We start from the raw sequence: 41170 nt of genomic DNA, 5'->3' as shown, positions 1-41170 counted from the left end.
GCGGTGCGTACGCGCCGCGGCGCGGGGCCGGGGCCCGCGAGGTCCGGAAGGACCAGGCCACCACCGTGACCGGGGGCGACGGCGGGGCCACGGGCGCCGAGGTGGACACTGGAGGTCCGTCGAGGCAGTCCGCACAGGGGGTAACCGTGTCACGTCCGCTCACAGTCGTCACCGGCGGCAGCCGGGGCATCGGCGCCGCCACCTGCGTCAGGCTGGCCTCCGACGGCCACGACCTGGTACTGGGCTACGCGAGCGACGAGGGGGCGGCCGCCCGGACCGCGGCCGCGGTGCGGGAGGCCGGCGCGCGCTGCGTCACCGTGCGCGCGGACACCTCCTCGGAGGAGGACGTCGAGCGGCTCTTCGACTCGGCCGCCCCGCTGGGGCGGGTCACCGGCCTGGTCAACAACGCCGGTGTCACCGGCCCGCTGGGCAGGCTCGCGGACGCCTCGGCCGACGTCCTGCGCAGGGTGGTCGACGTCAACCTGCTCGGCTACCTGCTGTGCTGCCGCCGGGCCGCCCGGGACATGGCCGCGCACGGCTCGGGTTCCATCGTCAACGTGTCCTCCGCGGCCGCCACGCTCGGCAGCCCCGGCGAGTACGTGCACTACGCCGCGACCAAGGCCGCGGTGGACGCCCTCACCGTGGGCCTGTCGAAGGAGCTGGGCCCCGACGGGGTCCGCGTCAACGCCGTGGCGCCCGGCGTGATCGAGACCGGCATGCACGCGGCGATGGGCGACCCCGACCGCCCGGCCAAGGCCGCCGCCACGCGCATCCCCCTGGGCCGGCCCGGGCAGGACTTCGAGATCGCCGCCGCGGTCTCGTGGCTGCTCTCCCCCGAGGCCGCCTACGCGACGGGCACGGTGCTGCGCGTCTCCGGGGGCCTCTGAGGCGCCCGGCGCGTGCCCGGCAGCGCGCGGCCGGACGGGCGGGCCGACGGCGGGCGCCCGGCGCGAGGGGGTCTGCGGGCGGCGTGCCGGCCCCCGGTTCCGCCGGTGGCAAGGCGAACCCGCGGCCCGCGGCCCGCCCCGTGAGCTGTACCATCGGGGCCGGATTCTCCCCCTCGTCCGCGTGCTCCCCCGGTCCCGGAGAAAGCCGTGCGACAGGGCTTTCACCACAGACGGAAACGGACGTTCATGGACGCTGACGACACCCAGGTCATGACCAGGACCGGCGAGTTCACCACCACCGTGAGCTGGGAGACCCCGGTCCGCGGTCGGGTCGCCGCGGCGGTGGACCGCCTCTCCGGCCCCCTGGCCGACCTGCTGGAGCGCGACGCCAACGACGGCGACACCCGCATGCTCGTCGCCGACTTCTTCAGTGTCGGACTGAATTTCAGCAAGTACCAGGACATGACCACCGAGTACCGCACGAGCGGCGACTCGATCGACTACGCGATCATGCTGGAGGGCAAGCTGTTCGCCCCCGTCGAGGTGCGGCGGATCGGCCAGGAGCTCGACCAGCGCAACATCCAGATGTCGCGGCGCCTGGCGGCGGACGAGGGCGCCGAGTGGGTGATCCTCACCAACGGCCGCCGCTGGCGGGTCTACCACCTGCGCCCCGACGGCGAGGGCGGCAACACCCCGGTCGAGGTCCTCGACGTGGACCTCCTGGACGCGGACGCCTACCACCGCAACATCGACGCCCTGTTCCACCTCACCCGCGAGTCCGTCGACCACGGCCGGCTGGACGCGCTGCGCCAGTGGAAGGAGGCCGTCGAGGCGGCCCCGCTGGCCGAGGTGCTGCGCGGGGACGCCGTGGTCGCGGCGATCCGCGACCAGCTGCTCGCCGCCACGGGGCACCGGGGCCACGCCGGCGACGCCGAGGAGATCCGCCGCGCCCTGACCGACACCGTCGTCGCACGGGGCCTGCTCCCCGCCGGGGAGTGACTCCCCCGGGGCTCCCCGGGACCGGAGGGGCCCCGGGGAGGCCCGGTCACGGCCTTCGTCCGGTTCGCGCCATACTGTCCCCGAACGCATCCGGACGACAGGCGGACCCGGACGGCCCGTGAGCCGGGGCCCGCCGGAGGACCCGTGAACGAGACTCCCCCGACGACCCCGCTCGTGGCCGGCGACCCCGCACAGGTCGGCCCGTATCCCCTGCACGGCCGGATGAACACCGGGGGCTCCGGTGTCACCTACGCCGCCCCGGACGGGCACGGCGGCTGGGCCGCGCTCACCGTGGTCCGCGAGGAGCACGTGGCCGTCCCCGGCTTCCGGTCCCGGTTCGCCCACCACGCCGGCCTGGTCCAGCGGGTGCGCTCACCCCGTGTGGCCCCGCTGCTCGCCGCGGACGGCTCCGCCCCGCGCCCGTGGTTCGCGACCGCGTACGTCCCCGGGCCGACCGTGCGCGACATGGTCGCCACGCACGGGCCGATGCCCGGAGGCCAGGTCCGCGAACTCGCCGCCGGCATCGCGGCGGCGCTGGCCGACGTCCACGCCGCCGGGGCCGTCTACCCGAACCTGACCCCGGCCGGCGTGGTCCTGGGGCCGGACGGCCCGGTGCTGACCGGTTTCGAGGCGCACGTGGCCGCGGCCGACTCGGCGGGCTGGGTCGACCCGGAGTGCTTCACCGGCCGCCTGTCCTCCTCGATCGACATGTTCTCCTGGGGGTCGGTGGTGGCCTTCGCCGCGACCGGCAGGGCTCCGTTCGGCACCGGCGACCCGGACGCGGTGGCGCACCGGCACGAGAACGGACGCCCGGACCTGTTCGGGGTGCCCCGGGACCTGGCCGGCCCGGTCTCGGCCGCGCTGGTGCCGCTGGCGGAGGACCGCCCGGACGCGGCGGGCCTGGCCCGCGCGCTGACCGGTTCCGGCGGGCCCCCGCCGCCCCCCGAGCGGAAACGGTCCGGGACGGGACCGGCCGTCGCCCTGGCCGCGGCGGCGCTGGTCCTGGTTCTGCTGGGCGCGGCCCTGGCCCTGTGGGCGCTGGGTCGCGAAGGCGGGTCGGCCGGGGCCGGGGGCTCCGCCGCCGGCGTGGAGCGGGTGGGGACGCAGGTGTCCGGGGCCGGGGGCTGAGCCCTGGCGGGTCGCCCGCCGCGCCGGAGGGCTCCCTCCGCCGCGGCGGGGAGACCGCGCCCTCCGATGCCGTTTACCCCCATTGACAGCAGTGATCCACGACACAACAATGAATTTGGGAGCGCTCCCAGACCTGTCGACCGCTCACCCCCGGCGGAAGGAACCCCCACAGTGAGACCGGTACGAAGAAACGCCGCACCGGCCCTCGGCGCCGCCCTGGCGCTCTCGGCGACCCTCCTCGCGGCCTCCCCCGTTCAGGCCGACGAGGAACCCACCGAACACATCGTCAACGGAGGCTTCGACGACGGCGCCACCGGATGGTGGGGCAGCCCCTCCATCGCGCCCGAGGTCACGGAGGACGGACGGCTGTGCGCCGACGTCCCCGGCGGAACCGCCGATCCGTGGGACGTGATCATCGGCCAGGACGGCGTCCCCCTGCGTGCGGGCGAGTCCTACACCTTCTCCTTCACCGCCTCCGGGACCGGGTCGCGGCCCGTCCGCGCGCTCGTCCAGGAACCCGTCGACCCCTGGCGCACCGAACTCGACGAACGCGCGTTCCTCACCGAGGAGGCCGCCTCCCACGCGTTCGTCTTCACGGCGGACGAGGACCGCGACGACGCCCAGGTGGCCTTCCAGGTCGGCGGCGCGGCCGAGCCCTGGACGCTCTGCCTGGACGACGTGTCCCTGCTCGACGGCGCCGAACCCCCCGTGTACGTGCCCGACACCGGCCCGCGCGTGCGCGTCAACCAGCTCGGCTACCTGCCCGAGGGCCCCAAGAACGCCACCGTCGTCACCGACGCCGCCGATCCCCTCCCCTGGACGCTGGCCGACGCGGACGGCGCGGTCGTCGCCGACGGCGACACCGTCCCCCACGGCCCCGACGCCTCGTCCGGCCAGAGCGTCCACACCGTCGACTTCGGCGGCTTCACCGAACCCGGTGAGGGGTACACGCTGACCGCCGACGGCGAGACGAGCCATCCCTTCGCCGTCTCCGCCGACCTCTACGAGGACCTGGCCGCGGACGCCCTGTCCTTCTACTACCCCCAGCGCAGCGGCATCGGGATCTCGGACGCGATCGCCCCCGGCTACGGACGCGGGGCCGGACACGTCGGCGTCGCGCCCAACCAGGGCGACACCGAGGTCCCCTGCCATCCCGCGACCCCCTGCGACTACACACTGGACGTGTCCGGCGGCTGGTACGACGCGGGCGACCACGGCAAGTACGTGGTCAACGGCGGCATCTCCGTCCACCAGCTGATGAGCGTCCACGAGCGCGCCCTGCACGCGCCGACCGGCAACCCCGAGCGCGCGGGCGACTCCACCCTGCGCCTGCCCGAGCGGGACAACGGCGTCCCCGACGTCCTGGACGAGGCCCGCTGGGAGATGGAGTTCCTGATGGCCATGCAGGTGCCCGAGGGAGAACCCCTGGCCGGCATGGCCCACCACAAGGTCCACGACGCGGCGTGGACGGCGATCCCGATGCTGCCCGCCGACGACCCCCAGCCCCGTTACCTGCACCCGCCGTCGACGGCCGCCACCCTCAACCTCGCGGCGACCGCGGCCCAGTGCTCCCGGGTCTTCGAGCCCTACGACGCGGAGTTCGCCGCCTCCTGCCTGGAGTCGGCGGAGACCGCCTGGGCCGCCGCCGCGGCCCACCCCGAGGAGTACGCCCCACCGACCGGCGAGGGCGGCGGCCCCTACGACGACACCGACGTCTCCGACGAGTTCTACTGGGCGGCCGCGGAGCTGTACCTGGCCACGGGCGACGACGGATACGAGGACGCCGTCACCTCGTCCGGCCTGCACGCCGACCCCGGGGTGTTCGGACCCGGCGGGTTCGACTGGCGCTACACGGCGCCGCTGGGGGTCCTCCAGCTGGCCTCGGTGCCCAACGACCTGTCCGACGGGGCCCGGGACGCGCTGGTCGAGGGCGCCGGGCAGTACCTGGACAACATCGGGTCCCACCCGTACGGCCTGGCCTACGCGCCCGAGGACGGGGTCTTCGCCTGGGGCTCCAACAACCTCGTGCTGAACAACCTGGTGGTGCTGTCGACCGCCTACGACGTCAGCGGGGACGCGGCCTTCCGGGACGCGGTCCTGGAGGGGATGGACTACGTGCTGGGCCGCAACGCCCTCAACCAGTCCTACGTCACCGGGCACGGCACCAACGACGCGGTCAACCAGCACAGCCGCTGGTACGCCCACCAGCTCGACCCGTCGCTGCCCGCCCCGCCCCCCGGCTCGCTCGCCGGAGGGCCCAACTCGGACACGGCCACCTGGGACCCGGTGACCGAGGCCGACCTGGCGGGGTGCGCCCCCCAGTTCTGCTACATCGACGACATCGGCTCCTACGCCACCAACGAGCTGACCGTCAACTGGAACTCGACGCTGGCGTGGGTGTCCGCGTTCGCCGTCGAACAGCTCCGGTAGCCGCCCGGTCCGGGACCCGGTGACCGGGCCCGGACCGGCCACAGGTCCATCCGGGAGGACGGGGCCCCTCAGGAGAGCGTGGGGCCCCGTCCGACATCCTCCCCCGGGACGTCCGGGGAGGGCCCGGCCGCCGGGGCCGCTCCCCCGCCCGGGCCGGCGGGAGCAGCGCGTCGCCGGACCGCCTACTCCAGGGGCAGCCGCAGGATCCGGTCGTCGCCGTCGCGCGGTTCGCCACGGCCGTCCAGGTTGCTGGTGCCCAGCCACAGCCCGCCCCCGCCGGGGACGGCCACCACCGTGCGCAGGCGGCCGTACTCCCCCTCCAGGTGGGCGACCGGCTCGCCCGCTCCGCCGTCACCGGTGAGCGGCACCTCCCAGAGCCGCTCGCCGCGCAGGCCCGCCACCCACAGGGAGCCGCCCGCGAAGGCGGCGCCGCTCGGGGAGGCCTCCGCGGTGGTCCACGTGACCAGCGGGTCGACGTACTCGTCCCCGCCGCCGGGCCCCTCCACCTCGGGCCACCCGTAGTTGTCGCCCGGCTCGATCAGGTTGACCTCGTCCAGCCGGTTCTGGCCGAACTCGGTGGCGTAGAGGCTGCCGTCCCCGTCCCAGGCCAGGCCCTGCACGTTGCGGTGCCCGTAGCTGTACGTGTAGTTGCCGAAAGGGTTGTCCGGGGCGGGCTCCCCGTCCGGGGTGAGGCGCAGGACCTTGCCCCCGAGGGAGCCGGTGTCCTGGGAGTTCCGCGGGTCCCCGGCATCGCCGGTCCCCGCGTAGAGGAGGCCGTCGGGGCCGAATTCGATCCGGCCGCCGTTGTGGGTGGACGCCGAGGGGATCCCGTCGAGGACCGTCTCCGGCTCGCCCAGGACGCCCCCGTCCGGGTCGTACTCCATCCGGCCGATCCGGTTGTCGGAGTCCGTCGTGTAGTAGGCGTACACGTAGGGCTCCTCGGGGAAACCGGGGTCGACGGCCAGTCCCAGCAGGCCGCCCTCCCCGGACGGGGACACCCCGGGGACGGTCCCGGCGCCGGTGACGGTGCCGTCGCCCGCCACGCGGACGACCTCGGCGGAGTCGCGCTGGGCGACCAGAGCCGAGCCGTCGGGGAGGAACGCGACGCCCCACGGCACCTCCAGGCCGGTGGCGACGTCCTCCGGCTGTCCGGGCTCGGACGCGGTCGTCCCGGGGTCGGTCTCACCGGTTCCGGTGGTCACGCCCTCGGGGGTGCTGCAGGCGGAGAGCAGGAGGAGGGCGCCGAGGGCGGAGAGGGTACGCAAGGCGGGTCCGGCGGTCGATGTGTGCACCATGTCCGCTCCCTTCCCCGTGACGGCCCGTGTACGCCCGGTTCCTCACCCGCGGTCGCGCGTGCTGTTCTCGTGCCCCTCGCGGAGCTCCTCGAACAGGCGGTCCACGTCGGTGAGCAGCGCGCTGTACACGGGCCACCGGTCCCGGTCCCGGTCCTCGCCGAGCTCCTGCCGCGCCCGCTCCACCCCGCGCTCCCCCGCGTCCAGGCAGGCGCGCAGGTCGGCGGAGGCGGAGGAGCGCTCCGGCTCCTCTGCGTCGCAGACGGCCCGGAAAGCGTCGGCCGCGCCGTCCATGAGCTGCGCGAACCCGCTCAGGAAGGCGTCGTCCGGTGCGGGGAACCTCCCCCCGGAGTCGGTCGAGTACCGCAGGGTGCGCACGACGGACCGGAGGTGGCGCGAGGCCCGGCCCAGGGCGGAGATCCAGGCCCGGTACGCGTCCGGGTCGCCCTGGGGCCCGCGACCTCCCAGGGCCCTGCGCGGGTTGAGGCGCACCCGCTCCTCCTGCTTGGCGACCGCGGCCCGCGCGTTGCGCTCGGTGTCGTCGAACCCCTCCGCGACGCGCGCCCAGTGGTCGAGATCGGCCAGGCCGTCGTTCCCCCGCCCGAGCCCCTCGGCCATCTCGTGCGACAGGTGGCGCAGGCCGTCGGCGAAGTCGAGCACCGCGTTCTCGGCGTCGCGGAAGCGGATGGCGGGGGCGAGGACCGTGTTCGTCACCACGGCCGCGCCCGCGCCCACCATGACCATGGCCAGGAGCGAGCCGAGGTCGCCGGGGCTGGCCGCCGTGCCCCCCGCCAGGGCGAACGCCGCGACGACGGGGATCTGGGAGCCCTGCGAGCCGAAGACGGCGGCCTGGCCCAGGACGAGGGCGAACAGGACGAGCAGGGCGAAGATCCACAGCTCGGGGCCCACGGTGAGACCGCCCAGGCCCGCGATCAGCGCGCCCGTCACGACCGCGGCCACGTAGCGGCCGGACTGGAGCACCGACCCGTAGACGCTGGGGCGCACGACCAGGAGGGCGGAGAACGGCGCGAACCCGATCTGCTTCGTGTCCATCAGCAGGGTGCCCACCCCCAGGGCGAGGGTCGCGGCCACGGCGCACTTGAGGATGAGGACGGCGGTCTCGCGCTCGTGTCCCCGCCGTTCGAAGGCCCTGCGCCCCCACCGGCGCCAACGCTCCCCGGGTCCCGTCCGATGCCGCTGCGCCACCCCGTCCCCTCCTGTCCTCGTCCGCCGCCGGGGAGGGGCCCGTTCCCGTGCCCCCGGCCCGGCGGAGCCGTCCCGCCGCGGGCCGTCCCCGCTGTCACCGTCGCTTCCCCCTCCGGCGCTTCCGACACGTCGCGGGGCCCCTCGGCACCGCGGCGGCCCCGTCCTCGCGGCTCAGGCCCCGGGGGCGGTCCCCAGGTAGACGGTGTTCGACGCGGGCGCCTCCTGGTAGGGGCTGGCGAAGGTCACCACCTCGCTGCGCACCCCGCCGAAGGCGAGCCGCAGGACGTCCTCGTAGTCGGCGTCCGGCGGGTCGTTGGACCAGAGCGCGAACACCCCGCCGGGGTGCAGGCTCCCGGCGAGGCGGCGCACCCCCTCCGGCTCGTAGAAGGGTGCGTGGGACGGGTGGAGCAGGTGTCGGGGCGAGTGGTCGATGTCGACCACGACCGCGTGGAACCGGCTGCCCGGGGCCTCCGGGTCCAGCCCCTCCGAGCCCAGGGCCCGTGCGAAGAAGTCGCCGCGCGCCAGCCGGCAGCGGGGGTCGGCGGACAGCACGGCCCCCGCCGGGACGAGCCCCTCCCGGTGCCAGTCGACCACCTCGCCCAGCGCCTCCACCACCAGGAGCGAGCGCACACCGGGGTCGTCGAGCACGGTGAGGGCGGTGTGGCCGAGCCCGAGCCCGCCCACGACCACGTCGTACCCGTCCGGCGGCTCCGCGCCGGGGCCCGCGCGCAGTTCGGCCAGGGCGAGGCGGGCCACCTCCACCTCCGCGGCGGTGAAGGCGCTGGACATCAGGAAGTCGTCGTCGAGCTTGATCTCGTAGACGTCGTCGCCCACGAGGGGGTCCCAGCGGCGGCGCAGGCTGATCACCCCCATCGGGGTGGGCCGGTGGTCGAGTTCCCGGAAACGTGGGCTCAAGGTCGGTGCTCCAGACAGGAGAGGGCGGGTGTCCCGCCCACCGTAGGGGGCGCCGCCCGCCCGGGGGCCGGTTCCGCGCCGGACACGCCTCAGCGGCGGACCATCACGAGCACTCCGCAGGACCAGCCCAGCAGCGGGATCCGCTCCCAGCCCGAACGCGACTCCAGGTCGCCGATCAGCCCCTCCACCTCCAGCCGGTGGCCCTCGGAGTCCGTGCCCCCCGCGTGCCGGGCGAGGTCGGCGACGACGTAGAAGCCGCCCCGGTCCACGAGCGACAGCGCCTCGTCCAGGTGGGTGAACTTGCCCGGCCACGCGTCCGCGAACACCAGGTCGTAGCCGGGGCCGGTGTCGTCCGCCCGACCGGCCAGCCACTCGCCGCCGTCGGCCTCGTAGACCGTCACGCGCGGGTCCACGGTGTGGTGGCGGCGGGCCACGCCGAGGCACGCGGGGTCGTTGTCGACGGTCTCCAGGACGGACTCCCGGTCCATCCCGGCGAGCAGCCACGCGGTACCCGCTCCGGTGCCGGTGCCCAGTTCGAGCAACCGCCCTCCGGGCTTGGACGCCGCCAGGGCCCGGAGCAGGCGGCCGACACCCTCCTCGCAGGACATGGTGAAGCCGATGGCCTCGGTGTCGGCCTCGATCGCGGCCAGGGACGCGGGACGCCGGTCCGGCGCTGTGGTCGCCATGTGGCGGGGCTCCTCGCTGCTCGCCTTGCCCGTCGGGTCGAGGCTACGGCGGCGGGGAGGGCCGGTCCAGCACCCGGACGGGGCGCACGGACCGCGTCGTCCCCGGCGCGCCGGTCCGGACGACCCCCTGCCGCTCCGGCCGGTGCGACGGATTCGTGTCCCGACGTGTGGGCGGACCGTGGAACGGCTAGGGGGTGGGAAACCGGAAGGCACCGAGCAATTGGGAGGCAGCGATGGTCGACGAAACCGGTGCTCCTCCCCGCCGCCCCTGGTTCCGGGGGGCTCTGCGGGGGGTCGTGGGCGCGATGGCCATGAGCGGGATGCGGCAGGTGGCGGTCGGCGTGGGGGCCATCGAGAGGACGCCGCCCGACGCCGTCCTCAAGGAGGGCGTGCCCCTCCTGCTGGAGAGCGTGCCCGAGCACCGCAGGTCGGCCGCCGTGGAACTGGCCCACTGGGGGTACGGCGCGACGGCGGGGGCGGTGTTCGCCCTCCTGCCCGCCCGACTGCGCCGTTCGCGGCTGACCGGGCCGGTGTACGGCGTCGCGGTCTGGGGCCTGTTCGAGGTGGCCGTCGCGCCGGTGCTGGGCCTGGCCCACGCCCGCGGGTCCAGACCGCGCGAGCGGTGGGCGCTGCTGATCGACCACGTCGTCTTCGGGTTCGTCGTCGGCACGCCCCCCGAGGCGGGCATCGCCGGCTCCGACGGCCCGGACGGGGAGCCGGGCGGTGAGCCCCGCGGGGACGGCTCCGGCGCCGGGGGGACCGGGCCGGAGGACCGCCGCCGCGACGCCTGACCGGGCGGACCGGGCCCGGCCGGGAGAGTTTGGGTTCCAGCGGCCGGGCCCTACTCCTGCGCCTTCTGGAGGCGCACATAGGCGAGTTGCAGCCAGTCGGACACCGCCACGGCGCTGAACACCGCTCCCGCGCTCCGGGTGAGGGCGGGAGCGAACACCAGCCCGAAGGCGTAGCCGGTGGCCACCCACTGGGCCAGGCAGAAGGGGCAGGTGACCAGCTCGCCGACCGCCTTGCGCCCGCCCTCGCCGCGCACCTCCTCGTCGAGCTCGGCCGGCGCGGAGGCCCCCCGGAAGCGCGTGAAGAACGACCGCAGCGGGCTGGTCACCGGGTCCTTGGCCAGCAGCCGCGACAGCTTGTGGGTGGTGAGCCCCATCAGCGCCAGGTCCCAGGGCCCCACCGAGGCGGCGGCCCCGCTCCGGCGGGAGCGGCTCGCGACGAGCGCCCCCGCCGCCACCAGGGCCGCGTAGCCGGACGCCACCGCGGCGTAGCCGACGAGCGGCTGGTCGCTGCCCCCGCGGTAGGCCTCCGCCTCCTGCCGGACGGTCTCCTTGACGCTCTCCGCGCCGGAGGTGTCGTCAGTCATCGTCCCCGTTCCTCCTTCGTCTCGTTCCGCCTCCGTTGCCGGACCTGGTGCGGGCCCAGTCGTGCAGCGCCTCCCTGTCGGCCGCCCCGTCGACGTTGACGGCGGCCTCGATCAGCGCGAGGTGCGTGAAGGCCTGGGGGAAGTTGCCCAGCTGGGTGCCGTCCGCGGTCATCTCCTCGGCGAGGAGCCCCAGTTCGCCCCCGCTCCCGCACAGCCGCTCGAACCTCTCCCTCGCCTCGTCGGTCCGCCCGGCGAGGACGAGCGCGGACACCATGTCGAACGAGCAGAGGAGGAAGGCGCCCTCCGGGGTGCCGATCCCGTCGCCGGTCTCCTCGGGGTCGTACCTGCGGATCAGGCCGCCGCCCTCGCCCAGTTCGGCCTCCACGCGCTCCAGGGTGCGAAGCACACGCGGGTCGGTGCCGTCGAGGAAGCCCAGGAGCGGGATCCGCAGCAGCGAGCCGTCCACGTTGGCCGCGCCGTAGGACTGGACGAAAGAACCCGTGGACGGGTCGTAGCCGTGGTCGAGGACGTCCCGGCGGATCGCGCGGGCCTCCTCGCGCCATGCCTCCAGCGGCACCTCGTCCTCCCCGCCGGTCATCTCCGCGAGCTGGACCGCGCGGTCGAGGCACACCCAGGCGTAGACCTTGGAGCTGGTCCAGTGCCGGGGGTCCGTCCTGACCTCCCACATGCCCTCGTCCGGCTCCCGCCACAGCTCGCGCGCCGACTCGACCACGGTGGCGAGCCGGGCCAGCTCGTCCGGCGGCAGGCTCCCGGTGGCGTCCTCGTAGGAGAGGGCCGCGTCGAGGATGTGCCCGTAGACGTCGAGCTGGTGCTGCGAGTACGCCGCGTTGCCGGTCCGGACCGGCCGCGCTCCGCCGTACCCGGACAGGTGGTCCAGGACCTCCTCCTCGGGGGGCGGTTCCTCGTCGACCGTCTCCACGGGCGGGAGCCATCCCTTCGGGCGACCGCACACCCGCAGCAGGAAGCTCAGGTAGCTCCCCGCCTCGGCCTCGTGCCCGAGGCGGAGGAAGGCCAGCACCACGAGGGCCGCGTCGCGGTGCCACACGTAGCGGTAGTCCCAGTTCCTGGTCCCTCCCGGCCACTCCGGCAGGGAGGTGGTGGGCGCGGCGATCAGGGCTCCGCTCTCCTCGTGGAGCAGCCCGCGCAGGGTGAGCGCGCTGCGGCGCACGTGGGTGGCCCCCGCGCCGTCGTAGTCGGTCCGCGCCGACCACGCCCGCCACGCGTCCACCGTCCCCCGGAGCAGGGCGCGTCCCTCCCCCAGGTCGACGCGGCGCTCGCCGTGGAGGTAGTCCAGCGCGAAGACCGCGGTGTCCCCCTCGGAGAGCTCCACCAGGAACTCGGGGCCGCCGTCCCCTGTGAGGCCGGGGCCGGGAGCGCCCGACAGCAGCGGGCCCGACGCCTCCCTCAGGCCCCCGTCCACGCTCTCCCACCGCGGCTCCGAGCGTCCGAAGTCGGGACGGGCACGCAGTCGGGAGCGCACGGAGGCGGTGCCCGCCCTGCACTCGACGAGCCGCACGAGGACGCCCTCGCGGTACAGGCCCTCCTTCCCCCCGGGGGTCCGCACCGCGAGCAGGTCGCGGACCGCGACCTCCACCCCGTCGCCCCGCCACAGGGTCTCCAGGACGAGTGTCTCGTCCACGTAGGCGCGGTCCGCCGGCCGCGCCCCCTGGACCTCCAGGGTCCACTCCCCGCCGCGGTCCGGGTCGAGGATCCCGGACAGGAACGCGGGCCCGTCGAACCTCGGCGCGCACAGCCACGTGACCGTGCCGTCCGGTGTGGTGAGCGCCGCGGTGTGGCAGTCCGAGAGGAAGCCGTGGTCCCCGATGCCCGTCGTCCCCTGCCCCATCGGCCCCTCCCCGTGGTCCTCCCGCCAGCGCTTCCCCTCCGCCTGCCCTGGGAAGGACGGGACGAAACGACACTTCAGAGTCCTGGTGTGCACATAAGGAACCACTGCCCCGGGTAGCGCAGGGGGAAGGTCCCGAGTTCGTGACGGAGGTCGGTATGGAGACCGGGAACGGGGGACGCCGGGTGGCCGTCGTCAGCGGCGCCGGCGCGGGCGTCGGCCGGGCGACCGCGCGGGAGTTCGCCCGCCGGGGCTACGCGGTGGCCCTCCTCGCGCGCGGCGCGAAGGGGCTGGCCGCCGCCGAGCGGGAGGCGCACGAGGCCGGGGTCCCGGCGCTGGCCGTCCGCACGGACGCCGCGGACGCCGCGGCGGTGCGCGAGGCGGCGGCCCGGACCGAGGCCGCGCTCGGCCCGGTGGACGTGTGGGTGAACGCGGCCTTCGCCTCGGTCATCGCCCCCTTCGGGGAGGTGGAGCCCGAGGAGTACCGCCGGGTCACCGACGTCTGCTACCACGGCTACGTCCACGGCACGCGGACCGCGCTGGAGCTGATGGTGCCCCGGAACCGGGGCGAGGTCGTGCAGGTCGGATCGGCCCTGGCCTACCGGGGCATCCCCTTCCAGGCCGCGTACTGCGGGGCCAAGCACGCGGTACGCGGGTTCACCGACTCCGTGCGCGCCGAACTGGTGCACGCCCGGTCGCGGATCAGGTTGACGGAGGTCCACCTGCCGGCGGTCAACACCCCGCAGTTCTCGTGGGTCCGCTCGCGGATGGGGGCGCGGACCAGGCCCGTGCCGCCGGTCTACCAGCCGGAGGTGGCGGCGCGCGCGATCGTGTGGGCCGCCGAGCACCCCCGGCGCCGCCGGTACTGGGTGGGCGCGTCGACCGTGGGCACCGTGCTGGCGCAGCGCCTCGCCCCGAGGGCGCTCGACCTCCAGCTGGGCCTCTCCGGCAGGGACAGCCAGGTCCGGGACGAGCCCGCGCCCGAGCGGGACAACCTGTTCGAGCCCGTGGACGACGTGCTGGACTTCGGCGCGCACGGGGAGTTCGACGACGAGGCGTGGGGCGTCAGCCCCCTCGACGAGCTGAACCGCAGGCGCCGTCCCGCGGCCCTGGTCGGCGCCGCCGCGCTGGCGGCGGGGGCCGCGGTCTACGCGTCCCGCCGGCTCCGGCGGTGAAGGGTTTCGACCGGCACGGCGGCCGGGGTGCCGGGGTGTCCCGGCCGGGGCCGCGGGGCCGGAGTTCAGGGGCCAGGAGCCGGAGGCGGGGCGGGGGCGCGGAGCCGGTCAACGGATCCGACAGGACATGTCCGAGAGCGGGGAGGAAGAAGATGACCGAGCACGACCCGACCGTGGACGACGCGTGGGAGGACTTCCACTCGGCGGTGGACATGACCGGTGAGGAGCTGCGCGAGTGGCTGCTCACCGACGCCTCCGGTGAGGAGGGCTTCCGGCCGGAGCCCGGCCACACGGTGTCCCGGCGGGGCGAGGCGGTCGTGAACCTGCTGTCCAAGCGCCGTGTCGACGTGACGGGGGCCGACGTCGAGCTGATGCGCGAGGTGTCGGATCTCGTCCGGCGGGAACTGGCGGACCCGCACCGCGAGGATCCCGGGTGGCGGCGCCGCCTGATGTCGGTGGGGCACGACCCGCTCAGCCCCGACTCGGCGCGGCCCGACGAGGAGGACCTCGCGTAGCCGGGGCCGGACCCGCCGGTGCGGGGCCGCCCGACGGGGAGTCCGCCCGACGGGGAGTCCGTCCGGCGGCCGAGACCCGGCCCGGTCCCCGTCCGGTGTCCGCCACCACCAGGCACACTCTCGCCCGACCGGATACGAGCCCCGGCAGAGCAGCGGCCGACGGACCGGTGAGGGGCAGGGGTCCCGGAGGGTGACGAAGGGCAGGAAGGCGAAGGGGCGGCGCCCGGTACGGGCTCCGCCCCTCTCCCCGCTCCCCCTCAGCCCTCGCCGTCGGGCCCGCGCTGCCCCCGGTACTGGGAGGCCTGGCGGGCGATCTCGTCCTCCAGGACGGCCCGCTGCCTGACCTTGTCGCTGCGCATCCGCCGGTCGTTCTCGTTGCGGTCGGCCTGCTGCTGGGCGTCCAGGCGCCCCACATCCCGATCTGTGTCCACCTGGAGCTGCTTGCGCCGGATCCGCAGCTTCTCCCCGTGGCGCTCCCGGTGGAAGTCGGCCCGGGCGGTGTACAGCTCGTCGTACTTGCTCGCCCCTCCGAGCACCTTGGTCAGGACCGGGAACAGGTCCACGGCAACCAGCAGGAGCCTCAACAGCAGCACCGCCGCCATGACGTAGAAGTTCCCCCTGGCGAGCTCGCCCAAGGCCTCCATCTCGTCGATGATCCCGTGCTCCCCCTCCGCGGCGGTCCGGTCCGCGACCTTCTCGTCGATCAGCTCGCCGCGCGCGGAGGCGAAATCCGCTGTCGACACCCCCGAAGCGGAAGTGAGGCCCTCCACCTCGGAGTCGAGTTCCAGCAGGTTGGCCTGGTAGGAGGAGAGCCGGCTGTCCTCCTCGAACGCGTCGGCCTCGCCGCGCAGCCGCCGACAGTTGACGCCCTCACCCGCTCGGCCGGTCAGCCCGTCTCCGGAACTGCCGTTGCACTCCAGACGGGCCAGCTCCTGCTTCTCCTCCAGCTGGCCCCGGAGGGAGTCGACGTGTTCCTGCACGCGGTCGCGTTCGGCGACCGTCGCTGCCAGCGCGGACCGGTCGGCGGCGAGAGTGCTGCCGCCGACCGTCAACAGGAACTCCTCCGTGCAGGACGGATCGGTGCTCTGTTCCCCCGACACCGGGTTGCAGCGCTCCAGCGACGACCGGAAGGCCGCCTCCTCCTGCTGCCGGTCGACCCGGATCTCCTGTTCGACGGACGGCCGGAAGACGTAGAGGAGCAGGGGCTCGGCGACGACCACGCTGACCAGCACGGCCAGGATGATCCGCCCCGTGTAGTCGCGGAACCGGTGGCCCTTCTTCACACCGTGCATGGTCGAGAGCATCCAACAGTCGAAGACCAGGATGAGCCCGGCCCAGAACGCGGCGGCGGGGACCAGGAGCGGCCACGGGGTGTCGGTGAACCGGCCGAGCGCGACGAAGACGGCGATCCCGGCCAGGAGGGAGGTGCAGACGACCACCAGCCCCTGGAGGGTGTAGCGGGGGCGTTCCTCGGGGACCTCGTCCAGGAGGTCCTCGTCGACGCCGGTCAGGCGGCGCAGCACACGGCTTGTCCAGGCGCGGAATCTGTACGGACGGCTCTCGGGAGGGAGCCGGGGCTCCTCCGCGGTCTCCGGGCGGGAGCCCGCCTCCGGTGGGGCGACGGTGCTATGCGTCATGGTCGTCCTCGCTCAGGCCCTCCGAATAGGAGCGCCGCCCCCTCACTCCGTTCTCGGGGCCGTCACCGACGGCGGCCTCGCGAGGCAGGACGTGGTCTCCCTCCGTCCTCCCTCCCCCGGAGCGCGGGTCCTCACCGGTCTGCGCGACGATCTCGCCGGTGTCCACGGCGGGCTCCGCCACCGTCTTGTTCCGCTCACCGCTGCCGATCGACTCGGTGCGCATCGGGAACATCTCGGGGTCGACGAAGTCGACGACCTCGGCGGCGGTCATGGCGCCGTCCACATAGTTCTCCCGGATCGCCGTCTGGGCCAACTGGGAGCGGACCTGCATACGGCGGTGCTCGTCCTCACGTGCCCAGGTCTCCCTGCGCAGGGCGAGATCGCGCTCCCACTCCCCCTGGCGCTGCCGCTCCTGCCGTTCGGCCTCCTCGCGCTCCCATTCCCGGGTGAGGGCCCGCTCGCGCTCGGCGGTGATGCGGTGCGCGACCTCGGTCGGGTCGATGCGGCCCTCGGCCAGCGCCAGCATGACCGCGTTGATGGTGTCGTTCTGGACAGCCTCGCTGAGCCCGGCCATGATCGTGCGGGTGTGGTTCGTGACCTTCTCCTTCATCAGGTGGTCGTGCTCGGTGCGGGCCACCTCGACCTCCTGTTCGTGACGGGTGGTGCGCCATGTCCCCCGCGTCTCACGGAGGCTGTTCGGGGTGAGCACCTCCGTACCGACGTACTCGATCCGCATCCCCCGGACCTCGGGCGGCGACAGGTCGATGAACGCCTTGACGTGGCTCCACACCAGCTCGCGGACGTCGTTGATGTCGGCCAGCCTGAGGTTCTGGGCGATCTGCGGCAGCTTGTCGTAGCGCCTCATGTAGCCGGTCAGGAAGCGGTCGGCGTCTCCCCGGCCCTCGCTGACCACGGTCACCGGGTCGATGACCGTACAGGCGAAGGTCGTCCGAACCTCGAACTCGTCGTCCTCCGCGGAGGGGATCGAGAGGACCACCACGACCGCGACGTCGTGTCCGACGTCGACCAGGCTCACGTGGTCCGCCTCGACGACGCGGTTGTCGTCGAGGGCGAGACCGCCCCTGTCCACGTGGAACGCGCCGCCGCTGCGGTAGACGCGCACCTGATGGGCGGCGGGTTGCGGCAGTTCGGAGGCCTCGCGGCGACGGCCGCGCAGGTTGAGGAATCCCTGTCGGGCCGGAGCGCCCAGGGCGCGTTCCTCCACGACCGGATAGGTGGCGGGTTTCATGTCGTCGTCACTTTCGTGAGGGGGTCTGGGCCCGGGCCTGCGCCCGCGCCGGTCGGGGTGTCGGTGCCGTCCCCGAAGACCCCGGCGAGGATCTCCAGGACGGCGTCGGTGGAGGGGTCACTGCCCGCGCAGCGGCGGACCGCGCTGACGAAGCTGGTCCGGAACCCGGTGCGTTCGTCCGGCCGCAGCATCGGTACAAGGGCGAGGAGCAGGTCGCGCGCCGTGCCCTGCGCGTCTGCACCGTTGCGCTGGAGCGCCCTCAGGGTGCGCCACAGGGCCTCGATCGACAGGCGCCGCACAGGGCGATGACGGACCGTCTCCACCCACAGGCAGGCCACTGTGGGGATCTGGTCCGGGGCGAGCATGAGGTGGCGGGCTATCGCCGGGTCGGCGCCGAGGGCTTCCCTCCCCTGTCCGTCCTCCGCCGCGAGAGGTCCCGCGGTGCCGTCCGGGCCGTCGCCGGGTTCGGCCGGGGACCGGCCGTCGCCGTCCAGGGCCTCTCCGGTACCCGTGTCGTCGGGCCCGTCGTCCTCGTGGGCCGGGGGCGGCCCCCCGGTGACGGGTTCGCTTGTGGGGACCGTGAGGGCGGAGAAGACGGCGATGATCAGCAGTGTCCGGTTGATCCGGTCGGAACCGAAGCGGCGGATGTCGAGCAGTCCGTCGTCGAGCCTGCGCAGCACGGCCCGTCCGTTGCCGCCCCTGTCCACCAGGCTGCCGAAGAGCGTGCCGATGGACTGGGCCGCGCCCAGCCGTCGCTCCGCCGCATCCTCTTCGAGCATCCGGGACCACAGCCGGTTGAAGGCCTCGGTCGGATAGGCCACGCCCAGCTCGCCGCTCCACACGTGGAGTGCCGTCTCGGCCTGCGCCGGCGTGCCGTGGGAGAGCCAGCGGTCCGCGGTCCGCAGGACCACGGGGGCGAGCCCCTCGTCCATGCACATGGACCACAGGACGAAGACGCACGTGTCGCGGCCGTCGCCGTCACCCCTTCTCGACCACCGGTCCAGGTAGAGATCGTGGACCTCCTCGAAGGCGATTCCGGCCAGGGCCGCCAGGCCGCGGGCGAGGAACACCCTCCGGGTCTCGTGACCGACGACCGTCCTGGTCCAGGACTCGACGGCGTTCCAGAAGTCCGCGTCGTAGCGCTCCCACAGCTGACGCAGGACCTCGGCCCGGTCGCCGTTCTCGGCGAACCCGGGGAAGCGCCGGACCAACCAGCCGTCGTCGCGGAGCCTGACCCGGATCAGGCTGTGCCCTCCCGCGCCTCGCCGCCGCCGAAGCATGGGCAGGCGGTCCGGTTCCTTCTCGGTGTCACCTTCCGCCGTACGCCCGGAAGACCCCTCCAGGGGAGCCGTTGACGGAAAGGCCCTGTTCAGACGGTGGTGCAGTCGTTTGGCAAGGATCTCGTAGTCGCGTTCGTGCACACCGTGGAGGAGCGCGAGCGCGGTGGCGTCGGCGACGTCACGCCTTTCCGGGTCGGCGTCGAACCACTCCTGGACCCGGGTACGGGAGGAGGACCGCAGGACGCCCTCGACCGCTGCCTGTGGGTCCTCTCCGGCTGCGATCCCCTCCGCGACAGCCACGACGTCGGCGAGTGACCGGTCGTCCGGGAGGGCGGCGGCGGCCTTCTCGGCCGCCTCCGGCACGCCGGGGTCACCACCGGGGTCCGTGCCTTCCTCCCCCGGGGCCCGTGCCCGCAGGTGTTCGTGGAGGACGTCGACCACGCGGGGGCGGGTCCAGGGGACGGAGGGCGCCGTCCTCCCGGTGGGAACACCCCGGTCGCAGGTGAGGACGAGGTGTGCCCCGGCGTTGGCGACACACCCGAACAGCACCGACCACTGGTACTCGTGCTCCGCCGGTGAGTCCCACCGGTCCACGCCGAACCAGTCCAGGACGATGTAGCCGCGGCCGGACACGAAGTCGCGGTCCGCCAGGGACTCCAGGGTCTGGCTCGGCGGGAGCACAGTGATCCCGCCGTCGGAGAGCCTCGAGAGGAGGGAGATCGCTCCGGTCCTCTTACCGGTTCCCGCCTCCCCTGTGAGGACGAGGACGGCCCTGTCCGCCAGGAGCTCGGCTGCGGCCGTGTAGCCCTCAGGGGTGGCGAAGGCCCGGACGGCCTCGCTGATCTCGTGGTCCCGCATGGGGCCGGTGACCGATGGGCGTGGGGAGTCCGGTTCCCCGGGCTCCCCCGCCGCACCGAAGGTACCGTTCTGGGCGTTGACCATGCCGTAGAACACGTTGGTCACCCGGCTGGGGATCTCTGTCCACGGATCGGTTCGGTCGCGGGGCCCGTCGTCGGGCCCGCTTCCCTCACGCTCTCCGGGGCCTGACGGGGCGTCGACGGGGGGACCGTCACCGGGAGGCGCCTTGCCCGGGGTCTCGGAGGCACCGGGCTCCCGGTCCGCCTCCCCCTGCCGCCTCCGGTCGGCCGCCTCTTTCTCGCGCTCGGGGCCCTTCCCGCGCGGTGACCGCCCGGCCCCGGCGGAGCGGGCGGCCCGACGCTCTTCGCGCGGCCGCTCCGCCGCACCGTCCGGCCGTCGTCGGGGGGCCTCGTCGGGGTGTTCGTCCACGTGCCCCCCTAGTGGCGGACGCCGAAGACGGCGTTGGAGGCGTCGACGTTGCCGTGCATGACGTTGGTGACCGCTGGGGAGTCTCGTCGCTCCGGTCCGGCCCCCGGCTCCCCGGGCCGGGCGGACCGCTCCGCCTCCGGGGCCGGGGAGGGAGCCGGGCCCGCTCCGGAGGTGGTCGGGGAGAGGGCGGTGGCGCCGCCCCCGAAGGCCCCGGGCCTGCGCGGGTGGTGACCGGGCACGTGCACCCAGACCGGCTCCTCGTACTCCTTGTTGCGGACGGTCGTGAGGACGAAGTCCTCGGGGCGCAGGCGTGTGTGGCCCTGGGCGACGACGTCCTGGTGGACGGGGGCGGTCACAGCGACGACGAGGTCGGCGCCCGAGCCCGAGAGGACGTCGCGCAGGGCGTCGCTGTCCACGACCCGGGCAGCGGTGACGATCCCATTGCCGGAGTAGCCGGCGGTCGGCGAGGACACGGCGGACCCGTGGTGGATGACCATGCGCAGTCGCAGGCGCCCCGCCTCGGTCCGGTTGTGGTTGTGGCGGCGCAGGACGTAAGCGACCTCGGGAACGTAGAGGTCGAGCAGGCGGGGCTCCTCCACCGTGGTCGGCAGGACCGCCATCTCTCCGTCGCCCGTGGTCGAGACGTGCCACGTCCCCCGATCGAGGCCCACGCGCTCGGCCGCCGCGGTGAGCAGGACGGGGATGGCCTCCTGGATCTGGTGCTGGGTGAGCTCGTCCGAACTCCCGTAGCCCTTGGCGTCGACCGTGACGATGAGACGCCGACCGAAATCGGGTGTCTGTGTCATTTCCTCACTACTTCCTCATGTGAAATCGCGGAACGCTGCCAGTGTGGTCCGCAGCGCGCAGGCGAATCCCTGACCAGTCGGCAATCCACCCGCTCCACCGGCGTGAGAACCGGCACACAGCGGAACACGGACCAATCGGCCATCCGAACCACCAGGGGGGAGTGCAATGGAGGTCGTTTCTCGCACCGAAGAAGGGATGGCAATGGAATCTCGCAGGGAGGACGTTATCGACTCAGCCCTGGCCGCAGTGGCGTTTTTCCAGAACAACGTCTCCCAGGCCGACACGAAGATCGGTTTTCTGTGCGCCGCCCAGGCGGGGTTCGCCATGGCGCTCGTGAACGGCGAGGGCGTGTCCGAAGGACATCCGATCACCTCGGCTTTATCTCTCCTGGCCTGCGCGTTCGCCTTCCTGGCATCGGGCTATCACCTGGTTTTGGCACTGCGTCCGAGAACGCTTTTCCGCGGTGGCGGGAGGATGGTCATCGGTTTTCCCCGCCCGAACTCCGCGCGCCCGTTGACCGCGGACGAGGTGTGGCGCATGGCAGAGGTCTTCTCCACCATTTCCAGGGCCAAGAACCAGCACATCCGGAGGTGCATCCCGTGGCTGGCGTTCATGCTCGTCCTGGTCGTGGCGAATGGTCTGGCGGGAAGACTCACCCCCTGATGCACTTCATCCCTTTTCGTACACCGCGTGCAGTCTGTCCATATCGATAATCACGACGTGGCGGTAACGCGTCTGCAGCAACCCCTCGTCGCGGAACCGCCTCATGGCGTTGCCGACGGCGTCCGTGCGGGCCCCGATGAGCTTGCCCAGGTCGGTCTGCGACAGCCGCACCCCCAACTCGACGCCCTCGGGGGAGCGGATGCCGTGCCGCCCGCCCAGGTCCACGAGAACGCGGGCGAGGCGGGCGTCCACCTCGTAGCCGACGAACTCGGCGCGGTGCCGGTCAGCGGATTCCAGACGGTCGCCCATGACCGCACCGACCGCCTCCCAGGCGTCGCGGTGCCCGTCCAAGAAATCCCGGAAGACCTTGTACGTGTAGGAACGGACGGTCATCGGCGTGCACGCCATGACGGTGGCGCTGGCCCCGCTGGCGCGAAACATGCCCATCTCGCCCACGACGTCGCCGTGCACCCGAATGCCGAGCATCACCTCGGTACCGTTGCGCAGTACCGAGGTGACCTTGGCGAAGGCGGGCTCGCCGGCCTCGGGAGGGCTCAGGAGCAGGATCATCTCCCTGTTCTCGCCCTGACCGATCAGCACGTCGTCGGCGGACAGGCGGCGGGGCGGGGCCAGAGCCAGCAGCCTGGTCGCCGTGTCGGCCCCCACCCTCGCCATGAATGTCCCGGCAGGCCAGTGGTTCGTCGTCATCGTGGCTCCTCCCAGGACCCATGATGCCCGCCCGCCTCTCAGGAGAGGGGTGATTTCTCCGGTTCCTTCTCCCCGCGCCCGCCCAGGACGAGGACCCCTGCCGCCGCCAGGGCGGCGACCCCGGCCAGGGCGAGGGCCACGACGTGGAACGCCTCCGTGAACCCCTCCCCCTCCAGCCGGCCCCCGGTGAGCGCCGCGAGGACGGCTCCCGCGCAGGCGAGGGCGACCGTCTCCACGGTGATGCGGGTCGCGTTGAACACCCCGGCGGCGACCCCGGTCCGCTCGACGCCCACCACCCCCATCGCCATGCCGTCGACGGTGCCGTTGGTGAGACCCACACCCACCCCGATCAGCAGGAACGGGAGCAGGAGGGTCCACGGCGTGGCGTCCGGACCGAGCACCAGCAGGCCCGCGGAGCCCGCTCCGCACAGGACCAGGGCGCCCGCCACGACCGCGGTGTGGGGCAGCCGGGCGGCCAGCTCCGCCCCCAGCGCGGGCAGGAACAGCGTCGGCCCCGTGAGCATCAGCAGCCACAGTCCGGCCTGCGCCGCTCCCAGGCCCACCACCGCGATCAGGTACGAGGGCAGGTAGACGAGCAGGGGGACGAGCACCGCCATGAATACGGCCGCCGCCAGGGCGTACGCGACGAACCTCCGGTTGTCGAGCAGCGCCACGTCGACCAGCGGTTCGGGGCTGCACCGTTCGACCAGGACGAAGGCGGCCAGCAGCAGTGCGGACACCGCGAGCCCCGCCAGCACCACCGGCAGGCCCCGTGCGGGGCCCTCGACCAGGGCGGCGATCAGGACCGCCAGCGCCGAGGTGAACAGGACCGCGCCCGGCCGGTCGACCGGCCTCCCGGTGCCGCGCGCGGCGGGCATCAGCGGGACCAGCGCCAGGGCGAGACCGGCGACCACGGCCGGGGCGGCGAACGCGGCCCGCCAGCCCAGGGTGTCCACCAGCAGCCCGGCGACGGCGGGGCCGAAGGCGGTGCCCGCGCCCAGCACAGTGCCGAGGAGGCCGAAGGCCCGCGCACGCGCGGGCCCCTCGAAGGTCGCGGCGAGCATCGCACCGCCCCCGGCGACCGCCGCCGCGGCGCCGACGCCGCCGACGGCGCGGAACAGGTTCAGCACGGCGACGTCCCGCGCGAACAGGCACAGCAGGCCGGCCGCGCAGAAGAGGAGGACCCCTGCGGCGTAGACGCGCCGACGGCCGACCGAGTCGGCCACGGACCCGGCGCACACGAGGAACGCGGCGAAGCACGCGTTGTAGGAGTTGACGACCCACTGGAGCGCGGTCGGGCCGCCGCCGAGCTCGGCGCCGACGGCGGGCAGCGCCACCGAGGCGCCGGTGATGGCCAGGGGGAACGTGAGGGTGGAGAGGAGGACGGCGAGGAGGACTACCCCGCCGCGTGCGGGTGGTGTGGACAAGTCGGAGGCTCCGGGCGTTCAGGAACGGAGCCGGGGCAGCACGGAGGGCCGCACCGGCGTGGTCGCTGATGCGGCGGAGGACTCTGGGGTCGGCCGCCGCTAGGCGGCCACGTCAACCGATTCGGGCACGGGCCGGACACTAGCCGAGCCCTGCCGCGGACCGCCACCGGTTTTCGCGCCTCTCCACCACGCCGGGCGGGGCCGCCCTGTCCTTACTCCGGTCACGTGGGCGGTGGAGAACCGACTCAGTAGAAGCGGAGCCGTGTTCTGAGGCGTTCGGCGAACTCGCGGACCCCCGCCTTGGCCAGGTCGTCCGAAAGGTCTTCCGGTGTCTTGGGAGGGCGGCGCTTCTCCCTTGCCAGTCGAACGACGGTCGTGACCACCTCTCTCGGCAACTCGTCCAGCAACTCGCAGAGGTAGGTGTCGGGGTCGACGATCCGCAGACCCAGTTCCGCCAGTGGCGCCGTGGGAAAATCGCCTCTGTCCCAGGTGAGAAGCATATGGGCCTGTCCCGCGAGCGCGGCGGCCATGTGGTGGCGGTCGTCGGGGTCGCCACCGGGCATCGTGTCCGTCAGGGAGGCGTAGTCGTCCTCGGGAACGCAGCTCTCGGAGAAGTACTCCCTGATCGCCGAAGTGATCGCCTCGGCTGAGCCCTCCGAGCGATGGTGTTCACGGACAATCACCCTCTTCCACTCCGCCAGGAGCCTCTCGGTCCAGATCACCTCGTGGACCATGTCCTCGGTCAGTGCCAGGAGAAGATCCATGACCGAGAAGGGGAAGAGCACGTTGGTGTCGACGAAAATCCGGGACATGTGGGACCTGGCACTCAGTAGGGCAACTCGGCGGACTCGATCTCTTCGGCGATCCGCCGTCTACCGGTGCGCCGTTTGTCCCTCCGTTCCTGGAACTCCAGGACATCGGCGAGTCGAACGACCCGGTGCCGGCTGCCGGGCAGGCGTTCGGACGGAATGTCCCCCGCATCGAGAAGACGTGAGACGAAGGGTCGCGACAGGCCCAGCAGCTCTCCCACCTCCGTGGGGGTCAGACTCGCCTCGGACGCCAACACCGTGACGGCGTGTCCTTCCGAGAACTCGTTGGCCGATGCCAACAGGATCTTCACCAACGATTCCGGCAGGGTTACCTCGGAGTCGTCGGACAGCCTCAGCACCAGCCGCGAACCGCCGTCAGCGGCACCGTTGACGACTCGCTCGGCCATCAGGCGGTCTTCGACGCCGGGCTCGACCCGGGGCGCACGACCCAGCACACTCGATCTCACCATCTCGGCCTCCTGTCACCGAACTCATGATATCTGAAATAAGTGTAACCACAGGGCGTTCTCGACAGCTCGTCGACCCACGGCACAATCGATGCGACCTGACACGGCCGTGTCGCTCGTCGGTCTGACACGGCCGTGACGGCGTCGATGCGGGCCTACAAGAACCCGAGGAGGCCACAGCCGATCGCACCGGCCAGGACAGCCAGGCCGTGGCTGGCCACAGCCCAGCCGATGCGGCGGCGGGGTTTGCGGTGGCTCGCCGGGCGGCGCGGCAGCGAACTCGTCCCGGTACGGGAAGCCGGGACTCGCGGCGGGGCCGGTTCTCCAGCGGGAAGAGACGGCCCTCCGGCCTCCTGGGCGGCGATCGCCAGATCCATCCACGGGGGCACCGCGCCGTGGACCAGGCTGTAGCGGACACGGGGGTCGTCCCCCATCTGGGCGAGGACGGCCCGCTCTCGCGGGGTCCGCCCCAGGGACGCGAGCGGGGGCTCGACGGGGCCGCCCGTGTGGGCACGGCGGTGCTGGTGCCCTCGGGACGTGTGAAGGGCCCGCCCCACGCAGGAGCCGGTGGAGACGGCCATCGGACGTCTCCACCCTGGGAAGGCAGGGAGAACTCGGCCCACAGGACGGTTCCGAGATCCTCGCAGAACGGGAAGTCGACCACTCGACCGGTACCCCAGCGGGTGGCGAGGTGGTGGACGATCAGCAGGCCGCGTCCGCGCTCGGCGTCCCGCCACTCCTGGGCGGTGCGCTGACGGGGGATGCTCGGTCGGGTGCCGGTGTCGCGGTAGCCGTCGTCGATGACCGACAGCCGAACGGTGTGGTCGTCGGGGCTGGTCAGGGTGCGGATGACCCGGCCGTCCTCCTCTCCGAACCTGGAGTGGTCGCACGCGTTGGCGAACATCTCGCTGGCGCACAGGACGATCGCATCGGCCTGGTCCGGGTCCAGGTCCGGGAGCCGGGAGAGGTCCCGGCGCAGGTCCGCGCGGACACGGGCGGTGGTGGCGAGGGTCCCGGGGTACAGGCGGGGTTCCCACCGGCGCTCCGGCTTGTCCACGGCGGGGGCTTCGGGGGCAGGGCGGGGCGGCAGAATGAACATGCCACGATCTCCTTGTTCAGGGGTGTGGGTCGTCGGCCGTGCCCTGGGGGTGTGACATCACCCGCCAGGGCTTTCGCGTGCCCGGCCGGGGCACGTGCGCGTGGATCAGCGGTTCCGGCTCGCGGCCGGTTCGGTGATCAGCGAGTGCGTGCCACCCGTGCCGGAACCGGCGGTGATGGCCTGCCGCTTGGGCGGTTCCTCGAAGCGCTTCGCGGCCTCCTCGATGAGGCGCAGTGACGCCTGCGCGGACAGGGCCACGCTCTGCAGGGTGGCGAAGAGGTCCGTGTCGCCCTTGATCTGCTTGGCGTCGGTGACGGTGTGGCCCGGCCCGCGCGGGTGCGGGGTGTAGGCGAGCGTGTGGCGGGGCGAGAAGGACAGGGTCCAGGACGCGCCGCGCAGGCCGGGGTGGTGGGGGAGGCCGTCGGGAACCACCTGGACGATCACCGTCTCGGAGGCGGCGAGCTTGCACAGGTGGCGGAGCTGGTCGTGCGTGGTCCTGGCGTCGGAGACGACCCGGGCGAGTGCCGCCTCGTCCACCACCAGGCAGTGGAACGGGGGACCGTACGAGGTGGAGGACACCCGGCGGACACGCGGCCGGTCCCTGATCACCAGGCGGGTCTCCATGGGGCGTTCCACCCGGTTCAGGGCTCGCGCGTACTCCTCGGTGAGGAAGGGGTCGGGGAGGACGAGCGGTGCGTAGTAGCGCATCTGGTTGACCTGCTCGGTCAGGGCGAAGATGTCCGCACCGGCCTGGAGGGAGGTCGTGATGCGGGTCTGCGCCCAGGCGTCGAGCAGGACGCCCTCCGCTTCGAGTTTCTCGTCCAGGACGATCGCCGCACCGAGATCGGGGACGTGGGAGCCCTCCTCGATCAGGCCCAGAGTGCGCACGGAGAAGAGGCTGTGCTCGGTCACCTCCTCCGGGGACACCCCCGCCTTCTCGCGGGCCACCCGGACCCGGGCACCGAAACGCACCCATGGGTCGGAGCCCACCCCGCCCATGTCCGCACGAGCATGTATCCGCCGTTCACCAGCCATGACAGCCCTCCTGGAAGAGACGTACAGGCCCACCCGGATGCGCAAGGGACGTTCGGAGCTACCGAGAATCTCCCGAACACTCACACCGAAGCGCAACAGGTGGAATACTCACTGTGAACAGGAGCCCTGCTTGCCAGGAGAAAGTCAAGTAGAATTTCCACTTAAGCACAAAGAACCTGGTGGCAAGGCAATCCAAAGCGGACCTTAGACAGCAAAAGGGATAGGTGATCGACCTTGACGACTCCCGGACCACGCGTTCTCCGCCTTCAACTGGGCAGGGAGATCCGACGACTTCGGGAAGGCGCCAACCTGACGCGGGATGACCTCGCCCGAGCCCTGTCGTGCGGCGCGTCCAAGGTGAGCAAGATCGAGTCAGGTTTCAGCACGGTGACTTCCACCGAGACGAGCAAACTCGTGAAGCTCTTCAAGCTCAGTGCTGACGAGGCTGCGACCTTCCGCGACCTGGCTGCGTCTGCCCGCAAGCGCGGGTCCTACGGCAAGGTCCTGGACTTCGCCCGTGGATACGTGAGCATGGAGGCCGATGCCGGTGAACTGAAGTTCTTCTACGAAGAGCTGGTGCCAGCACCGTTCCAGACACGCGCCTACGCCACTGCGGTCTGCTCAACCTCGGTGACCATCGCACCCGCCGATATCGACCAAGTCGTCCAGGGCAGGTTGGAGAGGGCGTCGATCCTGACCGACGCCTCACCACCGAAGGTGGCGATCATCCTCGGCGAAGGTGTTCTGCATCGAACCATCGGTGGCGTCTCCGTTCTCCGGGAACAACTTGAACACCTCCACGGTCTCGCACAGAGACCGCACATCGACCTGCAGATCCTTCCGTACAGCTCTGGAGAACACGCCGCTATGGGCACCGGCTTCACACTCTTGAACCTGAGGGAGGTAGAAGCGACATACGTCTACTTGGAGGACCTCACCAGCTCCGATTTCTGGGACCGTCCGCAGCACACCGGAGTGTACGAACTGGTCTTCAACAAGCTCCAAGTAGCGGCGCTGGGCAAGCGTGAGAGCATACTTCTCATAGAGGACAGCATCAGAGCCTTGAATGAGAGGAACCGCTGATGTCTCAGCAGAACCGGGCGTCGGCTCCGTGGCACAAGAGCAGCTACAGCTCGGGAGCCCACAACTGTGTTGAGGTCTCCGAGGGGTCGCTCACCGGCATGCGCGACACCCAGAACCGCGACCAGGGCACCCTGACCTTCGACTCCGCCGAATGGCACGCGTTCCTCGGCAGCGCGAAGGGCTGACCCGGTACCGAAGGGCCGCGCCACCGGGCACGTCCCTTCGGTCCTCTGGAGACAGGGCCGAGGCCCCATCGGTCCGGCGCCCCACGGCTGCTTGCCGGTCCCGTTGCAGAGCGGGCACGGGATCCGGTCGACCTTCCCGTCCCGGGACTGCGTGATGGTCTTCCTCCCGTGGCAGGTGGAGCAGTTCACCTCTTTGCCGTGGTCACCCACGTGCGTCTCCTTCCTCACCGCGCCAGGTTGCGCGGCTGGTCCAACCAGACCTGCCGGCCTTCGGCGTCCACGGTGAGCCCGAACCGCTCCAGTTCCGGCTCCCCCAGACCCACCCACGCCAGGTAGGCGGCCTCCATCTCCGACCACAGGTCACGGGGCCCGTACTCGGTGACCTCCCCCGCGCCCCCGTCCCCCAGGCGAATCGCCAGGGCGTACGCGCCTGTCACCGGGTCGTGCAGCCCCACCCGGTCGTCCCCCTCACCGATCCCGTTGACCACGACCCCGGGCAGCAGCGCGGCCACCACCATTTCCAGCCCCGGGCCCGCACTCGTCACCACCATCGGGTCCAGCCGCGCCTCCGACTCACGCGACTCCCCCTGAGGGGAGGGATATCCGGGACGCTGGGAGCGCGCCACCATGAACGCCGTTCCGCCGTGGAGCCGGCCGATCGCCCGGCCTCCCGTGGCCCTGAGCCTGAGCTTGTGGCCCCGGACCTGCACGGGTGACCACGGCGCGACGATCACTCCCCCTGGACGGATCTGCTCCACCCAGGCGAACGGCACCTCGCGCACGGCGCACGTCACGTGCACGCGGTCGTAGGGAGCCCCCTCGGGGAACCCGGCGAGCCCGTCTCCCACCACCAGGCTCGGCCGGTACCCGGCGGCTTCGAGGTGGTCGGCCGCGACCTTGGAGACCTGCTCGTCCACTTCGACCGAAGTGACGCTGTCCGCACCCAGACGTTCGGAGAGGAGCGCGGCGGTCCATCCGGTCCCGGTGCCGACCTCCGGGACTCGGCGGCCCGGGTACGGATCGAGCAGAGCGAGGAACTCTCCGACCAGGCTGGGCGCGGTGCTCGAACTGCTCGGCGCACCGGTGCGCACCGTGTCCTCGGACAGTTCCACGGTCCCGTCCGCGATCTGGGTGAGCAGGGTCGTGTCCGCGTAGACGGCGGCCCGCCACCGGTCGGGGTCCTCGGTGCGGTCGACCCAGTACGACGGTTCGTCGCCCATGGGACCCGCCTGGACGGCGTCCGGAATGAAGAACTCCCGGGGCACGCTCCGGAACACCTCTTTCCAGGCCGCGGGTACGAGCACCGCCAGGTCCCCAGGACCGGGTTCGTCGGTCATGCGGACTCCCTTCTCGGTCAGAGTCGTCATGCTCACGACGGTGGCTCCTCCACGCATCGCAGTCGGAGGAACCAAACAGGAGACTATTCCAAGAAACTAGTCACAATAGGGAATAGTTCTGTGACCGCAAAGCAAGGAGACCCGAAGGAGGTCCCGTGAAGGGGAGGGGTCAGGCGTGCTCGCGCGTCAGTTCCGCGAGGAAGGCGCGCGCCTCGTCGCCGTAGATCGCGGCGTCCGCGAAGTACGCGAACATGCGCAGATGGAAATCGATGTCCCTGGCGTCCGTGAGCACCCGGTGCGTCGTGAAGTTCTCCACCGCGACCTCGCGCTCGTCACGGATGTCGAAGCCGTTGTTCGGGAACTCGGGAACCTCGACCCTCCACGGAAGCAGGCCGAGGCGCACGTTCGACAGGGTGGAGAGGTTGGCGAGGCGGTCCATCTGGGCGGTCATGGTCGCCGTCCCACCCATGCGCCAACGAAGCGCAGCCTCCGTGATGACGAAGTGGAAGCTCCTCTCGGGCTGGAACAGCGCCGACTGCCGGTCGAGCCTGGCAGCCACGGCCCGGGCGACGTCGACTCCGGCACAGGAGAGGGGGCGGCTGAATACGGCCCGCGCGTACTCGGCCGTCTGGAGCAGCCCCGGAACGGTGCTCGGCTCGAAGACCCGGAGGAGGGTCGTCGAGGACTCCACGCGTTTGATGCCCCGCTGCTCGTGCTCCAGTCCGCGCTTTCGCAGCATGCGCAGCGAGCGGTAACGGTCGTTCAGCTCCGCGACCCGCGTTTCGAGGGCGAGACGCTCGTCCCGGCCCGGTCGATACAGCCCGACCAGCTGCCGCACGTCGTCCGAGGAGGGGGTGGCTCTGCCCATCTCGATCTTGGAGATCTTGGACTGGCTCCAGCCGAGGCGCGTCGCCGCCGTCACACCGGACATGCCGACATCCGTGCGGAGTCGGCGGAGGTCCTCCGCCAACTCCGCACGGATGCGTTCAAAGGATTCAGGTGTGGCCATCAGTCCCTGTGGTACTGCGGATGCGCGCTCCAATACTCCCTGAAGGGTACGGCCTGGCCGACAGCCAGATCGCGTTGGGCGCGGTAGTGCTCCAGATCGGGCTCCACCAGGAGTTCCTTGCCGAGGAATTCGCCGTCGTCCCGGTAGTCCATGCGGACCACATGGGTCTCGTCGAAGAACCAGAAGTCTTCGTCGAGCAGCCCTTCGGGCCGACCGTGTTCGGCGGTGTCGAGGATGAGGATCTCCTCGCCGGCCCGGGAGGTGAAGGTGTACCCCCACTCCATCTCGTAGCGGAGGTAGTCCGCCAGGGGGCCGTGGACGACATGGACCCGGTAACGCCGGATGCCACGGCTCGTCTGATCCTTGACCTCCTGCATGTAGGGAGTGGTGACACCCGCCCTCGGACAGGGTTCCCCTGCGAGGTAGGACTCCAGCGTCGAGGCTTCGGACACCGGGTTGTAGACCGGCAGGGTCTCCAACCCGAAGACGCTCTTGGTCGTCCCGTCGAACAGTTCGTCGAAGCCCGCGTTAGCCAGAGACGGCACGGACCCCCCTCAACAACTCGGTGGGCACCTCGACCGCGGACTCGCCCTCAGGAAGGCCGATCTGCTTCAGGGCTTGGGGGTCGGAGAGTACGTAGCCCTGGACGACGAGGGTTCCGCGATCGGTTTCATAGACAGCCGGACAGCTCCTGTTCTCGCATCCGTCGGTGATCTTCGTGAGTTTCGAGGGGTCTCCTCGCTCGAAGGGAGCCGACACGGAGAGAGTATTCCCGCAAGCAGGCAATGTAAAGGAATAACCCACACCAACGCGACTGCCTGTGACGATCGGGTCACCGCTCCCCACCCCGGACGGGTGACAGGCGGGCGGGGACCGCCACGGCCCCGCCCGCCCGGATCAGGCGTCCTGGTGCTTCTCTACCCAGGACGTGAGGGGTTGTCCCTGGATCGCGGCCGCCATCAGCTCCGGGAACACGTCCGGCGTGCAGGCGAACGCGGGAACCCCCATCTCCGCGAGTGCCGACGCGTTCTCGCGATCGTAGAACGGCGCGCCCTCGTCCGACAGGGCCAGGAGGACCACCACCTGGACCCCGGCGGCCTGCATGGCGGCCACCCTCTTCAGCATCTCCGCTCGGACACCGCCCTCGTACAGGTCGCTGATCAGCACGAAGATCGAGTCCGCGGGCTTGGTGATGAGCCCCTGGCAGTACGCGATCGCCTTGTTGATGTGCGTGCCGCCGCCGAGCTGCGTGCCGAAGAGCACCTCCACCGGGTCGGTGAGCTGTTCGGTCAGGTCGACCACGGCGGTGTCGAACACGACCAGCGACGTGCGCAGGGTGCTCATGGACGCCAGGACGGCGCCGAACACGCTCGCGTACACCACCGAGGAGGCCATCGACCCGCTCTGGTCGATCGCCAGGACGACGTCCTTCTGCACGCCCCGGCTGCGGCGTCCGTACCCCACCAGGGTCTCCGGCACGATCGTGTTGTGCTCGGGCAGGTAGTTGGCGAGGTTGCGGCGGATCGTGGCGTTCCAGTCGATGTCCGCCACCCGGCGCGGCCGGTGGGTGCGCGCCGACCGGTCGATCGCCCCCTGGACCACGGAGCGGGTCTTCTGCGCCACCCTGCGCTCCAGGTCGTCCACCACCCGGCGCACCACGGCGCGGGCGGACTCGCGCGCCTCGTCGGGCATGACCCGGTTGAGGGACAGCAGGGTGCCCACCAGGTGCACGTCGGGTTCGACGGCCTCCATCATCTCCGGCTCCAGGAGCAGCTGGTGCAGGCCCAGCCGGTCCATGGCGTCCTTCTGCATCACCTGCACGACGGAGGTCGGGAAGTACTCCCGGATGTCGCCGAGCCACCGTGCGACCCGGGGCGCCGAGCCGCCGAGGCCGGCGCTGCGCCGGCCGTCCCCGGCCCCCCGGTCCGCGTCGCCCCGGTTGTACAGCGCCTCCAGCGCGCCGTCCATGCCCTGGTCGGCGGCGCTCAGGCCGCCCGCGCACTGCGCCTCGCGGCCGAGGACCAGCCGCCAGCGGCGCTCCCGCTCATCCGTGACGCTCACGTGTGGCTCCTTCCGGTGGTGAGGATGGCCAGGGCCGCGGCCAGTGCGGGGGCGGCGCGTTCGACGTCCACGTCCGCGCGGACCGCCGCGGGGCCGGCGGCCGGGGCCGCCCTGCCGATCCGGGCGGCAGCCGCCCCGATCTCCCGCCGCTCCGGCCCCTGGAAGGACCCGAAGGTGCGCCTCAGCAGCGGCAGCACGACGGTGAAGCGCTCCTCGGGCAGGCCGAGCAGCCAGGTGTCGATCAGCCCCAGCAGGTGGTCGTCGTGCACCAGGATCAGTCCGCTGCCCCGGAGGAACCCCTCCAGCCACGCGGCGGCCGTCGCGGGCTCCGCGCCCGGGGACATCGCCAGCCCGAGGCGGCGGCGCAGCTCGTCGTCGTCCACCAGCCCGGCGTCCGACAGCATCCGGTTGACGCGGCCGGCGATCCGTCCGGGCAGGGTGTCCCGCCGCGCGAGGGCGACGAGGGCCGCCGTCCAGGCGGCGGCGCCCTCCCCGCCGAGCAGGGTCGCCGCCGTGTGCGTCTCGTCGATCCGCCCGACGAACCGCTCCGCCGCGTCGTCGTCCAGGCCGTGCACGGCGGGGGCCAGCCCGACGCAGACGCGGCGCAGGATCTGCTCGGCGACGGTGCGCAGGTGTCCGCTCTCCGTCCCGCGCACGTCGCCGTAGCGGGCCGACCGGGCGAGCGGGGGCAGCGCGCCCATCAGGTGGGTGACGTCGCTGTCGGTGGCCGCCCGGTCGGTGAGCAGGGCCAGGACCCGGGGCAGGGCCTCGCCCAGCTCCGCGAACAGGCACTGCTCGGTGAGCGAGGTCAGCTCCGGCAGCGTCGCCTCCCCGGCGAGGTCGACCGCCCTGGCGGCGGCGGCCGAGGCCACGGTGGTCCCCCACCGGCTGGCCTCGATCAGCGCCACGTCCATCTCCGGTTCCCAGCGCAACCGCCACGACTCCCGGAAGGTCCCCTTGTGCCCGCCGTCGGGCGTGCGCGGAACGCCCCACCCCACACCGAGCATCCGCAGCCGGTGCAGCAGCACGCCGCGCCGGCGCTCGTTGTCCTTGCGCAGGTCGAGGTCGAGGTCGCGGTCGAAGGGCTCCGGTTTGAGCCGCAGCCGCTTCTGGGCGGCGACCAGGTCCCGCTGGAGCGGGACCATGGGCGTGGACGGGGGCACCGCTCCCATCCGCTCGCCGATCGCCATCCGCCGGTGGACGAGGGCGGCCCGGGTGGGCTCGCCCTCGCACAGGACGGCGGTGAGCGCCTCGGACACCTCGTCGAGCCCGGCGAGGGGTCGGCCCCGCAGCACGGCGAGGCTCTCCGCGAGCCGTACGCCCTCGATGACGTGCGAGGACGACACGCCCTGACCCTCGTCGCGCAGCATGCGGGCGGCGTCGGTGAGCCAGCGGTGCACCGGGCGGTCCGCGACGGTGAACAGGTGGTGGTACCAGCCGGGCGCGGACACGCCCGCGCCGTAGCCGCTGTCCGAGGCCAGGCGGCCGTGGCTCCACGGCACCCAGGTCGCGGTGACCTTGACCTTGGGCAGGCCCTTGAGCAGGGCGGCGTCGTCCTTGACCGGGTGGTCGGCCAGGTCGCGCAGGGCGGGGGCGTGCCAGGCGCCGCAGATCACGGCGACGCGCTCGTGGCCCTGTTTGAGGGTGGCGCGCAGGGTCTGGCGCATGTACGCCTCACGGCGGGCGTTGCGCGGTTCCTCGGGGCCCGACTCCGCGCGGACCGCGGCCATGGCGTCGGCGATCGCGGGGAACGGGGAGGGCTCCCCGTCGCCGCGCTGCTCGACGACGTCGTCCCACCAGCGTTCGGCGTCGTCGTAGCCCGCGGCCTCGGCGAGGACGCCGAGCGGGTCCAGGCGGACCCGCTCGGGCTCGCCGACGGCCTCCTCGATCCCGGAGCCGTCGGCGCCCTCACCCGGCTCCCCGGCGCCGGCCTCCGTGTCCGCCCCGGCGCCGTGGTCCTCCGCCCCGGCCGTTCGCTCGGCGAGGGTGTGCGCGGCGGGCAGGTCGCAGAAGCGCACCGGGACGTCGTTGGCCACCGCGTAGCGCAGGGCCTCCCACTCGGGGGAGAAGCTCGCGAACGGCCAGAACGCCCATCCGTCCCTCGACCGCCGGTCCTCGACCGCGGCCTTCTCCTCCCCGCCGCCCCCGGCCGGGGCCTTCCTGCCCGCCGCGGGGGCGTCGGCCACGTAGGCCAGCAGCGCCACCGGCGGCTCCAGCTCGCCGACGAGTGCGGTGAGCGCGTCCGCCTCCGGCGGCCCCTCGATCAGCACGGCGTCCGGCTTGATCTCCTCCAGGGCCGCCCGGACGGCCCGGGCCGAACCCGGGCCGTGGTGCCGCACGCCGAGGACGTGCAGCCCGCTCGTGTCCAGTCGGGGTCGGCCCATCAGGCGCCCACCTCACGGCACGCGCGGTAGAACTCGCCCCAGCCGTCGCGGCCGCGCGCGACGGTCTCCAGGTACTCGCGCCACACCACGCCGTCGGACACGCGGTCCTGGACGACGGCGCCCTGGATGCCCGCGGCGACGTCGGCGGCGCGCAGCTTCCCGTCGCCGAAGTGCGCGGCCAGGGCGATGCCGTTGGTGATCACCGAGATGGCCTCGGCCGTGCTCAGGGTGCCGCTGGGCGACTTGACCTTGGTGCCGTTGTCCTCGGTGACCCCGGAGCGCAGTTCGCGGAAGACCGTGACGACCCGCTGGATCTCGGTGAGGCTGGTGGGGACCTCGGGCAGCTCCAGCGAGCGTCCCAGCTGCTCCACGCGCTGGGTCACGATGCGGATCTCGTCCTCCGCACTGTCCGGAACGGGCAGCACCACCGTGTTGAACCGGCGGCGCAGCGCGCTCGACAGGTCGTTGACGCCGCGGTCGCGGTCGTTGGCGGTGGCGATGATGTTGAACCCGCGCCGGGCCTGCACCTCGATGCCGAGTTCGGCGACCGGCAGGGCCTTCTCGGACAGCACGGTGATGAGGCCGTCCTGGACGTCGGAGGGCATGCGGGTGAGCTCCTCGATGCGCCCGATGGAGCCGCGCGCCATCGCGGTCATCACGGGACTGGGCACAAGGGCGGCCTCGGAGGGCCCCTCCGCGAGGAGCCGCGCGTAGTTCCAGCCGTAGCGGACGGCCTCCTCGGAGGTCCCGGCGGTGCCCTGGACCAGGAGGGTGGAGTCGCCGGAGACGGCGGCGGCCAGGTGCTCGGACAGCCACGTCTTGGCGGTTCCGGGGACGCCGAGGAGGAGCAGCGCGCGGTCGGTGGCCAGGGTGGCGACGGCGACCTCCACGACCCGGCGGGCGCCGATGTACTTGGGGGTGATCTCGGTGCCGTCGTCGAGGGTGGCGCCCAGCAGGTACTGGGTGACCGCCCACGGGGACAGGCGCCAGCCCGGGGGGCGCCGGCGGTCGTCGGCCTTGGCCAGCGCCTCCAGTTCGGCGGCGTAGGTCTGCTCGGCGTGCGGGCGGATGGCCTGGGCCGCGTCGGTGCTGATGGCGGAGGTGGTCAACTAGAGCTCCTTGTGCATGTCGAGTCGGAATCGGAGGGTGTCCCGAAGCCGGAGGTAGGCGTCCGCGGTGTCGTCGAACGGGGGTTCGGTGCTCAGGCCGGCGAGGTGCTCGGGGGGCATGTGCTCGGCCGCGGCCTCGCAGACCTCCCGGTAGCCGAAGGAGTCGCGTCCGCGTCCGGGCCGGTGCAGGCGCCGGACGACCTGCTCGGACAGGGCCGCGGTCCAGGGACCGCGGGTGGCGCGCAGCATCTCGCCCCAGCGCTCCAACCCCACCCCGGGGTTGAGGACGCCCTGCACGTGCGCGCAGCGCTCCTCGACCGGCAGCAGGTCCAGGAGCTTCTCCAGCTGGAACGCCCCGCGGGTGTGGGCGTGGGAGCGGTGGGAGACGCGGGGGCCGATCGCCTCCAGGACGGCCCTCGCCCACGCGGTGTCCTCCTGGACGACGACCGCGTTGACGAAGGCGTCGCGCAGTTCGGCGTCGCCGGAGTCGGTGGCGGCGTCCAGGACCCCGGAGGGGCCGGTGCCGAGGAGGTCGGGCCACACGTCCAGCGGGGCGTGGGTGACGAGCGCCCAGAGGCGTTCGGACCGCTCGTTCTTGCCCTCGGGCTGCTGCTGGGGCGCCGCGAGCGCGAGGTCGCGGTGGATGTCGTCGCGCCGGGTGTGGACGGTCTCCACCCGCAGCCCGCCGTTGTCGCCCGCCGACGCGTACTCGCGGACGTGGCCGCGCAGGCGGTGCGCGTGGGCGCTGTCGGGCAGCCGGGTGAGGAGTGACAGGGCCAGGCCCCGCACGTTGGCGCCCCGGTCGTCCAGGGCGTGTTCGAGGAACTCCTCGTCGGCGGGGCCCAGCCCGGTCGCGAGCGCCTCCAGGAGCCGGCGGCGGAGCTCGGCCCTGGCCAGGTCGGGCCAGACGCCCCGGAGGAGCTCGCGGGCCGCGTCGGGGTCGGTGGTCCTCAGCGCGGCGAGGGCGCGTCGCCTCCGGGCGGGGCTCCCCTGCTCCCACTCGTGCCGGTCGAACCGGTCGCCCGGGACGGATTCGCCCAGCATGTACTCCCAACCGGGGTTGAACCGGGCCAGCCAGTGGCCGCGTCCGCCGACGGCCGCCGCGAGCGCGGGGCGCAGCCGGCTGTCGCGCGCCCCCTGGTCGAGGAGGGCGGGGACGCTGGAGTGGGCGGCCCGCCTCCCGCGGGCGGCAGCGAGTTCGAGCCACTCGGGCAGGAGGGGGAGGCGTCCGGCGAGGATGCCCTCCAGCCGGCGCGTGGCGGCCTGCCCCACCTCGGGGCGTTCGTCGGGGGCGTCGGGCGCGACGGGCGTCGCCTCGGCGGGTGTGTACCCGGCGGCGCGGCGGACGGCGGCCAGGGCGGCCCTGTCCAGGAGGGTCTCGGCTCCCTCGGCGGCGGGGGTGGAGGGCAGGTCGGGGGTGTCGGGCACGGCCCGGCGGGAGGTGCCCACGAGGGCGGCGGAGACCAGGCGGTCCCAGGAGTCGACGGCGGTGAGGGGGGCCAGGGGGTCGAGGGGTTCGGTCGTGCCGGTCACAGGGAGACCGCCTTTCCGTTCCGGTCCCACACGGTGAGGGGTGTGAGCCCGTGGGAGGGCGACCACTCGGCGGCGACGGTGGCCGGATGGCCGCCGGTGACCGCGAGGAGGCGCCAGGGGTCGGGGGAGGCCAGGGGGAGGGCGGCGCCGGTCGGGTCGGCGAGGTGCCACCGGTCGCCGCCCCCGGCCGGGAGTGCGGGGGCGGCCCGGTCGAGCACGACCGGCCAGGCGTCCTGCCAGGGGTCCTCGGCCAGGACCGCGGCGAAGGCGTCGAGGGCCTCGGCGACGGTGCCGCCCCCGGGCTCCGGCGCCGGGCCGGTGTCACCGTCGCCCAGGGGGACGACGCGGTGGCCGTCGGGGTAGAACGCGAACTCGGCGGCGACCTCGGTGCCGACCCGGAAGGCGGTGGCGGGCGCCTCCCCGGCGCGGCCGAAGGTCAGGGACAGGGCGGTGCGCCCGGTCCCGGCTCCCCGCAGCCACACCCGGCGTGCGCGCATGTCGTTCTCGGGGGTGGCGACGTCGCGCCATCCCAGGACCCGCCACGTGTCGCGGACCCGCTCGCCGCCCGCGAGGACGTCCTCGGCGCGGGTGGTGATCCCGACCCTGGCGCGGACCGCCCCGCGGGTGCGCTCCCCGAGGGCGTCCCCTGCCCGGTGGCCGACGACCAGCAGGTGGAGCAGGCCGAGCTGTTCGAGCACGCGCTCGGGCCAGTGGTCCCCCCTGGCGGCGGAGGGCAGCTGGGAGACGAGGGTGGAGGCTCCGCGCGCCTTGGCGTCCGTGAGGCGCCTGGCCATGCGGTCCCAGTGGTCGTAGCCCTGCTTGGGCACCTCGGCCAGGCCCGCGTCGACCTGGTCGTAGAGCCAGGTCCGGAGTTCCTCCAGTCCGGCGCCGACGGCCTCCTCCCGCTTCTGGAGGGTCTGCGCCGCCTTGGCGGGGTCGGCGGGCGCCGCGGGGGCCCCGTTCTCGGCCCGGGCCCGGCGGGCCGCGCGGCCGTTGAGCCAGGAGCCCACCCATTCGGGTTTCTCGGTCCGGACCGCCACGTCGTCCTGGGCCCACAGCGCGAGCAGGGCCAGGACGTGCTTGCAGGGGATCTTGCGGCTGGGACAGCTGCACTTGAAGGCGGGGCCGCCGTCACCGTCCAGGTGGACGGCGGCGAGGTAGGGCTTGGAACCGCTGCCCTTGCACTCGCCCCACACGGCGGAGGCGCCGCCGGAGGGGGCGGCGACCACCCCGCGCTCCGGCCAGGACCCGCCCTTGGCCACCTTGATCGCGGCCTTCTGGGAGGAGGGGTCCGGAGCCAGCGCCCATACGTCGTCGGTACTCCATCGATCGCTCACATGGAGAACACTACGGAACGACAGTGACAAATCGGGGTGTTCCGACAGCCCCTCGCACGACCTTTCCCGGGGGCGCCGGCCGGACATCCGGAACTGTCCGGGCCCCGTGGAAGGATGGGGCAGCGGACCGGCCCGCCCACGGCCACGAACCCCCCGTGTGCCACCGAAAACGCATTAACGGCATATAAAATACATTTGTTCTCTCTGGCCGTTTTATCCTGGTGCCGAAAGTCCTGATCCGCGCATTTTTCTGAGGGTGTTGAAAACAGATCTATTACCCTCCTAGAATGCCACGACCAGGATCTCAGCCCCCGGTCGCCACGCCTCCGGGGAATGCGGTCCCGGAACCCGGCCACGGCCCGCCCTTCCCGCCTGCGGCCGAGACCGTCCCCGCTCCCCCTCCCCCGACACCAAAGAAACACAACGTCTCCTCGAAGGGAGGGAAGCGGCTCCCGTGACCCCCGGGTACCGCGACCCCGATGACGACCACCCGATCCGGCGACGAAACCGCCCCGCCCGGAGCCCCCGGCTCCATGCCCCCCCGGGGGTGCCCGGCCGATATCACCCGCCTGTACGGGACCACGCCCGACACCGGGCGCGACGCGCTCTGGGCCGCGCTGCGCGAACGGCACGGCCCCGTCGCACCCGTCGAACTGGAGACCGGGGTACGGGCCTGGCTGCTCCTCGGCTACCACGAGAACCTCACCGTCCTCCAGAACCCGCACATGTTCTCCCGGGACACCCGCCGGTGGCGCGAGGTGGCCGAGGGCCGCGTCGACCTCGCCTCGGCCCGGCCCGCCCTGTCCTGGCGCCCCAACGTCCTCTACGCCGACGGGGCCGAGCACACGCGGCTCCGCGGAGCCGTCGTGGAAGCCCTGGCCAGGGTGGACATGGCCGCCACCTCGCGCATGGTCCGGCAGCTCTGCGAGGAACTGATCGACGCCTTCGTGGCCGAGGGCAGAGCCGATCTCGTCGCCCAGTACGCCAACCCGCTGCCCGTGCTGGTGATCAACCGGCTGTACGGGCTCTCCGACAGCTACGGGCACATGCTCGGCGACCTCACGGCCCTCATCTTCGACGAGGACGCCAAGCGGGGCGAGGACGCCATCGGCCGCGTCCACCAGTACTTCTCCGGGCTGGTCGACCGCAAGCGCGAGCACCCCGGACCGGACCTGGTGTCGTGGATCCTGGAGCACCCCTCGGGCCTGAGCGGGCACGAGGTCGCCCACCAGGCGGCCCTCATCAACAACGCCAGCCACCAGCCCACGACGCACCTCATCGGCAACACGCTGCGCACACTGCTCACGGAGGACCGCATCCGCGGGGCGTACACCGACGCCCGGCTGCCGGTCCAGGAACTGCTGGACCACGTCATGTGGACGGACACGCCCTTCCAGATCCTCCCCGCCCGCTTCGCCCTCCAGGACATGCGCATCGGCAACGCCGAGGTCCGGGCGGGCGACGCCCTGCTGATCGGGTTCGACGCCGCCCACCGCGACCCCGCGGTACGGCGGGGCGAGGACGACGGCACGGGGGTGGCGAGCGGCAGCCGCGCACACCTGATGTTCGGAGCGGGTGCGCACGCCTGTCCGGCGCGCGAGATGGCCAAGATGATCGCGGCGACGGCCGTCACCATCCTGCACGAGAGGCTGACGGGCATGCGCCTGGCGGTCGACCCGGAGGAGTTGCGCTGGACGCCCTCGCCGTTCCTGCGCGGACTGCGCGAGCTGCCCGTCGTCTTCGTCCCGGGCGAGCCCTCCGCCCCGGATCCGGCCGCCGGGGACGAGTCGGCGTCCCGGCACCGGGACGGCCGGCGGTCGTCCGCCGGGGAGGAGGACGGGCAGGAGGGCGACCTGCTCGACCGGCTCCTCCTCTGGTGGCGGGGCCTGCGCGGGTAGGCGCGGCGCCCTCCGGGCCCGTCGTGCGCGGCCGGGCACCTTCCGGGCGCGGGGCGCCGGCCCCGCCCCCGGAGCGGGCCGACGCCGGTCTCACTGTGGCGGCTCATGTTGATGGTGCCGTCCGGTGACCGGCTCTCGGTGTGGACGACGTACACCGGTCGCCCGTGCGGCTCCTCGGTGGAATAGGTCGCCGCCATGATGTCGAGGTGACGGGGCGGCTCCCCCCAGGGACTGGGATCCCAGCGGAGTTTCACCTGGACCTTCGCGAGCCCCCTGCTGACACCGCTCACGGAC

At 72.9% G+C, this 41170-nt stretch carries 36 protein-coding genes and 1 pseudogene; 11 read left to right on the top strand and 26 right to left on the bottom strand.

The window, feature by feature from the left end; genetic code table 11:
- The first annotated feature begins 146 nt into the window (after positions 1 to 146).
- The 4 genes from ACWGL3_RS11070 (at position 147) to ACWGL3_RS11055 (ending at position 5444) form a co-directional block, all read left to right on the top strand.
- A complete protein-coding gene (locus tag ACWGL3_RS11070; protein WP_267947090.1) occupies positions 147 to 887 on the top strand; it encodes an SDR family NAD(P)-dependent oxidoreductase in 741 nt (246 codons plus the stop codon).
- Between the two features lie 246 nt (positions 888 to 1133).
- Complete coding sequence (locus tag ACWGL3_RS11065) at positions 1134 to 1886, top strand: hypothetical protein (protein ID WP_452461205.1); 753 nt, start codon at positions 1134 to 1136, stop codon at positions 1884 to 1886.
- A 144-nt stretch (positions 1887 to 2030) separates the two neighbouring features.
- Positions 2031 to 3014 (top strand): protein kinase family protein, encoded by a 984-nt coding sequence (locus ACWGL3_RS11060; protein ID WP_267947092.1) that lies wholly within the window; start codon positions 2031 to 2033, stop codon positions 3012 to 3014.
- Between the two features lie 171 nt (positions 3015 to 3185).
- Complete coding sequence (locus ACWGL3_RS11055; protein ID WP_452461204.1) at positions 3186 to 5444, top strand: glycoside hydrolase family 9 protein; 2259 nt, start codon at positions 3186 to 3188, stop codon at positions 5442 to 5444.
- A gap of 182 nt (positions 5445 to 5626) precedes the next feature.
- Here the strand turns inward: ACWGL3_RS11055 and ACWGL3_RS11050 are convergent, their stop codons facing one another.
- From ACWGL3_RS11050 to ACWGL3_RS11035, 4 genes are all read right to left on the bottom strand, one after another.
- Positions 5627 to 6739: a PQQ-dependent sugar dehydrogenase gene (locus ACWGL3_RS11050; protein WP_452461203.1), complete on the bottom strand. Its 1113-nt coding sequence runs from the start codon at positions 6737 to 6739 to the stop codon at positions 5627 to 5629.
- Between the two features lie 42 nt (positions 6740 to 6781).
- Positions 6782 to 7942 (bottom strand): FUSC family protein, encoded by a 1161-nt coding sequence (locus tag ACWGL3_RS11045; RefSeq protein WP_452461202.1) that lies wholly within the window; start codon positions 7940 to 7942, stop codon positions 6782 to 6784.
- A 171-nt stretch (positions 7943 to 8113) separates the two neighbouring features.
- Positions 8114 to 8857 carry a polyamine aminopropyltransferase gene (locus tag ACWGL3_RS11040; protein WP_355010703.1) on the bottom strand — a complete coding sequence of 248 codons (744 nt, stop codon included), beginning with the start codon at positions 8855 to 8857 and terminating at the stop codon, positions 8114 to 8116.
- Positions 8858 to 8946: 89 nt separating this feature from the next.
- Positions 8947 to 9543: an O-methyltransferase gene (locus tag ACWGL3_RS11035; protein ID WP_267947097.1), complete on the bottom strand. Its 597-nt coding sequence runs from the start codon at positions 9541 to 9543 to the stop codon at positions 8947 to 8949.
- A gap of 233 nt (positions 9544 to 9776) precedes the next feature.
- Between ACWGL3_RS11035 and ACWGL3_RS11030 the strand changes: the two genes are divergently transcribed.
- Positions 9777 to 10334, top strand: a complete 558-nt coding sequence (locus ACWGL3_RS11030; RefSeq protein ID WP_431061472.1) for a hypothetical protein — start codon at positions 9777 to 9779, stop codon at positions 10332 to 10334.
- A gap of 50 nt (positions 10335 to 10384) precedes the next feature.
- On the opposite strand, the gene ACWGL3_RS11025 is transcribed toward ACWGL3_RS11030, so the two are convergent.
- The gene (locus ACWGL3_RS11025) at positions 10385 to 10918 is read right to left on the bottom strand and encodes a DUF1360 domain-containing protein (protein WP_267947098.1); all 534 of its coding nucleotides are present in this window, start codon (positions 10916 to 10918) and stop codon (positions 10385 to 10387) included.
- Positions 10911 to 12785 (bottom strand): glycoside hydrolase family 15 protein, encoded by a 1875-nt coding sequence (locus tag ACWGL3_RS11020; RefSeq protein WP_267947099.1) that lies wholly within the window; start codon positions 12783 to 12785, stop codon positions 10911 to 10913. Before ACWGL3_RS11020 ends, ACWGL3_RS11025 begins: the two co-directional genes overlap by 8 nt.
- A gap of 155 nt (positions 12786 to 12940) precedes the next feature.
- Between ACWGL3_RS11020 and ACWGL3_RS11015 the strand changes: the two genes are divergently transcribed.
- The gene (locus ACWGL3_RS11015) at positions 12941 to 13957 is read left to right on the top strand and encodes an SDR family oxidoreductase (protein ID WP_452461208.1); all 1017 of its coding nucleotides are present in this window, start codon (positions 12941 to 12943) and stop codon (positions 13955 to 13957) included.
- Between the two features lie 152 nt (positions 13958 to 14109).
- Entirely contained in the window at positions 14110 to 14472 is a 363-nt protein-coding gene (locus ACWGL3_RS11010) for a DUF3140 domain-containing protein (protein ID WP_267947100.1), read from the top strand.
- 257 nt (positions 14473 to 14729) lie between these two features.
- Here the strand turns inward: ACWGL3_RS11010 and ACWGL3_RS11005 are convergent, their stop codons facing one another.
- The 4 genes from ACWGL3_RS11005 to ACWGL3_RS10990 form a co-directional block, all read right to left on the bottom strand.
- The gene (locus ACWGL3_RS11005) at positions 14730 to 16109 is read right to left on the bottom strand and encodes a DUF4407 domain-containing protein (protein ID WP_267947101.1); all 1380 of its coding nucleotides are present in this window, start codon (positions 16107 to 16109) and stop codon (positions 14730 to 14732) included.
- Positions 16099 to 17358, bottom strand: a complete 1260-nt coding sequence (locus ACWGL3_RS11000; RefSeq protein ID WP_267947102.1) for a hypothetical protein — start codon at positions 17356 to 17358, stop codon at positions 16099 to 16101. The genes ACWGL3_RS11005 and ACWGL3_RS11000 overlap by 11 nt, the downstream gene beginning before the upstream one ends.
- Positions 17355 to 19601 carry a hypothetical protein gene (locus ACWGL3_RS10995; protein ID WP_452461201.1) on the bottom strand — a complete coding sequence of 749 codons (2247 nt, stop codon included), beginning with the start codon at positions 19599 to 19601 and terminating at the stop codon, positions 17355 to 17357. Before ACWGL3_RS10995 ends, ACWGL3_RS11000 begins: the two co-directional genes overlap by 4 nt.
- A gap of 332 nt (positions 19602 to 19933) precedes the next feature.
- Complete coding sequence (locus ACWGL3_RS10990) at positions 19934 to 20731, bottom strand: hypothetical protein (protein WP_267947104.1); 798 nt, start codon at positions 20729 to 20731, stop codon at positions 19934 to 19936.
- 166 nt (positions 20732 to 20897) lie between these two features.
- On the opposite strand from ACWGL3_RS10990, the gene ACWGL3_RS10985 reads away from it, so the two are divergent.
- The gene (locus ACWGL3_RS10985; protein ID WP_267947105.1) at positions 20898 to 21395 is read left to right on the top strand and encodes a hypothetical protein; all 498 of its coding nucleotides are present in this window, start codon (positions 20898 to 20900) and stop codon (positions 21393 to 21395) included.
- Between the two features lie 6 nt (positions 21396 to 21401).
- Here ACWGL3_RS10985 and ACWGL3_RS10980 read toward each other — a convergent pair whose 3' ends face one another.
- The 7 genes and pseudogenes from ACWGL3_RS10980 to ACWGL3_RS10950 form a co-directional block, all read right to left on the bottom strand.
- A complete protein-coding gene (locus ACWGL3_RS10980; RefSeq protein WP_452461200.1) occupies positions 21402 to 22103 on the bottom strand; it encodes a Crp/Fnr family transcriptional regulator in 702 nt (233 codons plus the stop codon).
- Positions 22104 to 22141: 38 nt separating this feature from the next.
- On the bottom strand, positions 22142 to 23530 hold the full coding sequence (locus ACWGL3_RS10975) for an MFS transporter (RefSeq protein ID WP_452461199.1): 1389 nt from the start codon (positions 23528 to 23530) through the stop codon (positions 22142 to 22144).
- Positions 23531 to 23775: 245 nt separating this feature from the next.
- The gene (locus tag ACWGL3_RS10970; protein ID WP_452461198.1) at positions 23776 to 24342 is read right to left on the bottom strand and encodes a PIN domain-containing protein; all 567 of its coding nucleotides are present in this window, start codon (positions 24340 to 24342) and stop codon (positions 23776 to 23778) included.
- Positions 24343 to 24356: 14 nt separating this feature from the next.
- Complete coding sequence (locus ACWGL3_RS10965) at positions 24357 to 24809, bottom strand: helix-turn-helix domain-containing protein (RefSeq protein WP_452461197.1); 453 nt, start codon at positions 24807 to 24809, stop codon at positions 24357 to 24359.
- A 152-nt stretch (positions 24810 to 24961) separates the two neighbouring features.
- The gene (locus ACWGL3_RS10960) at positions 24962 to 25387 is read right to left on the bottom strand and encodes a hypothetical protein (protein ID WP_452461209.1); all 426 of its coding nucleotides are present in this window, start codon (positions 25385 to 25387) and stop codon (positions 24962 to 24964) included.
- A 113-nt stretch (positions 25388 to 25500) separates the two neighbouring features.
- A pseudogene (locus ACWGL3_RS10955) lies at positions 25501 to 25905 on the bottom strand (ATP-binding protein); the annotation flags it as partial.
- Between the two features lie 105 nt (positions 25906 to 26010).
- On the bottom strand, positions 26011 to 26904 hold the full coding sequence (locus ACWGL3_RS10950; protein WP_452461196.1) for a helix-turn-helix domain-containing protein: 894 nt from the start codon (positions 26902 to 26904) through the stop codon (positions 26011 to 26013).
- A gap of 270 nt (positions 26905 to 27174) precedes the next feature.
- On the opposite strand from ACWGL3_RS10950, the gene ACWGL3_RS10945 reads away from it, so the two are divergent.
- Both ACWGL3_RS10945 and ACWGL3_RS10940 read left to right on the top strand, forming a co-directional pair.
- Entirely contained in the window at positions 27175 to 28023 is an 849-nt protein-coding gene (locus ACWGL3_RS10945; protein ID WP_267947113.1) for a helix-turn-helix domain-containing protein, read from the top strand.
- Positions 28023 to 28208 (top strand): DUF397 domain-containing protein, encoded by a 186-nt coding sequence (locus tag ACWGL3_RS10940; protein ID WP_267947114.1) that lies wholly within the window; start codon positions 28023 to 28025, stop codon positions 28206 to 28208. The genes ACWGL3_RS10945 and ACWGL3_RS10940 overlap by 1 nt, the downstream gene beginning before the upstream one ends.
- Positions 28209 to 28432: 224 nt before the next feature.
- On the opposite strand, the gene ACWGL3_RS10935 is transcribed toward ACWGL3_RS10940, so the two are convergent.
- From ACWGL3_RS10935 to ACWGL3_RS10895, 9 genes are all read right to left on the bottom strand, one after another.
- On the bottom strand, positions 28433 to 29575 hold the full coding sequence (locus ACWGL3_RS10935) for a methyltransferase domain-containing protein (RefSeq protein WP_452461207.1): 1143 nt from the start codon (positions 29573 to 29575) through the stop codon (positions 28433 to 28435).
- Positions 29576 to 29714: 139 nt separating this feature from the next.
- Positions 29715 to 30554: a helix-turn-helix domain-containing protein gene (locus ACWGL3_RS10930; RefSeq protein WP_452461195.1), complete on the bottom strand. Its 840-nt coding sequence runs from the start codon at positions 30552 to 30554 to the stop codon at positions 29715 to 29717.
- Positions 30554 to 31099, bottom strand: a complete 546-nt coding sequence (locus tag ACWGL3_RS10925; protein ID WP_452461194.1) for a DUF6879 family protein — start codon at positions 31097 to 31099, stop codon at positions 30554 to 30556. Before ACWGL3_RS10925 ends, ACWGL3_RS10930 begins: the two co-directional genes overlap by 1 nt.
- Positions 31083 to 31313 carry a hypothetical protein gene (locus tag ACWGL3_RS10920; protein WP_452461193.1) on the bottom strand — a complete coding sequence of 77 codons (231 nt, stop codon included), beginning with the start codon at positions 31311 to 31313 and terminating at the stop codon, positions 31083 to 31085. The genes ACWGL3_RS10925 and ACWGL3_RS10920 overlap by 17 nt, the downstream gene beginning before the upstream one ends.
- Positions 31314 to 31451: 138 nt before the next feature.
- On the bottom strand, positions 31452 to 32615 hold the full coding sequence (locus ACWGL3_RS10915; RefSeq protein WP_267947118.1) for a VWA domain-containing protein: 1164 nt from the start codon (positions 32613 to 32615) through the stop codon (positions 31452 to 31454).
- Positions 32612 to 34999, bottom strand: a complete 2388-nt coding sequence (locus tag ACWGL3_RS10910; protein ID WP_452461192.1) for a DUF5682 family protein — start codon at positions 34997 to 34999, stop codon at positions 32612 to 32614. Before ACWGL3_RS10910 ends, ACWGL3_RS10915 begins: the two co-directional genes overlap by 4 nt.
- Positions 34999 to 36108 (bottom strand): ATP-binding protein, encoded by a 1110-nt coding sequence (locus ACWGL3_RS10905; protein ID WP_267947120.1) that lies wholly within the window; start codon positions 36106 to 36108, stop codon positions 34999 to 35001. The genes ACWGL3_RS10910 and ACWGL3_RS10905 overlap by 1 nt, the downstream gene beginning before the upstream one ends.
- Positions 36109 to 37641: a DUF5691 domain-containing protein gene (locus tag ACWGL3_RS10900; protein WP_267947121.1), complete on the bottom strand. Its 1533-nt coding sequence runs from the start codon at positions 37639 to 37641 to the stop codon at positions 36109 to 36111. It abuts the gene before it with no gap.
- Positions 37638 to 38903, bottom strand: coding sequence for an SWIM zinc finger family protein (locus tag ACWGL3_RS10895; protein WP_452461206.1), 1266 nt, complete (start codon positions 38901 to 38903; stop codon positions 37638 to 37640). Before ACWGL3_RS10895 ends, ACWGL3_RS10900 begins: the two co-directional genes overlap by 4 nt.
- 554 nt (positions 38904 to 39457) lie before the next feature.
- On the opposite strand from ACWGL3_RS10895, the gene ACWGL3_RS10890 reads away from it, so the two are divergent.
- Positions 39458 to 40876: a cytochrome P450 gene (locus tag ACWGL3_RS10890; RefSeq protein ID WP_452461191.1), complete on the top strand. Its 1419-nt coding sequence runs from the start codon at positions 39458 to 39460 to the stop codon at positions 40874 to 40876.
- The last annotated feature ends 294 nt before the right edge of the window (positions 40877 to 41170 follow it).

The organism is Nocardiopsis sp. NPDC055824, assembly GCF_053616335.1.
This window is presented reverse-complemented; position numbering and strand designations above follow the sequence as displayed.

Bases quoted from the DNA above. Each gene is read 5' to 3' on its own strand.
- ACWGL3_RS11050 (WP_452461203.1), bottom strand. From the start codon at position 6,739: ATGGTGCACACATCGACCGCCGGACCCGCCTTGCGTACCCTCTCCGCC.
- ACWGL3_RS10990 (WP_267947104.1), bottom strand. From the start codon at position 20,731: ATGACACAGACACCCGATTTCGGTCGGCGTCTCATCGTCACGGTCGAC.
- ACWGL3_RS10985 (WP_267947105.1), top strand. From the start codon at position 20,898: ATGGAGGTCGTTTCTCGCACCGAAGAAGGGATGGCAATGGAATCTCGC.
- ACWGL3_RS10965 (WP_452461197.1), bottom strand. From the start codon at position 24,809: ATGGTGAGATCGAGTGTGCTGGGTCGTGCGCCCCGGGTCGAGCCCGGC.
- ACWGL3_RS11030 (WP_431061472.1), top strand. From the start codon at position 9,777: ATGGTCGACGAAACCGGTGCTCCTCCCCGCCGCCCCTGGTTCCGGGGG.
- ACWGL3_RS10910 (WP_452461192.1), bottom strand. From the start codon at position 34,999: ATGGGCCGACCCCGACTGGACACGAGCGGGCTGCACGTCCTCGGCGTG.
- ACWGL3_RS10950 (WP_452461196.1), bottom strand. From the start codon at position 26,904: ATGGGCGGGGTGGGCTCCGACCCATGGGTGCGTTTCGGTGCCCGGGTC.
- ACWGL3_RS11000 (WP_267947102.1), bottom strand. From the start codon at position 17,358: ATGAAACCCGCCACCTATCCGGTCGTGGAGGAACGCGCCCTGGGCGCT.
- ACWGL3_RS10940 (WP_267947114.1), top strand. From the start codon at position 28,023: ATGTCTCAGCAGAACCGGGCGTCGGCTCCGTGGCACAAGAGCAGCTAC.
- ACWGL3_RS10935 (WP_452461207.1), bottom strand. From the start codon at position 29,575: ATGACGACTCTGACCGAGAAGGGAGTCCGCATGACCGACGAACCCGGT.
- ACWGL3_RS11005 (WP_267947101.1), bottom strand. From the start codon at position 16,109: ATGACGCATAGCACCGTCGCCCCACCGGAGGCGGGCTCCCGCCCGGAG.
- ACWGL3_RS11065 (WP_452461205.1), top strand. From the start codon at position 1,134: ATGGACGCTGACGACACCCAGGTCATGACCAGGACCGGCGAGTTCACC.
- ACWGL3_RS11015 (WP_452461208.1), top strand. From the start codon at position 12,941: ATGGAGACCGGGAACGGGGGACGCCGGGTGGCCGTCGTCAGCGGCGCC.
- ACWGL3_RS10960 (WP_452461209.1), bottom strand. From the start codon at position 25,387: ATGGCCGTCTCCACCGGCTCCTGCGTGGGGCGGGCCCTTCACACGTCC.
- ACWGL3_RS11025 (WP_267947098.1), bottom strand. From the start codon at position 10,918: ATGACTGACGACACCTCCGGCGCGGAGAGCGTCAAGGAGACCGTCCGG.
- ACWGL3_RS10890 (WP_452461191.1), top strand. From the start codon at position 39,458: ATGACGACCACCCGATCCGGCGACGAAACCGCCCCGCCCGGAGCCCCC.
- ACWGL3_RS10970 (WP_452461198.1), bottom strand. From the start codon at position 24,342: ATGTCCCGGATTTTCGTCGACACCAACGTGCTCTTCCCCTTCTCGGTC.
- ACWGL3_RS11010 (WP_267947100.1), top strand. From the start codon at position 14,110: ATGACCGAGCACGACCCGACCGTGGACGACGCGTGGGAGGACTTCCAC.
- ACWGL3_RS10980 (WP_452461200.1), bottom strand. From the start codon at position 22,103: ATGACGACGAACCACTGGCCTGCCGGGACATTCATGGCGAGGGTGGGG.
- ACWGL3_RS11020 (WP_267947099.1), bottom strand. From the start codon at position 12,785: ATGGGGCAGGGGACGACGGGCATCGGGGACCACGGCTTCCTCTCGGAC.
- ACWGL3_RS11035 (WP_267947097.1), bottom strand. From the start codon at position 9,543: ATGGCGACCACAGCGCCGGACCGGCGTCCCGCGTCCCTGGCCGCGATC.
- ACWGL3_RS10930 (WP_452461195.1), bottom strand. From the start codon at position 30,554: ATGGCCACACCTGAATCCTTTGAACGCATCCGTGCGGAGTTGGCGGAG.